This window comes from Micromonospora zingiberis (assembly GCF_004331455.1).
GTDB classification, from domain to species: Bacteria; Actinomycetota; Actinomycetes; order Mycobacteriales; family Micromonosporaceae; genus Micromonospora; species Micromonospora zingiberis.
In genome coordinates this window covers 57,516-114,371 of record NZ_SJJR01000016.1, presented here as the reverse complement: position 1 = coordinate 114,371, position 56,856 = coordinate 57,516, and the positions used below count along the sequence as shown (strand labels likewise).

At 66.4% G+C, this 56,856-nt stretch carries 54 protein-coding genes, 1 tRNA gene and 5 pseudogenes (2 of these 60 running past the window's edge); 36 read left to right on the top strand and 24 right to left on the bottom strand.

Going from position 1 to position 56,856, the window contains the following annotated elements; all coding sequences use genetic code 11:
- Nucleotides 1–620 carry the 3' portion of a prepilin peptidase gene (locus E0H26_RS21440; protein ID WP_131306508.1) on the top strand. Its footprint begins 169 nt before the window's first position, so 620 of the gene's 789 nt are visible here — the last part of the coding sequence; its start codon lies beyond the left edge, outside the window; it ends in the stop codon at nt 618–620.
- Nucleotides 621–708: 88 nt separating this feature from the next.
- A complete protein-coding gene (locus E0H26_RS21435) occupies nt 709–1,197 on the top strand; it encodes a GNAT family N-acetyltransferase (protein ID WP_131306506.1) in 489 nt (162 codons plus the stop codon).
- Here E0H26_RS21435 and E0H26_RS21430 read toward each other — a convergent pair.
- Both E0H26_RS21430 and E0H26_RS21425 read right to left on the bottom strand, forming a co-directional pair.
- Nucleotides 1,141–1,647 (bottom strand): hypothetical protein, encoded by a 507-nt coding sequence (locus E0H26_RS21430; protein WP_131306504.1) that lies wholly within the window; start codon nt 1,645–1,647, stop codon nt 1,141–1,143. The two genes, E0H26_RS21435 and E0H26_RS21430, sit on opposite strands and share 57 nt — an antisense overlap.
- Before the next feature lie 116 nt (nt 1,648–1,763).
- The gene (locus tag E0H26_RS21425) at nt 1,764–2,480 is read right to left on the bottom strand and encodes a DUF4386 domain-containing protein (protein ID WP_131306502.1); all 717 of its coding nucleotides are present in this window, start codon (nt 2,478–2,480) and stop codon (nt 1,764–1,766) included.
- Nucleotides 2,481–2,574: 94 nt separating this feature from the next.
- Here E0H26_RS21425 and E0H26_RS21420 point away from each other — a divergent pair, with 94 nt between their 5' ends.
- Nucleotides 2,575–3,276, top strand: coding sequence for a TetR/AcrR family transcriptional regulator C-terminal domain-containing protein (locus E0H26_RS21420; protein WP_131306500.1), 702 nt, complete (start codon nt 2,575–2,577; stop codon nt 3,274–3,276).
- A 101-nt stretch (nt 3,277–3,377) separates the two neighbouring features.
- Nucleotides 3,378–4,223 carry a trypsin-like serine protease gene (locus E0H26_RS21415; protein ID WP_131306498.1) on the top strand — a complete coding sequence of 282 codons (846 nt, stop codon included), beginning with the start codon at nt 3,378–3,380 and terminating at the stop codon, nt 4,221–4,223.
- Between the two features lie 125 nt (nt 4,224–4,348).
- On the opposite strand, the gene E0H26_RS21410 is transcribed toward E0H26_RS21415, so the two are convergent.
- Nucleotides 4,349–5,506 (bottom strand): FAD-dependent oxidoreductase, encoded by a 1,158-nt coding sequence (locus E0H26_RS21410; RefSeq protein WP_131306497.1) that lies wholly within the window; start codon nt 5,504–5,506, stop codon nt 4,349–4,351.
- 102 nt (nt 5,507–5,608) lie between these two features.
- On the opposite strand from E0H26_RS21410, the gene E0H26_RS21405 reads away from it, so the two are divergent.
- From E0H26_RS21405 to E0H26_RS21395, 4 genes and pseudogenes are all read left to right on the top strand, one after another.
- Complete coding sequence (locus E0H26_RS21405; protein WP_131306495.1) at nt 5,609–6,205, top strand: TetR/AcrR family transcriptional regulator; 597 nt, start codon at nt 5,609–5,611, stop codon at nt 6,203–6,205.
- 274 nt (nt 6,206–6,479) lie between these two features.
- Nucleotides 6,480–7,070 (top strand): annotated as a pseudogene (locus tag E0H26_RS30075) (RICIN domain-containing protein); the annotation flags it as partial.
- Between the two features lie 132 nt (nt 7,071–7,202).
- Nucleotides 7,203–7,874: a CE1 family esterase gene (locus tag E0H26_RS30070; protein ID WP_240742295.1), complete on the top strand. Its 672-nt coding sequence runs from the start codon at nt 7,203–7,205 to the stop codon at nt 7,872–7,874.
- A 226-nt stretch (nt 7,875–8,100) separates the two neighbouring features.
- Complete coding sequence (locus tag E0H26_RS21395) at nt 8,101–8,880, top strand: aminoglycoside phosphotransferase family protein (protein ID WP_131306493.1); 780 nt, start codon at nt 8,101–8,103, stop codon at nt 8,878–8,880.
- Between the two features lie 22 nt (nt 8,881–8,902).
- On the opposite strand, the gene E0H26_RS21390 is transcribed toward E0H26_RS21395, so the two are convergent.
- A complete protein-coding gene (locus E0H26_RS21390) occupies nt 8,903–9,628 on the bottom strand; it encodes a restriction endonuclease (RefSeq protein WP_131306491.1) in 726 nt (241 codons plus the stop codon).
- A 427-nt stretch (nt 9,629–10,055) separates the two neighbouring features.
- Here E0H26_RS21390 and E0H26_RS21385 point away from each other — a divergent pair, with 427 nt between their 5' ends.
- From E0H26_RS21385 to E0H26_RS21360, 6 genes are all read left to right on the top strand, one after another.
- Nucleotides 10,056–10,349: a hypothetical protein gene (locus tag E0H26_RS21385; protein WP_131306489.1), complete on the top strand. Its 294-nt coding sequence runs from the start codon at nt 10,056–10,058 to the stop codon at nt 10,347–10,349.
- Entirely contained in the window at nt 10,346–10,969 is a 624-nt protein-coding gene (locus E0H26_RS21380) for an RNA polymerase sigma factor (RefSeq protein WP_131306487.1), read from the top strand. The genes E0H26_RS21385 and E0H26_RS21380 overlap by 4 nt, the downstream gene beginning before the upstream one ends.
- Nucleotides 10,956–12,863 carry a GGDEF domain-containing phosphodiesterase gene (locus E0H26_RS21375; RefSeq protein ID WP_131306485.1) on the top strand — a complete coding sequence of 636 codons (1,908 nt, stop codon included), beginning with the start codon at nt 10,956–10,958 and terminating at the stop codon, nt 12,861–12,863. Before E0H26_RS21380 ends, E0H26_RS21375 begins: the two co-directional genes overlap by 14 nt.
- 386 nt (nt 12,864–13,249) lie before the next feature.
- Complete coding sequence (locus E0H26_RS21370) at nt 13,250–13,606, top strand: hypothetical protein (RefSeq protein ID WP_131306483.1); 357 nt, start codon at nt 13,250–13,252, stop codon at nt 13,604–13,606.
- Between the two features lie 98 nt (nt 13,607–13,704).
- Nucleotides 13,705–14,208, top strand: a complete 504-nt coding sequence (locus tag E0H26_RS21365; protein WP_240742294.1) for an SMI1/KNR4 family protein — start codon at nt 13,705–13,707, stop codon at nt 14,206–14,208.
- A 301-nt stretch (nt 14,209–14,509) separates the two neighbouring features.
- A complete protein-coding gene (locus tag E0H26_RS21360; RefSeq protein ID WP_131306479.1) occupies nt 14,510–15,064 on the top strand; it encodes an RICIN domain-containing protein in 555 nt (184 codons plus the stop codon).
- 84 nt (nt 15,065–15,148) lie between these two features.
- Here E0H26_RS21360 and E0H26_RS21355 read toward each other — a convergent pair whose 3' ends face one another.
- From E0H26_RS21355 to E0H26_RS21345, 3 genes and pseudogenes are all read right to left on the bottom strand, one after another.
- Entirely contained in the window at nt 15,149–15,445 is a 297-nt protein-coding gene (locus tag E0H26_RS21355) for a hypothetical protein (RefSeq protein ID WP_131306477.1), read from the bottom strand.
- Nucleotides 15,442–15,765: pseudogene (locus E0H26_RS30465) on the bottom strand (hypothetical protein); the annotation flags it as partial. The gene E0H26_RS21355 and the pseudogene E0H26_RS30465, both read right to left, overlap by 4 nt.
- A gap of 79 nt (nt 15,766–15,844) precedes the next feature.
- On the bottom strand, nt 15,845–16,072 hold the full coding sequence (locus tag E0H26_RS21345) for a hypothetical protein (protein WP_131306475.1): 228 nt from the start codon (nt 16,070–16,072) through the stop codon (nt 15,845–15,847).
- 258 nt (nt 16,073–16,330) lie between these two features.
- Between E0H26_RS21345 and E0H26_RS21340 the strand changes: the two genes are divergently transcribed.
- A complete protein-coding gene (locus E0H26_RS21340; protein ID WP_131306548.1) occupies nt 16,331–17,752 on the top strand; it encodes a helix-turn-helix domain-containing protein in 1,422 nt (473 codons plus the stop codon).
- On the opposite strand, the gene E0H26_RS21335 is transcribed toward E0H26_RS21340, so the two are convergent.
- Nucleotides 17,753–18,319 carry an NUDIX hydrolase gene (locus E0H26_RS21335; protein ID WP_131306473.1) on the bottom strand — a complete coding sequence of 189 codons (567 nt, stop codon included), beginning with the start codon at nt 18,317–18,319 and terminating at the stop codon, nt 17,753–17,755.
- A gap of 374 nt (nt 18,320–18,693) precedes the next feature.
- Between E0H26_RS21335 and E0H26_RS30060 the strand changes: the two genes are divergently transcribed.
- On the top strand, nt 18,694–18,852 hold the full coding sequence (locus tag E0H26_RS30060; protein ID WP_240742301.1) for a hypothetical protein: 159 nt from the start codon (nt 18,694–18,696) through the stop codon (nt 18,850–18,852).
- Entirely contained in the window at nt 18,849–19,025 is a 177-nt protein-coding gene (locus E0H26_RS30055; RefSeq protein ID WP_240742293.1) for a PIN domain-containing protein, read from the top strand. Before E0H26_RS30060 ends, E0H26_RS30055 begins: the two co-directional genes overlap by 4 nt.
- Before the next feature lie 41 nt (nt 19,026–19,066).
- Here E0H26_RS30055 and E0H26_RS21320 read toward each other — a convergent pair whose 3' ends face one another.
- The 4 genes from E0H26_RS21320 to E0H26_RS21305 all read right to left on the bottom strand — a co-directional run bounded on the left by E0H26_RS21320 (nt 19,067) and on the right by E0H26_RS21305 (nt 21,566).
- A complete protein-coding gene (locus tag E0H26_RS21320; RefSeq protein ID WP_131306471.1) occupies nt 19,067–19,324 on the bottom strand; it encodes a Txe/YoeB family addiction module toxin in 258 nt (85 codons plus the stop codon).
- On the bottom strand, nt 19,321–19,596 hold the full coding sequence (locus tag E0H26_RS21315) for a type II toxin-antitoxin system Phd/YefM family antitoxin (protein ID WP_131306469.1): 276 nt from the start codon (nt 19,594–19,596) through the stop codon (nt 19,321–19,323). Before E0H26_RS21315 ends, E0H26_RS21320 begins: the two co-directional genes overlap by 4 nt.
- Before the next feature lie 141 nt (nt 19,597–19,737).
- A tRNA-Lys gene (locus E0H26_RS21310) sits at nt 19,738–19,809 on the bottom strand.
- Nucleotides 19,810–19,898: 89 nt separating this feature from the next.
- A complete protein-coding gene (locus tag E0H26_RS21305) occupies nt 19,899–21,566 on the bottom strand; it encodes a tyrosine-type recombinase/integrase (protein ID WP_240742292.1) in 1,668 nt (555 codons plus the stop codon).
- An 810-nt stretch (nt 21,567–22,376) separates the two neighbouring features.
- On the opposite strand from E0H26_RS21305, the pseudogene E0H26_RS21300 reads away from it, so the two are divergent.
- Nucleotides 22,377–23,504: pseudogene (locus E0H26_RS21300) on the top strand (IS701 family transposase); the annotation flags it as partial.
- Between the two features lie 721 nt (nt 23,505–24,225).
- Here the strand turns inward: E0H26_RS21300 and E0H26_RS21295 are convergent.
- Nucleotides 24,226–25,191 (bottom strand): hypothetical protein, encoded by a 966-nt coding sequence (locus E0H26_RS21295; RefSeq protein ID WP_131306465.1) that lies wholly within the window; start codon nt 25,189–25,191, stop codon nt 24,226–24,228.
- Between the two features lie 498 nt (nt 25,192–25,689).
- Here E0H26_RS21295 and E0H26_RS21290 point away from each other — a divergent pair, with 498 nt between their 5' ends.
- From E0H26_RS21290 to E0H26_RS30040, 4 genes are all read left to right on the top strand, one after another.
- A complete protein-coding gene (locus E0H26_RS21290; protein WP_131306546.1) occupies nt 25,690–28,587 on the top strand; it encodes a helix-turn-helix transcriptional regulator in 2,898 nt (965 codons plus the stop codon).
- Between the two features lie 310 nt (nt 28,588–28,897).
- Nucleotides 28,898–29,512 carry a helix-turn-helix domain-containing protein gene (locus E0H26_RS30050; RefSeq protein ID WP_240742291.1) on the top strand — a complete coding sequence of 205 codons (615 nt, stop codon included), beginning with the start codon at nt 28,898–28,900 and terminating at the stop codon, nt 29,510–29,512.
- Between the two features lie 32 nt (nt 29,513–29,544).
- Nucleotides 29,545–29,958, top strand: a complete 414-nt coding sequence (locus E0H26_RS30045) for a transposase (protein ID WP_240742290.1) — start codon at nt 29,545–29,547, stop codon at nt 29,956–29,958.
- 142 nt (nt 29,959–30,100) lie between these two features.
- The gene (locus E0H26_RS30040; protein WP_240742289.1) at nt 30,101–30,316 is read left to right on the top strand and encodes a hypothetical protein; all 216 of its coding nucleotides are present in this window, start codon (nt 30,101–30,103) and stop codon (nt 30,314–30,316) included.
- A 92-nt stretch (nt 30,317–30,408) separates the two neighbouring features.
- On the opposite strand, the gene E0H26_RS21275 is transcribed toward E0H26_RS30040, so the two are convergent.
- Nucleotides 30,409–30,714 (bottom strand): hypothetical protein, encoded by a 306-nt coding sequence (locus E0H26_RS21275; protein ID WP_131306463.1) that lies wholly within the window; start codon nt 30,712–30,714, stop codon nt 30,409–30,411.
- Between the two features lie 51 nt (nt 30,715–30,765).
- On the opposite strand from E0H26_RS21275, the gene E0H26_RS21270 reads away from it, so the two are divergent.
- Nucleotides 30,766–31,809 (top strand): nucleotide kinase domain-containing protein, encoded by a 1,044-nt coding sequence (locus E0H26_RS21270; protein ID WP_165521945.1) that lies wholly within the window; start codon nt 30,766–30,768, stop codon nt 31,807–31,809.
- A 37-nt stretch (nt 31,810–31,846) separates the two neighbouring features.
- On the top strand, nt 31,847–32,107 hold the full coding sequence (locus E0H26_RS21265) for a hypothetical protein (RefSeq protein WP_131306461.1): 261 nt from the start codon (nt 31,847–31,849) through the stop codon (nt 32,105–32,107).
- 20 nt (nt 32,108–32,127) lie between these two features.
- Here the strand turns inward: E0H26_RS21265 and E0H26_RS29390 are convergent, their stop codons facing one another.
- The 4 genes from E0H26_RS29390 to E0H26_RS21245 are packed head-to-tail and all read right to left on the bottom strand — an operon-like array spanning nt 32,128 to nt 34,548.
- The gene (locus tag E0H26_RS29390; RefSeq protein WP_240742300.1) at nt 32,128–32,895 is read right to left on the bottom strand and encodes a thymidylate synthase family protein; all 768 of its coding nucleotides are present in this window, start codon (nt 32,893–32,895) and stop codon (nt 32,128–32,130) included.
- 2 nt (nt 32,896–32,897) lie between these two features.
- Complete coding sequence (locus E0H26_RS21255; RefSeq protein WP_131306459.1) at nt 32,898–33,836, bottom strand: ImmA/IrrE family metallo-endopeptidase; 939 nt, start codon at nt 33,834–33,836, stop codon at nt 32,898–32,900.
- A complete protein-coding gene (locus E0H26_RS21250) occupies nt 33,833–34,258 on the bottom strand; it encodes a helix-turn-helix domain-containing protein (RefSeq protein WP_131306457.1) in 426 nt (141 codons plus the stop codon). The genes E0H26_RS21255 and E0H26_RS21250 overlap by 4 nt, the downstream gene beginning before the upstream one ends.
- Nucleotides 34,255–34,548, bottom strand: a complete 294-nt coding sequence (locus E0H26_RS21245; RefSeq protein ID WP_131306455.1) for an acyl carrier protein — start codon at nt 34,546–34,548, stop codon at nt 34,255–34,257. The genes E0H26_RS21250 and E0H26_RS21245 overlap by 4 nt, the downstream gene beginning before the upstream one ends.
- 128 nt (nt 34,549–34,676) lie before the next feature.
- On the opposite strand from E0H26_RS21245, the gene E0H26_RS21240 reads away from it, so the two are divergent.
- Entirely contained in the window at nt 34,677–35,588 is a 912-nt protein-coding gene (locus E0H26_RS21240) for a nucleoside triphosphate pyrophosphohydrolase family protein (RefSeq protein WP_240742299.1), read from the top strand.
- A 54-nt stretch (nt 35,589–35,642) separates the two neighbouring features.
- Complete coding sequence (locus E0H26_RS21235; protein ID WP_131306540.1) at nt 35,643–36,422, top strand: transposase family protein; 780 nt, start codon at nt 35,643–35,645, stop codon at nt 36,420–36,422.
- 89 nt (nt 36,423–36,511) lie between these two features.
- Here E0H26_RS21235 and E0H26_RS21230 read toward each other — a convergent pair whose 3' ends face one another.
- The 3 genes from E0H26_RS21230 to E0H26_RS21220 all read right to left on the bottom strand — a co-directional run bounded on the left by E0H26_RS21230 (nt 36,512) and on the right by E0H26_RS21220 (nt 40,165).
- Nucleotides 36,512–37,294: a transposase family protein gene (locus tag E0H26_RS21230; RefSeq protein WP_131306451.1), complete on the bottom strand. Its 783-nt coding sequence runs from the start codon at nt 37,292–37,294 to the stop codon at nt 36,512–36,514.
- 62 nt (nt 37,295–37,356) lie between these two features.
- Nucleotides 37,357–38,067 (bottom strand): hypothetical protein, encoded by a 711-nt coding sequence (locus tag E0H26_RS29620; RefSeq protein ID WP_131306449.1) that lies wholly within the window; start codon nt 38,065–38,067, stop codon nt 37,357–37,359.
- A gap of 307 nt (nt 38,068–38,374) precedes the next feature.
- Nucleotides 38,375–40,165 (bottom strand): SIR2 family protein, encoded by a 1,791-nt coding sequence (locus E0H26_RS21220; RefSeq protein WP_165521943.1) that lies wholly within the window; start codon nt 40,163–40,165, stop codon nt 38,375–38,377.
- Between the two features lie 197 nt (nt 40,166–40,362).
- Here E0H26_RS21220 and E0H26_RS21215 point away from each other — a divergent pair, with 197 nt between their 5' ends.
- From E0H26_RS21215 to E0H26_RS21200, 4 genes are all read left to right on the top strand, one after another.
- Nucleotides 40,363–44,412 carry an AAA family ATPase gene (locus E0H26_RS21215; protein ID WP_131306444.1) on the top strand — a complete coding sequence of 1,350 codons (4,050 nt, stop codon included), beginning with the start codon at nt 40,363–40,365 and terminating at the stop codon, nt 44,410–44,412.
- 196 nt (nt 44,413–44,608) lie between these two features.
- The gene (locus E0H26_RS21210) at nt 44,609–45,427 is read left to right on the top strand and encodes a GIY-YIG nuclease family protein (RefSeq protein ID WP_131306442.1); all 819 of its coding nucleotides are present in this window, start codon (nt 44,609–44,611) and stop codon (nt 45,425–45,427) included.
- 104 nt (nt 45,428–45,531) lie between these two features.
- Nucleotides 45,532–45,858 carry a MafI2 family immunity protein gene (locus tag E0H26_RS21205; protein ID WP_131306440.1) on the top strand — a complete coding sequence of 109 codons (327 nt, stop codon included), beginning with the start codon at nt 45,532–45,534 and terminating at the stop codon, nt 45,856–45,858.
- Nucleotides 45,859–46,382: 524 nt separating this feature from the next.
- Nucleotides 46,383–46,781 carry an Imm7 family immunity protein gene (locus E0H26_RS21200; RefSeq protein WP_131306438.1) on the top strand — a complete coding sequence of 133 codons (399 nt, stop codon included), beginning with the start codon at nt 46,383–46,385 and terminating at the stop codon, nt 46,779–46,781.
- Nucleotides 46,782–47,191: 410 nt separating this feature from the next.
- Here the strand turns inward: E0H26_RS21200 and ltrA are convergent, their stop codons facing one another.
- A complete protein-coding gene (gene ltrA, locus E0H26_RS21195) occupies nt 47,192–48,580 on the bottom strand; it encodes a group II intron reverse transcriptase/maturase (protein WP_240742288.1) in 1,389 nt (462 codons plus the stop codon).
- Nucleotides 48,581–49,260: 680 nt separating this feature from the next.
- Here ltrA and E0H26_RS21190 point away from each other — a divergent pair.
- The 6 genes and pseudogenes from E0H26_RS21190 to E0H26_RS21165 all read left to right on the top strand — a co-directional run bounded on the left by E0H26_RS21190 (nt 49,261) and on the right by E0H26_RS21165 (nt 55,213).
- On the top strand, nt 49,261–50,382 hold the full coding sequence (locus tag E0H26_RS21190; protein WP_131306434.1) for a hypothetical protein: 1,122 nt from the start codon (nt 49,261–49,263) through the stop codon (nt 50,380–50,382).
- 103 nt (nt 50,383–50,485) lie between these two features.
- Nucleotides 50,486–50,815, top strand: a pseudogene (locus E0H26_RS21185) (transposase family protein); the annotation flags it as partial.
- 182 nt (nt 50,816–50,997) lie between these two features.
- Nucleotides 50,998–51,175 (top strand): annotated as a pseudogene (locus E0H26_RS30460) (transposase).
- Nucleotides 51,176–52,178: 1,003 nt separating this feature from the next.
- Complete coding sequence (locus tag E0H26_RS21175; protein ID WP_131306432.1) at nt 52,179–53,372, top strand: ABC transporter permease family protein; 1,194 nt, start codon at nt 52,179–52,181, stop codon at nt 53,370–53,372.
- Nucleotides 53,373–53,378: 6 nt separating this feature from the next.
- Nucleotides 53,379–54,530, top strand: a complete 1,152-nt coding sequence (locus E0H26_RS21170) for a hypothetical protein (RefSeq protein WP_131306430.1) — start codon at nt 53,379–53,381, stop codon at nt 54,528–54,530.
- Nucleotides 54,531–54,532: 2 nt separating this feature from the next.
- Nucleotides 54,533–55,213, top strand: coding sequence for an ABC transporter ATP-binding protein (locus E0H26_RS21165; RefSeq protein WP_240742298.1), 681 nt, complete (start codon nt 54,533–54,535; stop codon nt 55,211–55,213).
- A gap of 247 nt (nt 55,214–55,460) precedes the next feature.
- On the opposite strand, the gene E0H26_RS21160 is transcribed toward E0H26_RS21165, so the two are convergent.
- Nucleotides 55,461–56,579, bottom strand: a complete 1,119-nt coding sequence (locus E0H26_RS21160) for an ISAs1 family transposase (RefSeq protein ID WP_420812863.1) — start codon at nt 56,577–56,579, stop codon at nt 55,461–55,463.
- Nucleotides 56,580–56,661: 82 nt separating this feature from the next.
- On the bottom strand, nt 56,662–56,856 hold the final stretch of the coding sequence (locus tag E0H26_RS21155) for an IS1634 family transposase (protein WP_131306425.1). Its footprint extends 1,380 nt past the window's final position; only the last 195 of its 1,575 coding nucleotides appear in the window; its start codon lies off the right edge, out of view; it ends in the stop codon at nt 56,662–56,664.

The following is a 56,856-nucleotide window of genomic DNA, read 5'->3' as shown; positions in this document are numbered from 1 at the left end:
GATGCGACTCCTGCGGCACCCCGATCAGCCTCGACCACCCCTGGCCGGCACTCGGCCCGGCGGCCCGCTGCGGCAACTGCCGAGCCCGGATCGGTGCGCCACCGGCCACCGTCGAACTGGTCACCGCCGCAGCCATCGCCATGCTGCTGCTGGCCGGCCCGCCCGTCGGCGAACTGGTGGCCATGGCCTGGTGGCTGGCCTTCGCGGTGCCGCTGATCTTCGTGGACCTCGCGGTGCACCGACTGCCCGACCGGCTCACCCTGCCGGCCGCCGCCGGCACCTGGCTGCTGCTCGGGCTGACCGCCCTGGCCGGCGCCGGCCCGGCCCCCTGGCTGCGGGCCACCGCCGCCGGGCTCGGACTGGCCGGCTTCTTCGCCGCCACCACGCTGCTGCTCGGCGCTCGGGGTTTCGGCATCGGTGACGCCAAACTCGCCCTGAGCGCGGGCGCGCTGCTCGGCTGGTACGGCTGGGCGACGCCGGTGCTGGGGCTGCTGCTCGCCGTGACGCTGTCCGGCCTGGTCGCGCTCGGGCTGCTGGTCACCCGACGGGCCCGCTGGTCGAGTCACCTGCCCTTCGGGCCGTACCTGGTCCTCGGGACCATCGGCGCCCTCCTGATGTAAGGAAGGGCACCCTGTTAACGCCTCCGGTAGAGGAAGGGCCCCTTGTTAACAGCTCGGCGCCGGCAGGATGTCGCGTTAGGGTGCGCGGATGCCCGAACTGGAGCGGCTCGCTGCCGAGCACGTCGACGCGCTGCTGGCCTTCGAGCGCGACAACCGCGAGTGGTTCGCCCGCTCGGTGCCGGACCGTGGGGACGACTACTTCGCCGAGTTCACCGACCGGCACGCCGCCCTGCTCGCCGAGCAGGCCACCGGTCGCTGCCACTTCCACGTACTGGTCGACCAGGGCGAGGTGCTGGGCCGGTTCAACCTGGTCGACGTCGCCGAGGGTGCGGCCGAGCTGGGCTACCGGGTGGCGCAGCGGGCCGCCGGGCACGGGCTGGCCACCGACGGCGTACGGCGGGTGGCCACCCTCGCCCGCCAGGCGTACGGGTTGCGTCGGCTGACCGCCGTGACCACCCTGGACAATCCCGCCTCGCTGGCGGTGCTCCGGCGCACCGGATTCACCCCGGCCGGTGCGGTGTCACTCGACGGGCGGCCCGGGCTGCGCCACCTGCTCCCGCTGCTCGCCGAGGACTGAGCCGCCGGCCATCCGCTGCCGCACGGCGGTCAGCTCCTCGAAGGCGTACGCCCAGTTGTGGCACTTGAAGCTGCGGAGTCCCTCGATGGGGGAGCGACAGTCGGCGCAGCGTACGCCGGCGATGCCGGCGGGTAGGCCGGTGTTGACGTAGCGGCGCTCGCCGAGGATCACCGTCGCGATCATCGTCGGGTCGTGCATGCCCTTGAGGGCGGAGGAGACGATGTCGTACCAGGTGATCCGGCGAGCGCACTTCGGGCAGTCCGGCTGGTCGCCGCTGACCCACAGCGGGGCGCCGATGCTGCGGGTCGGCAGGCCCAACAGCTTCTCGATCCGCCGTACGTCGGCCTCGGGCGTGGTCCAGCGATGTCGGCCCGGCAGCGAGGCGGGTGAGTCGTAGACGGCTTGGAACAGCACGGGGTCGACCTCGACGGTCTCGCGTTCACTGGTCATCGGCGTACCTCCGGATGGTCGACGCCCCCACCGTGGTCACCGGCGGGCGGCGGGCACAACCGGATCAACGACACGGCGACCCGGCCGGCCCTGCCTTCCGCCCGGCGGAGAGCCGGTCAGGCCGGTGCCGTCGCGGCGTCGGGAGCGGCGTCGGGAGTGGCGGCCGGCGTCGGCAGCGCAGACTTTCGGACGCCGAGGACGATCAGGTAGCCGAGGATCCAGAACTCGCCCACGGTGGCGGGGACCACCAGCAGGTCCGCGACGATCCCCGCCCCGGGGGCGAGGTACGCGACGAAGGTGTTGAGCACGTAGCCGGCGCCCCCGACGACGAGGATCCAGCCGAGGGCGCGGGGCAACCACCCGGACCGCAGTACGCACCAGCCCATCGGTACGAGCCAGAGGCCGAAGAAGAGGCCACCAACGGTCCACAGGTTTCCGCTGATCAGGTAGAGCAACGCGACGGTGTCGGCGGCGTTGCCGAGCGGCTGGGCGGCCACCTCGGAGGCGGTGGCGAGCAGCGCGGAGCTGCCGAGGATCGCGATGGCGTTGACCATGCCGAAGGCCGCGATGCAGCCGGCGGCGGTGCGGTCGACGCTGCGGAACAGCCGGTAGAACCAGACGGCGGTGCCGGTCTGGGTGAGCACGACGAGTAGTTCGAGGGCGATCGCGGCGCGGGCGAGGGATTCGTGCTGGATCAGGTTGGCGAGGGTCGCTTCGGGGTCACCGGCGGCGAAGAGCCGGGGCCGGATGGTCAGGAAGCCCAGTGCGCCGGCGGCGGCCAGGCTGAGGTAGAACAACCCGGTCGTCCGGGCGGTGCGGATCAGTGGATGCATGGTGGACTCCTTCGGATGCGCTGGCGGGTCCCGCTGCCGCTCGGCCGACCGCCTTACGACGTAAGGCAACCATACGATGTAAGGTCAAGGGGAGATGGGAGCCGGATTGGGAGCGAGAAAGCCTCGTGAGCCGCTGAGTCGGGAGCGCGCCCTGGCCGCCGCGATCGCGTTGGTCGACGCCGAAGGGCTGGCCGCCCTGACCATGCGCCGCCTCGCTGCCGAACTCGGCGTCGAGGCGATGTCGCTCTACCACCACCTGCCCGGCAAGCAGGGACTGCTCGACGGGCTCGCCGAAGCGGTCATCGCCGAGATCCACGCGGCGGTGGCCGCCGTCGACTCCACGCTGGAGGGCGCGGACTGGCGTAACCGCCTGCGGCAACGATTCCTGGCCGCCCGCGCGGTGATGCTGCGCCACCCGTGGGCGCCCGCGCTGCTCGGCTCCCGCCCCACCATCCCCACCGGGCTGTACACCTACTACGACGGCATCATCGCCACGCTGCGGGACGGCGGATTCTCCTATCGGATCGCCCACCGGGCGTTGCACGCGTTCGGCAGTCTGGCGCTCGGCTTCGCCCAGGAGGTATTCCGGCCCGCGTCGGCCGGCGGCCAGACCGACGTCGAGGCCGCCGAGGAGGAGTTGGCCGCGATGGCCGCCCAACTGCCCCACCTGACCGCGATGGTGGCGGCCGAGGTGCACGCCGCCGAGGACCCGACGCTCGGCTGGTGCGACAGCCAGGTCGAGTTCGAATTCACCCTCGACCTGCTCTTCGACGGCCTCGACCAGGCCCGCGACTGATGCCGCCGACGGCCTGCGGGCCGCAGATGCCCGGCGCGGACACGCCGCAGCAGCACTGATGGGCATGTAATGAAAGACCTGCGGCAGGCGCTTTGCCCGGCATGAGAGCACTGCGTCGTACCCTCGCCGCGATCGTCGTATCGACGTTCGCGCTGATCGCCACCGCCACGCCTGCGGCTGCCATCACCGGCGGCGAACCTGACGGTGACCGGCACCCCAACGTCGGCCTGATCCTGTTCTACGACGAGACCGGCCGCTACCGCTGCTCGGCCACGCTCGTCTCGCCGACCATCGTCCTCACCGCCGCGCACTGCACCCTGGGGACCCTCGGCAAGACGCTTGTCACCTTCGACACGGCCATCGCCGAGGCGCCGCCGAACCCGCTCCCGGTGGCCACCGATCCGAGCGTCGGCTACACGACCGCGGAACTCGCCGCCGCCGGTTACCTCTCCGGTACGGCGCTCACCCACCCCGAGTACTCGGACTTCACCGACCTGGACAACTGGAACGACGTCGGCGTGGTGGTGCTGGACACGCCGGTGACCGGAATCGCTCCGGCGACGGTGGCCCCCACCGGGTACCTCGACCAGTTCGCCCAGCCGAAGCTCAACAAGACCGTCTTCGGTCTGGTGGGTTACGGCACCGAGGTGCGCAAGCCGGAGGCGGGCCCGCAGAAGCCGCAGCCGATGAGCTACCCGCTGATCCGCCGCTACACGACCTCGCCGGGGCAGAAGCTCACCCCGCAGGTCCTCCAGCTCAACGGCAACCCGAACGACAACCGGGGCGGTGGCGGCACCTGCTTCGGTGACTCGGGCGGCCCGACCTTCCTCAACGGGTACCTGGTCGCGGTGACCAGCTACGGCTACACCAGCAACTGCCGCTACCTCGGCGGCTACCAGCGGGTCGAGATCCCGGTCGTCCAGGACTGGCTCGCCACCGTCGGCTGAACCACCGCACGGACCGGCGGGTGCTCCTTCGGCGAGCACCCGCCGGGACAGCCGCCACCGACCCGTTCGTCGCGTACGCAGCGCTGCGGGTCGGCCGGGTCGTAGGGCACGTACCGCGGCCGGTGTCAGTGGTTCTGCCGTTCGAGCGCACGTCGGAGAACGCCACGGACGCCGGGCAGGGTGAACGCGCGCATCGTGACGTCGTTCAGCCACACGTGCACGCGGCTCGGTGGGGCGTACTGGTGCATGCCCCGACGGGCGAGTGCCTGCCGTTTGACGACCGTCGGCCGCAACGCGGTTTCCCAACCGGCCAGGGCCGCCGGGATGTCCTGGGCGGGCTCGTGCAGGGCGGCGCCGAGTCGGTCGGCCCCGGCCATCGCCAGGGCGGCACCGTGCCCGGCGAAGAGGGTGACGCACCAGGCCGCGTCGCCGAGCAACACGATCCGGCCGTCGCTCCACCGTGGCATGACGACCTGGCTGACCCGGTCGAAGTAGGTATCGGCGGGATCTTCGGCCAGTTGACGGAGCGCCTCGGGAACGCCTGCGGCGAGGTCGGCGAAGGCGGTGCCGAGGGCATCGGCCGGGCCGCGACTCAGCTCGCGGCTCGGATCCGCGCAGCGGTAGGCGAAGAACGCCGAGCAGCCGCGCGGGCCCAGGTTGATGATCGCCGCCGTACGGCCGGGGCCGATGAAGGTCGTGGCGGACGACTCCGGCACGTCGTGCACGGGCCCGGTGAGCGGGACCGCCGCCACCAGGTACGGCAGGTCGACCCGGAACTGCGGGCCGAAGACCGACGTACGGGTCGCCGAGTGCACCCCGTCGGCACCGATGAGCAGGTCGGCTTCCTCGGTGGTGCCGTCGCTGAGCTGGATGCGCACCCGGTCGCGGTCCTGGTCGACGGCGGAGACGGTGGTGCCGAAGCGGAGTTCGCTGTGCTCGCGTACCGCCTCGTACAGTGCGGTTTCCAGATCGCCGCGGAACACGGACATGGCGCGCGGGCCCAGGGTGGCCTCGGCGAGGGCGGCCGGCACGGCGAACTTCGGCCGCCCGTCCGCCCGGACCAGCACCGTGCCGAACGGGCCCAGCGCGCGGTCGGACAGCGCGGGTAGCAGGCCGAGCCGCTGCGCCGCGTCGTATCCCGGCCCGAGCAGGTTCACCAGGTAGCCACCGCTGCGCCGGGTCGGGGCGCGCTCCACCACGGTGGTGCGCCAGCCGTCGCGGCCAAGACGCAGGGCTGCGGCCAGACCGGCGATGCCGGCACCGACGATGACAGCTCGCCTCATCCGTGCTCCTTCGAGATCGAGAATGAGCGTACGCTCAAACACTATGAGCGTTTGCTCAAAATTTCGCAACAGTCACTCCCCGGCGGCGCCTAAGATCGGGGCATGCCCCGTGGAGTCGCCACCCCCGAGCCTCGGCAGCAGCTCTTCGCCGCCGTGGAACGTGTGATCGTGGGCGACGGGCCGAGCCGGCTCACCAGCCGGGCGGTGACCCGCGAGGCGGGCGTCGCCACCGGGCTGCTGTTCACCCACTTCACGAACTTCGACGACTTCCTCGTCGGCTACGCGGTCGACCGGAGCTTCCAGATCGCGGGCGCGGTGGCCGGCCTGCCGGCCCGCGCCGGTGCCGCGACAGTGGCCGAGAACCTCGGCGAGGTCGGTCAGGCGCTACCGCTGAGCATGCTGCTGGCGATGGCCCGACTGCTGGCGTACCGGCCCGGTACGACGGCGAGCGTCGAGGCGGTGCTCGGGCCCGGAACCGCCGGCCTGCAGCCACTCGAACAGGCGACCGCCCGTTACCTGGCCGCCGAGCAGCGGCTGGGTCGGGTGCCCGCCGGCACCGACCCGGACGCCCTGGCGCTGGCCGTGGCCGGGGTGCTGCAACACGTAGTGCTGAGCTACGGAACCAGCCCGGCGGCAGCCACCCGCATTCGCCGGGCCATGGCAGCGCTCACAGAAGGTTTCCCCGCCGTCACCCGGTGACAATGGTCGGCCTAGACATCGATTGACATCAAGTTGTGTTAGCGCTAACATCCTGCCCACGGCGCCGGATGGCCGCCAGGAGAATCGCGCAGCACTGCGGCCTGTCGGGCTGGTCCGAGCCCACGACCGCAGTCGACCCGGGCACACGCGACCACCTCTCCGCGGCCCCTCGCGCCCGTCGAAACCGTGCTGACGCCACCACCAGACGCCGGCACACGGTGAGGAGCGCGCCCGCGCTGATACCCGTGCGCGCTCCCGAACGAAGGAGCGAGTCATGAAGTCCATCGGTGCGGCCCGTCCCGGCCACCCACCAAGACGTCGCTGGCGGTCCGGGCTCATCGCCTCGGCGCTGAGCGCCGTCATGATCGGCGCCATCGGAATCGTGGGCGCGGCGCCCGCCGCCGCTGCCACGGTCGACACGAACGCCTGGTATGTGCTGGTCAACCGGAACAGCGGTAAGGCGTTGGATCTGTACAACCTGGCCACCACGGACGGGGCGCGGATCACGCAGTGGGCGCGCAACAACGGCAATCAGCAGCAGTGGCAGTTCGTGGACTCCGGTGGTGGTTACTACCGGTTGAAGTCGCGGCATTCGGGCAAGGTGCTGGACGTCTACAACTTCTCGACCGCCAACAGCGCCAGCATCGTGCAGTGGGCCGATCACAACGGGACGAACCAGCAGTTCCGGCTGGCCGACTCCGACGGTGGCTACGTCCGGTTGATCAACCGGAACTCGAACAAGGTGATGGAGGTGCAGAGCGCCTCGACCGCCGACGGCGGCAACATCGTGCAGTACGACGACTTCAACGGCAACCACCAGCAGTGGCAACTCGTCCGCGTCGACGGCGGCAACCCCGGCAACCCGGGCAACGGCACCGCCGGCTGCGGCCGGGCCCCGGCGATCGCCAGCGGTACGCACACCATCACCAGCAACGGCAAGCAGCGTACGTTCATCCTGCGGGTGCCGGACAACTAAAACCAGAACAACCCCTACCGGTTGATCTTCGGCTTCCACTGGCGCGGCGGCACCGCCACCGACGTGGCCACCGGCCAGACCGTGCAGCGCGACGTCTGGTCCTACTACGGCCTGCAACGGTTGGCGAACAACACCGCGATCTTCGTCGCGCCCCAGGGCATCGGCAACGGCTGGGGCAACGCCGGCGGCGAGGACGTCACCTTCGTGGACGACATGCTGCGCCGCATCGAGGACGGGCTCTGCGTGAACCCGCGCCAGCGGTTCGCCACCGGCTTCAGCTTCGGCGGCGGCATGAGCTACGCCCTGGCCTGCGCCCGGTCCAACGTGTTCCGCGCGGTCGCGGTGCTCTCCGGAGCGCAGCTCAGCGGGTGCAGCGGCGGCACCGGACGGATCGCGTACCTCGGCGTGCACGGCACCCGTGACGGCGTACTCGGCATCGCCAGCGGCCGGTCGCTGCGCGACCGGTTCGTCCAGAACAACGGCTGCGCCGCGCAGAGCCCGCGAGAGCCGGCATCGGGCAGCCTGACCCACATCCGGACCGCCTACTCCGGCTGCGCGGCCGGATTCCCGGTCGAGTGGATCGCCTTCGACGAGGGCCACATCGCGGCGCCGCAGGACGGCGCACCCGGCGACAGCGGCTCCCGTACCTGGGCACCCGGCGAGACCTGGCGGTTCTTCAGCCAGTTCCAGTGACGCCGGCCAGCGGCTGCGCCCACCCGGGCGCACCCCGGTCCGACGCGCGCTGACGTCGGGCGGGCCCTGGGCGGCGGCGGTGTGTCCACATCGCACGCCGACCCAGGGCCCGTCCGGCCTGGTAGGGCGGGAAATCCTTGGAGTACGGATCCGGGTGCGTCGTACGGTCATGGCTGGTCCCGGCGCGGAACGGCCAGTCGGACATCAAGACAGCGGGGTGGGGCGAATGGTCGAGGTGGAGCGGTTGACGGGCGGAGGCGTCAACGAGGTCCTCCGGATCGGCGACACCGTACGCCGCCCCACCGGGCCCTGGTCACCCCGGGTCCACGACCTGCTGCGGCAGTTGGCGGCGCAGGGTTTCGAGGCGGCACCGCGCGTACGCGACACCATGCCCGGTTTCGAGATCCTCGACTTCATTCCCGGCGACGTGTCGAACTATCCGCCCACCGCCGCGGCGGCCTCCATCGAGGCATTGGAGAGCGCGGCCCTGCTGCTGAGGGCGTACCACGACGCGACAGTCGAGTACGCACGCCGAGCGCCACGGGACGGATGGCAGGTGGCAGCCACCGAACCGGTGGAGGTGATCTGCCACGGCGACTACGCGCCGCACAACTGCGTGCTGCACGGCAACCGGGTCGTCGGCATCATCGACTTCGACCACGCACAGCCCGGACCCCGGCTGTGGGACGTCGCCTACGCGGCGTACCGGTGGGTGCCGATGACCGCCCCGGAGAACACCGACGGCTTCGGCACCACCGAGGAACAGGCAGCCCGGTTGCGTACGTTCTGCGACCGCTACGGACTGGCCAACGACGCCCGATCCTCGCTGGTCGACGTCGCGGTAGCGCGGCTACACGCGCTGGTCGACTTCATGCACAGCCAGGCCGCCGCCGGCAACAGCGCGTTCGCCGGGCATCTCGCGGACGGGCACCACATCCAGTACCTCAACGACGCGAGCTACATCCTCGCCCAACGCGCGGTCTTCGAACGCGACCTGCACCAGTGAGCGGAACGACCTGCTGGCTTCATCAGAATCTCTCGTCAGAGTCCGCCCCGGACAAGGCGATGATTCCCCAAACGATCAACGCGATCGAGCCGCCGATCCATACCGTCATGACGACCCTGTCACCGAGCGATCCGAGCTTGACCGCCATGCATACCCACATCAGCAGGAGTACGACGCCGCACCCCAACCGGCGTCGCCCGCCGGAGGCAGACCTCTTCTCGACCTGCTCTGAAGCAACCCGCTGCGCCTGCACGTCGCGCAGCGCAGCCGTCATCCGCGTCAGCGCGACGGTCCGCTCCTCGGGGGATCCGTACTCCGGACCACGCGATGCGGCAGCGCGCGTCCGCTCCGCCGCCCGCCGCTGAGCAGCGAACTGTTTGAGGAACGCGCGAGCCGCCCTGTTTTCGGCCGTCACCGCACCTGCCAGCGTGTACTTGAACAGGCAGATGTCCATCTCGTTCGCGTACTCGACAGCGGGCGAGGAGAATCCCGCGCCGGAGAAGACAAACAGGGCCTTATCCACGTCGCGCCCTCGGGCGCCGACCAGGCGCTGCAGGACGGGCCGACCAACCTGGACCGCTTCGCACTTCACCTGGGCGAGCGCCGCGCGTGACCAGACGTCGACGCCGGAGTCGGCGCCGCCCTCGGTGACCCTCGCGTCAGCGAAGCCCCAGTACCTCATCCAATCCGCGGCGTTCGACTCCGCCTTCTGCCAGCTGTCGATCGCCTGCGGCAGCGGTTCCGTCAAGGGGTTCCTCCCCAAGCACTCCTGAAGGTCACGAGTGGCCCACGGCCGAGCGTGGACGACAAACGTGAACCGCTCCGAGCAGCAGACGAGCAGGGTAACGGACTCCACCGCGACGGATCCCAGGGCCGGCGATCATGATCCACGGCGCCTCCAGCGGGCGGTCCGCGCCACCCGGCGGGCTCGGGCTTGCCGGTGTCCTCGTACCCCTGCGTTCGGCAACGGAGAGTTACTGAATGTGCTCGTGATGTTGCTGTGGGGGTGTCGCCGGGCCGGCTTGCTTAGCGTGCCCAGAGCATGACTTTGTGCTTTGTGGCCAGGTAAGAATCTTGATCCTTAATCTCCCTGGAACTTTGTGGACGATGCGACATCAACATCTGCCCCTCGCCACGGATGGTAACTGGCGGGACTGAGAGGACGAGGGGACACGATGAACGAGACGCTGCCGGAGCCGCTCTCCGGTTACGGAGTGATGGCGATGGCCCTGACCATCGCCGGAGCGGTGGCCGGGCTGGTACGCGCCTACGTGGCGCACCGGACACGGTTACACGAGGAACGCGAGGCATCGACACGCAACGCGGCCCGGCTGGCCGGGTTGGTCGAGCTTGCGGCAGCCGACCGCGAGGTGGTGCGGATCGTGGAGAGTGATCGCGATGGACATCGCGAGGTGGAGTTGGGCAGCCGCATGATGCTCGGCTGTGACGAGGCCAGGGAGGCCGCGTGACCGAGGTCGAGGGCACCGCCGCCCTGACGCCCGAACCGGCGGATCGGGAGGCGGCGCGAAAGGCGGCGGCGGCACGTCTCAAGGCCGAACACGACCGGGAGTTCGCCGCCTTCGTCGAGGCGTCGTACCACAAAGTGGAGGGAATTCTCCGGGCAGAGTGCCGGGACCGCGACATGGTCGAGGACGCGCTCAACGAGGCGTACCTGCATGGGCGGGTCAAGTGGTCCACGCTCCGCGACCACGTCAAGCGGATCGGGTGGGTGATCATTACGGCCCGGTTCAAGATTCTCAAGGATCAGCAACGACGTCAGCGCGAAGCCGCAATGGCGCCGGAAGACCTGCCGCCGGCGCCGCAGTCGAACATCGTCGACGCCTGGGAGGCCCAGGAGGTGCTGAGCACCTGGTTGAGCCAACTCCCGTCGCGGCAGGCGGTGGTGTTCCAGATGGAGCATGACGGCTTCTCCAACCAGGAGATCGCCCGCATCCTCGGGGTGACCGAGATCAGCGTCCGCTCGTACAAGGCTGCCGCGAAGAAGCGGCTGCGCGAGCTGGCTGAGGAGGCCGGCTACACGGACTCGGAAAGCCGCCGACGCCAGGGAGGTAGCCGTGAATCTCGATGACATCCTGGCGCTGGCTGCGACAGGCGGGCCCAGTCCGCTGGAACTCGCCCGCGCCCGCCGCTTCGCGCGATCGGTGCAGAGCCAGTACGACATCGCCTTCGCCGAGGGATACGAGATCATCGTCGACACCGATGTCGTCGACCCGCTGGCCACGGGTGTCGACGAGGCGACCAGAGTCGCCCGCGCCGCCCAACTGGCCAAGCTGGGGACGATCACCTGGGCGCCGGGCGAGGCCGAGGGCCTCGAACGCCTCTCCTGGTCGGACGAGATGGCGATGATCTTCGGGCATGCGCCCGGAACGCTGCGCCTCACCCTTGAGGCGCTGATCGAACTCGTACACCCCGACGACGTACGGCGGGTGCGTCAGGCGGTCCGGACGGCCTGGGAGCAGGAACGTCCCGACGAGGTCACCTTCCGGGTGATCCAGCCGGGCGGCAGCATCCGCCACGTGCAATGCCACCTCGAAATCCTCACCACCGCGGGCGAGCCATCGGGCGTCATCGCCACCGGCGAGGACGTCACCGCGCTGGAACTCGCCCGGCAGGAACGCCGCCGGCTGGCCATCCGCAGCGAGATGCTCTCTGCCGACCTGACCGCGCAGGACACCTTGACCGGACTGCCCACCCGTAGCTACCTCACCGACGAGGTCGATCGCGCCCGGCGTACCACCGGCGGGGCCCTCATCGTCGTGGCGACCGAACCCGCCGTGCGGCTACCCGATGCGCTCACCGACGAGGACCGCGAACAGTTGACGGCATCAGTCGCCCTGCGCCTGCGCGCGATCGTCGGGGACGAGGCGACCTGTGGGCTGGTCGGCTCCGGCCTGTGGGGCGTGCTCCTCACCACCGCCGCCGACGAGCAGGCGGAGCCCGCCGAAGCCCTGGCGGACCGGATCGTGGACACGTTCCGAAGCCACCTGTTCGGCGTCCGGCAGCGGACCTCACGCCTCAACACCTGGGCAGGCGTGGTGCACTTCAACGGCGGCGTGCTCGCCAGCGGGGCCGATCTGCTGGTCGACGGAGAGCACGCGGCCAGCGACGCGCGCAGCAACGGTGTCCCGGTCACCGTCCTCGACCAGCCTGTCTCGGACCAGGAGCGGATCGAGAGATGCCGTTCCCGGGTTCGGCATGCGGTCGTGACCAACCGGTTCGCCCTCTATTCCCAGCCGATCGTCGACCTCAGCCTCAACCAGGTCACGCGCCACGAGATCCTGCTACGGGTACGCAGCGGCAGCGGTGAATATGTCACGCCCTGGGCCTTCCTCGACATGGCCGAGCGGGTCGGCGAGATCCTCGCAGTGGACAAGTGGGTCATCGACCATGCCCTGGAACTGATCGGTCAGGGCGCCCAGACCTCGCACTACCAGGTCAACATCTCTGGCAAGTCCCTCGCCGACCCCGGCCTGCTCGCGTACGTGACCGAGGCCATCCATCGGCACAAGGTCAAGCCCGAATGCCTGACCTTCGAGATCACCGAAACCGCTCTCATCGAGAACCGTAACGAAGCGCTGGACTTCGCCACCGGGATCAGACAGGTCGGCTGTGGCCTCGCGCTCGACGATTTCGGTACGGGGTACGCCACCCTCTCCCACCTGAAGTACCTGCCGGTGGACCTGGTCAAGATCGACGGGTCGTTCGTCGTCGACATCTGCCGATCACCGGCGAACCGGGCCATCGTGTCGAACATCGTCAACCTGAGCCACGCTCTCGGGATCCGGGTTGCCGCCGAACACGTCCAGGACGAGGAGACCATCGAACTTCTGAAGGGCTGCGGGGTCGACTTCGCGCAGGGCTACCAGACCGGAAGACCCAAAGCGATAGCGATCTGCCCGGAGGAGCAGGTGCGGAGCATCGAGTTCGAGTTTCGGCTTCCGTCGCAGTCTGCCCTGGGATAGTGCCTCGTCTCCGCACGTTGCTCGGTGATCCGTGGGTTCCGACGTTGGCACCGTGGCTGGCGTGCCCGGGGGGCGGTCGTGGTGCCCTCACCAAGAAGCCAAGGGGGTCACCGGTCGGTCACCGCTGGCGCCGACCCCGCCGTGCGGCCCAGAGCGCGCCGATGATCGCCGCCGCCACCGGCAGCAGGCAGCAGAGGGTGAGAAGAAACAGGTGCCACGGCCTGAGTGCTCCCATGGCCGCGAACAATAACCACCACGGGCCACCCGAGCCGTCCCGCTCGGCCGCAACTCGGCGCACGCCGTACCTGTGCGAACGGGGCGGGAAGAGCACACATCCGGCTCCGTACGGGCCGGTAAGGGCGGGCGCTCGGACGTAGCATCGATCCGTGACGTACGGGACGGCAACGCTGATCGCTTGCGGGGCCCTCGTCTTCGGCGGACCAATCGGCCTGGGCCTGTTCGCCAACCTGATCCGGCGGCGAGATTTCGGCAGGCGCTCGCTACGGCGTTTCGTGGCCGGCGGCATTGTCGTGTCCGGGGCGATCTTCTTCCTTGGCGGTCCTGCCTCGAACTGGCTGGTTCCCCCGCCGTACGACCCGATCCTCGCCAGCGGTCGCGGCCTGGACCTGCGCGGCTCCCTGTTCTGGCTGGCCGCCTGGGCCGGCGCGGCGCTGACCTTCGCCATCGCGCTCGCCTACGGCGTCGACCTGAGCCGGTTGAGAAGGTCGCGGCAGGCGACCTGACACGGCACATCACGCGGGTCAACGGGCCAGCTCCACCGTGGACTGATCGCGTCGGTGCCCCTCGCTAGGGTGCTGCGGTGGATGATGATCGTCGTATCTTGCCGCCTCCCCTGTCCGAAGCCCACGAGATCGGCTTCGACTACCGCGACGGGGACGGCGTCGACTTCGAGCCGTACCCGAACTTCCTGGACGAACACGAAACGGCCGACTGGTGGCGGGCCTGGACGGGCAACGCGGAGCTCGACGGCTCCGAGTTCCGGGTCTTCGGGCAGGACGGCACGGGCGGCCTCGCCGCCTTCTGGCTGGTACGTAATGGTGAGCCGATCGAGCAACAACCGGTGGTGTTCCTCGGGTCGGAGGGCCAGACGGCGGTCGTAGCGCAGAACCTGCCGGCCTATCTCTGGCTGCTCGCCGACGGCTTCGGTCCCTGGGAGGCGGCGCAGTATCCCGAGCACGAGCATCAGCCCCGCCCGGACGCCCGCCGCACCGAGATCGCCGAACGCCGGGCGGCGGCGCATCGCAGGTCGGCGGGCGAGGTGATCACCGCGGCGCGTGACGAGTTCCCCGACTTCGAAGAGCTGATCGACTCGATGTGCCGATAGCTGACGAGGGACCCGTATCCGGTCAAGCGCCCGCTGACCAAGACCGGCCGATGGTTGTCGGTGGGCGACCTGGCCGTGACCTTTTGTGATATCCCGTGGCCTTGGTGAGGTCCTGACAGGTTCCTGACAACTCTCCGGAACAGTCCACTATGTTCTGTCTGATCCGAGCTGGCCGATCGGAAGCAGCCGACAGGTCCGTCTCAGAGCGGGCCCCGGTCAGGAGCGGCATCGTCGACCAAGCGGTCATACCGACAGGCCAGCGGCGGACCACCGCCGGGTCTCACCCATCGATTGGAGCACGATGACCGAAGTCAACAGCCGGTCGGCCGCAACCCCGGCACACCGAGCCTCGACCGTAACTCTGCGGCGTAAGCGCGGCCTCGCCGCGATGATCTTCGTCGCCCTGTTCGTCGCCGCGTCCGCGATGGTCGTCCCGACACCCGCACAGGCCCAGTACGTCGGTCAGAACTACCTGCGTAACTGGGCGACCGGGCGCTGCCTGGACACCGACCTGTCCGGCCAGGTCTACACGAACCCGTGCTCGCTACCGGTCGGCAGCAACCGGAACCAGCTCTGGGAACCGCGACGTTACGGCCACGAGGGCGGCATCGACTCCGTCATGCTGGTGAACGTGGCGACCGGCCGATGCCTGATGAACGTGGCCGTCCTCATCGCGCACAACGGCTGCGACTCGGCCTTTCTCCCGAACTACTTCTTCTCAGTCACGGGTGACCCGTGGTACCAGACCATCTTCGTGAACGAGGCCGGCGGCTGCCTCGACTCCAACCACAACGGTCAGGCATACCTGCACCCCTGCAACGGCGGCGGCTTCCAGAAGTGGAGATTCGGCTACTAGCGGCGATCGTGACCCGGTCCGCCCCCAGGCCGGCGGGCCGGCGCCACAATCGGATGGCCCAGCCGGATCGGGTGCGGTCCGAGGTCATCCGGCCTGCTGGCGTTCATCCCGGTCGGGTTCGGCTGGCACGGTTGCTGTACATCGCTGCTGGACGTCCGGCGGCTGTCTGGTCCAACCGATGAAGCGTCGGTGCAGTGCACCGGCCGGTGCCCAGGACATGTCCTCGGCGGCTTGAATGAGGCAGGCCCCGAGGTAGAGCGCCAGCGACACCGGCGCGTCCGCGTACTCCGCGCGTAGCTCTCGCCGCCGGGTCGGACACGGCCACGGCAGGTCGCAGCCGCCACAGCTCCAGATCGGCATGACCGGGCCGTGGGTGGTCACCGGACACCGCCCAGGAACCGGGCGACGTTGGCGCGGGCCTGCTGGCTGGTCGCCCAGTCCACCTGCCAGCACGGGTACGGGGCCAGGCGCGACCACCAGGCGCGACAGCCGATACACATACCGTCGAGCCCTCGAACGTGTACGGCCAGGATCATCCGCTCCGGACTGCCGGTCACTGCTCACCCTCCTGCGGCCAGTGGCCCGGGTTGATCGGAATCCGGTGCCAGGCCCGGCACGGCAGGTCGGCTCCGCAACCGCAGATGCGCCGCCAGAGTCGCCACGACCACACCGGCCGATGCCGCCGGGCGAAAGTCAACGCGGTGGCGGAGAGGTACTCGTCATACGAGACGCTCCGTCTGCGCGGAGTCGCCCGTCCGGACGCGCCGGCCACGGTTCGGCTCACCGGAGGTTCCCCGGCCCAAGTCCGCTGGCTGGTTCGCCGGGCAGGTCCCACGGCCGCTCGTGGCCGCCGTGGGACCGTAGGCGTGCCGCATGGTCGAGCAACCGTTGCTGCGCCGCCGCCTGCTCAACTTCCTGGTACCGCTGTCCGGTCCCCGGCGGCGGTGGCGGCTCGGGACGCCCCAGCAGCCACCGCGTCAGCAGGTGCAGGTGGGATCGCAGCGTCACCGTCCCACCTCCTCGTCGAGCGCCGGACGGGCGGGTCCGACGGGAGGTTCGGAGCTGTGGAGGGTGCCTGTCCTCGCCAGACCCAGCGGATTGTCGGCATCGAAGAACATGTCCGAGACGATTCCGTCGAACAGGGTGTGGCGGCCATGTCCGCTGGTCATGTCACGGTGACATGGGCGGCCTCGACCTGCCCGGACAGCGACCCTAGGCTCCAGGTTGAGCACCATGAGTAGTCACCCGACGACACTGGGAGCCGTTGTGCTGCTCGATCACCTTCGGATTCCCGATGACCTCTGGTCGCACAAGGAGATCCGTGCCGCGCTGGCTGCCCGCGATATCGGTGCCCTGTTTCGGCTGGTCGCCCGGCACACCGGCGCGAGTCAGACCCGCATCGGGGCTGCCGTTGGCCTGGAGCAGGGCTACGTCAGCCGGATCGTCGCCGGTCGGCGAGTGACCTCCATCGACGTTCTGGAGCGGATCGCCGACGGCTGCGGCATGCCCGACGAATCACGGATGACGCTCGGCCTCGCACCTCGCCAGCGCTCATATCGCCCGGACATGGCCGACCACCGGCACGGCCGGCACAGTGATCTACCGGCCAACCGCTCCTGGCGCGATGACATCCGCGCCGCCGCGCAGCTATGGGAAGGCGACGTGAACCGCCGAGAAGTGCTCCGCCAGACAGTGTTCAGCTCCGCCGTCTACACCCTTCCCGCCCTGCGCTGGTTCACCGCCACCACTCCGCAACCCGCCGCGCAGGAGGGGCGCCGGACGGTCGGTCAGCCCGACATCGACACCATCCGCGAGATGACCGCCACGTACCGACGACTCGACAACCAGTACGGCGGCGGCCACGCCCGCGACAACGTCACCCGCTACCTTCACCACGAGGTCACACCGCTGCTGACCGAGGGCCGCTACGATCCGGCAACCGGCCGCAAGCTGCTCGCCGCCGTCGCTGAGTTGACGCAGCTCGCCGGCTGGCAGGCGTACGACATGGCCGAACACGGCCTCGCCCAGCGCTACCTCACCCATGCCCTCGACCTGGCCAGAACCGCCGCCGACGCCGGCCTGGGCGCCGAAATCCTCGCTGCGATGAGCCACCAAGCCACTTACCTCGGCCACACCGCCACCGGCGTCGACCTCGCCCGCGCCGCCCGGCAGACCGCACACCGCGCCGGAATCACCGTGCTGACTGCCGAGGCGCTGGTCATGGAAGCCCACGCCCACGCCGTCGCCCACGACGAACCCGCCTGCGCCACCACACTGCACCAGGCGGAACAAACCCTCGACAGGGCCGATCGCAGTGGCGACCCGCAATGGCTCGGCTACTTCGACGAGGCGTACCTGTCAGCCAAGTTCGGCCACTGCTTCGCCGCACTCGCCCAATACCGCCAGGCCGAACGCTTCGCCGCCCGCTCGCTGCGGATGGACGAACGCTACGTACGCGGCAAAGCCTTCAACCTCGCACTCCTGGCCACCATCCAGGCCCGCCTTGGCGAGCCCGAACGCGCCAGCATCATCGGCGCCCAGGCCCTCACCCTGACCACGCAACTGAAGTCCGCCCGCGCTGTCGGCTACGTCCGTAATCTGCAAAGGAACCTCATGGCGCACCGCCGCCGACCAGCCGTCCGACACCTCATCACCCGCATCGACGCCGCCCTCGGGCAACGCCGCTGACTACAACTCGCCCCGGGCCTCACGCGCGACCAGCTCCAACACCGCGATCACCGTACCGGCACCCACGATCTCACCCTGGGAGACGAGATGCCGTGCCTCCTCCAACGGAATCCAAGCGACCTGCTCGGCCTCGTTGACATCCACCGGGGCACCGATGTGCTCCGCATCCCGAGCAAGAAACAGCAGGTTTTCCGCATCCGCAGTCGCTACCCACGGCTGGAACGCCAGCAATGGCTCCACCGCACCCGGACGCCACCCGGTCTCCTCCTCGACCTCTCGGACCGCACACGCCGCCGGCTGCTCCCCGTCATCGACGTAGCCACCCGGCAACTCCCACACCCACCGATCGAACACGAACCGGTGCCGCCGCATCAGCAACAGGCGCTCCTGACCGTCAAGCACGGCAACCATCGCCGACCGGGGCGCACGGATCACATACTGCTCGAAGCGGACCCCATCGGGCAGCTCCACATCGGCGATGCTCAACCGCGCCCGCCGGCTACCATCCACCACCCGCTCACCATGGATCGTCCACCGCGTCGATCCGATGCCCTCTTCCTCCGCCATCCGGCCAGTATCCGGCCAGCGGTACCGAGCTGCTGCCTCACGGCAGGCGCGGAGGTTGGTTTAGGTCTTATGCGTGTGCTGAAACCGATCAATCAATCATGTGGTGGGACGATGACGCTCCCGAGTGCGGCGGCCAGGTTCTCGGTTCTGCCTGTGATTCCGGTCCGCTCGGCGCTGTCCGGCCCTGTGCTGGGGCAACATTCCTGGTGGTACAAGCCGCTGGATAGGTAGAACATCAGTTCGACACTCTTGTTCATGGAGCGCATCGGTGTGCGGGAGCTGAACCGGAAACAAGCCAGGCGTTGGCTCGGGTGAGCGGTGGCGAAACCGTCGAGATCACCGATCGCGGACACCCGATCGCCCGACTTGTTCCCGTGAGTGACGACAGGTCGATGCTGGCCAAGCTGGTAGCTGCGGGGCGGGCCGTCGCCCCGACCGGTGGCGGTCCTGTCCCGCTTCCGCCGAAACTCGGCGACGATGACGTGGAGGTGGCCGACACGCTCGCCGCGATGCGGGACGAGGAGCGCTGGTGATCTACCTCGACACGGCCGCCGTCGTCAAGCTGGTGCGTCAGGAGGCATACAGCTCAGACCTTGTCTCCTGGCTCAACGACCACGACGATGCGCCGCTGGCAGCCGCGTTCGCCGAGCCGACGCTACGTAGCCTGACCTGGCGGACCGGCATCCGGAATCCGGCCAGACGCTAGAAACCGATGACCGCCCGACGCTGCTGGTTCCAGTCCAGGCGCTATCGGTCGCCGTAGTGGTACCGGCAGGCGATGATCTCGACGTCGTCCTTGGTGATCCGGTACACCAGCCGGTGTTCGCGGTCGATTCGGCGGGACCAGAAGCCGGACAGCTCGCCCCGTAGGGGCTCCGGCTTGCCGATGCCCTCGTACCCGTTGCGCATCACGTCCGCGATCAGGTCGTTGATGCGCTTGACCAGCTTGCGGTCGATGTGGCTGAGGTACTGGCTCCACGCCGTTGCGGTGAAGACCAGCCTCACGCGACGTCTCGCGCGGTGTCCGGGTCGGTCAGCTCCCGCTCGGCCGTGTCGCCCTGCTCAAGCTCCGCGATCGATCGGCGGAGGGCTGCGGCGTTGCTGGGGCTGCGCAGGAGGTACTCGGTTTCCTTCATCGACTCGTACTCGGCAAGCGACACGATCACCACCGGCTCGTGGCCCGAGCGGGTCACCACTACTTCCTCGGCGTCGTTGATGACGCTGTCGAGTTCGGCGGCCAGGTTCTGTCGTAGCTGGGTGAAGTTCACGGTCCGCATGACCACCTCCAGGCAGGTACAGAAAACTGTACCTCAGGCGGAGCGTGTTGCCTCACCCCTGGCCGGTGCTGCACTTCGCTGCTTACGAGTCGTGATCACCACTGAAACAGCCCGAGAAAGGGCCGCTGACCTGCCTAGGAGTGGGCCGCCAGGGACTCGAACCCTGAACCTATGGATTAAAAGTCCACAGCTCTGCCATTGAGCTAGCGGCCCGTCTGAGACACGATACCGGACCGTAGCAGAGCCACCCATCCGCTGGACGCCCTTGCCGTCGCGGATAAGCCGTGCGCTGTTTCTGCAGCTCAAGCCTCATTTGCGCATAGCAGATGGAGTGGGCGCGTGGTGGCGATACAGGAGATAACGCCCCACCGTACGCCCGCGCTCTGGGCGGTTTTCCGACTAAGCTGCGCCGTCACTCCGCGTAACTGAACCCGAGGTCTTTCTCGCTCAAGGTAGCGACATGTTGCCAACATGCGAGCACCCAAGGGATGCCTCAGGTCCATACTGGACAGTTTGAGACTCCGTTTGCGCAGGTGAGAGCGTTGTTTCAAGTTTGGATTATTGAGGCCTCGGGGGCTTTTAATCCATAGGTTCGGGGTTCGAGTCCCCGGCGGCCCACCTGAGTCGTCCTCCTGCGGATGCCTCGCAGATGTGCCGACTACGGCACCTGATCGGCGTGGTACTAGGGCAGAGGCGGCTTCGGCCTTGGCGCGTTCGGACTCGAGTTCGTGCACGACCGAGGTGTAGGTGTTCGCAGCGACGGTGATACTCGAGAGCCCGAGTACCTCCTGGATGTCCTTGAGGTCGGATCCGGACGCCTTGAGGAACGTCGCGGCGCAGTGCCGCAGGTCGTGCAGCCGGATCGGCGGCAGCCCGGAACGTGCGACGAGTCGCTCGAAGCGATCGCTGACCTGCTCAGGATGCCACTGACGACCGTCAGGTTGCACGAAGAACAACCCGGTCTTCGGCCAGGCGGCGTCGGCCTGCCGGCGTTCCCGCCGCTCCTGGTAGATGCGTAGCGCCGTGGTCGTGGAGGCGTCGAGCGCGATGATGCGGTCACCGGCGTAGCTCTTGACGATCTTGATCACTGGTCGATAGCCGACGGTCGTGAGCTGCTGGGTGATCGTCACGGTCCTCCCCTCCAGGTCGACGTCGCTTTCGCGCAGGCCGAGTGCTTCGCCGCGACGCAGGCCCCGGTGCAGGATGAGAGCGACGATGGGGTAGACAAAGACGTCATGGTCCTCGACGTGATCGAGGAACGCGCCGGCTTGCTCGGGTGTCCACACCATGACGCTGCTGGGCCGTAGTCCCGTCTCCTTCCACTGCTGCATGGCGGCGGAGGTCCATACCCGCGCCCTCGGTGCTTGAACCGACGGCAACTCGACGTACGCGGCGGGGTTGAACTCGATGAGTCGATGGGTGCGTATCGCATCGTTGAGAGCCTTACGCAGGGTCGCGCGGATACGTTGCATCGTTGCCGGGCCCGTCCTACGGACACCTCTGACCGACGCCCGGACCTGGACGTCATCACTGCAGCGGGCGATGTCGATCTGGAGGTTGCGGTCGCTGATGCTGTCGAACATCGACTGGAGATGGCCGACTCGGAGCCGATCGATCGGGATGTGACCAAGGTGTGGAACGAGATGAACACGGATATGGGTCTCGTAACTGACCAACGTGGTGGGTTGGATCTTGCGACGACTGGCGTGCCACTGCCAGAGGTAGTCACCCAGGGTCATCGCCGCAGATGCCACGAGCCCGGCGCGGACGCGGCGGACAACAGAATCCCGATCGGGAAACGGTCGACCACTCTTAGTGTCCTTGAGCATGCGCGCGATATCGTTGCCGACTGTGGTGTCGTCACCAGCGAGTTCGAGTAGCGACTGTGCGCGGCTACGGTCAACGAGTGCCGCTTCACGGGTAGCGAAACCGAAACGTCGCAGCTGCCACCGTTTGCCATCGGGCTGCACCGGTAGCTCGATCCGGTAGCCCCACGTGCCGTGGGCGGCGCTCCACGCACCACAGGCACGACGCAGCCTCGGACATGCGGCGCCGATCTTGTTCTTGTTCTCATCACGACAAGAGCAACTCTTGAACGGCGATCCCCGTGACATGTGTTACCCCCGGTAGGCGCCTACGCCTTGCGATGGGGTTCCGCTGGCGGCGCTCTTTAGCTGAGCCTCATGTGCACGGATGCCGAACCGTTGGTCAAGGTCTGGTACTCGTCGCCTTACTTGCGAAGGGGGCAGCGACTGCAGCGTGGACGTAGAGTTCACGCCCTCTTTCGTCGTGCATCGTCTCCACGGCTCGCTTTCGGCCGCAGGAAAACTACCCCGATCGTCCCGGATGCCCGATTCAATCACCCTGGGATAGTAGAACCAAGCAACAGCAGGAGGAGCTGAAACAGTACTGGCTGCTCAAAAGAGTGACTAAGAGCGACCGGCAATAGGCCGACACGTCCTGATAGCCAGCCCGCCACCCAGGGCGGGGAAGATCTTGGTACGAATCTGTCCCTTGAGGGGCGCCCTCGTACCAAGATCTCGGATGCCTTGGCGTGGCAGCGAGCCTGCCAGATGGTTGCCTGGGGTCAGTGACGGGCCCCTGGGCATGTGCCGCGTCCGCCTCCGGCCGCTCGACCTCCCGCTGCGTCACCACCACCAATTGCCGGCCGCTCTAATACTCCAACGTCACTTGGGTCGGGTGTTGGGCGTGGCGCGGGCATGAGGACGGCCCACTGCGTTGATCATCGATGGTTTGTGAGGACAACCGAAGATCGTGCAGTGGCCGTGGGCCACAGCGTAGACCCTGCCGGGTGGCGGGTCATCCTGGACGAGGCGGTGACGCGTGTCGCTGACCGGTTCGTGCGGGCGGAGCCGCGTCCGACCGTCGGGCAGTTCGTGGAAGGGCTGCTGTCGGGTGTGGAACGCAAGACCTGCTGGTCGCTTGCGGAGTGGGCGGGTCACGCAGATCCGCAGGCGATTCAGCGGCTGTTGCGTAGGGCGGTGTGGGATGCCGACGATGTCCGCGATGACGTGCGTTCCTGGCTGGTCGAGCAGCTCGGTCATCCCGACGGGGTACTGGTCACCGACGAGACGGGGTTCCTGAAGAAAGGCGTGTGCTCGGTCGGGGTCCAGCGGCAGTACACCGGCACCGCCGGTCGGGTCGAAAACAGTCAGGTCGGGGTGTTCCTGGCCTACGTGTCACCTGCGGGTCGGGCGTTGATCGACCGTCGGCTCTACCTGCCGGAAGCGACCTGGTGCGACCAGCCCGACCGCCTCGCCGCCGCCAGTGTCCCCGACCAGGTCGGGTTCGCCACGAAGCCGGCCCTGGCCCGGCAGATGATCGCCGCCGCGTTGGACGCCGGTGTCCCGGTCGGGTGGGTGACGGGCGACGAGGTCTACGGCGCCGACCCCAGCTTGCGCGCTGACCTGGAACAGCGCGGGATCGGCTATGTCCTGGCCGTCGGCTGTGACCGACGTGTGCACGTCAACGACGGCCGCACCCTGATCCGCGTCGACGATCTCGCCGAGCAGATTCCCACCGCCGAGTGGCAGTTGCACAGTTGCGGGCCGGGAGCGAAAGGTCCCCGCGACTACCTGTGGGCCTGGATCACCACCGCCACCCAGCCGGATGAGCATCGGTGGCTGCTCATCCGCCGCAACCGCACCACCGGCGAGCTGGCCTTCTACCTGTGCTGGTCACCTCGCCCGGTGCCGCTGCACACCCTCGTCAGGGTGGCCGGCTCCCGCTGGAGCATCGAGGAGTTGTTCCAGACCGGCAAAGGCCAGGTCGGCCTGGACCACTACCAGGTCCGCGGCTGGACCGGCTGGCACCGGTTCATCACCCTGGCCATGCTCGCCCTGGCCGTCCTGACCATCCTCGCCGCCCAGCAGCCCGACACCGACCCGCAACTCATCGCGCTGACCGTCGCCGAGATCCGCCGACTCCTCAACGCTTTCGTCCTCACCCAACCACTCCCACCAGCGCACACCCTGCACTGGTCAACCTGGCGGCGAACATCCCAAGCCCGAGCCCGACGATCCCATACCAGCGCAGACTCCATCACCACGCCAGCCGGAAGATCAAGTGACGTTGGAGTACTAAGTCGGATGCCTGCTCGCGCATCTTCCATGCCGGCCGAGGCAGTCGTGGACCTCGGCGCGCTCGATCGGCTCGGGCCGGGCACCGTGCACGCGTCCTCGATGCTGCTCAACGAGATCGGCAACACCTACGCGGTAGAACAGCTCGGCCAGTTCAGCGACACCGGTACAGTCCGCCGCCGGTACTGGCCGGCGAGCATGTGGCAACAGATCGGCGGGTGGTTCCCTGCCAACGGAATCTCCGTCAGTGATGACAGGATCTCCGGTTGAACCCGATCAGGAGATTTGGACCGGAGTGTCAAGGCACGGCATCCAGCCGCCGCATGGTGATGTGTTCAGGCGCGAGCAGAGCCTCTCGAGGCGACGATGCCGGCAGCACGTATAGCTGATGCTGCCCGCCCGAACGGTGGCGGCGGGGGCGGCGGCGGTTGGGTTCGCGGCGATCGTGGCTGCTCGGACGTCGGGAAGCTGTCAGGGATGTACCGCTACGTAGCCTGCCGGACCCGACAGGAATCGTGATGCCCGGCGATCATTGATTTAGGGCCGAGAAAAAGACTAGGAGCAGGAGAAGTCCTGCGCTGGTCGATCCGATCAGGATCGGATCAGTCGCTCGGCGGCGTGACCGCCAGCGGTGCCAGGAAAGTACAGCGAACATGATCGCGGCAATCAGCGAAATGACACCGACTGGCTGCCAATTGACCTGCAATCCGGCGATTCCTACCCCAGTCGCAGTCAGCACGACCGTCAAGACCTCAAGTCCGGACACGAATCCACGTGGCCTCGTTGCCAGGTCAGAGCTTCGTTGATTCCAAGCTTGGGTGCCCGTCGAGGACTCAAGCCCACTCGACGAGCTGACACGGCGTCGGCAGTAGTCGTCGACGCCCTGCACCCCTGCCAGTTGACGAACGCGACGATCCACCTCGAACGTCCAGATGCCGCCGGACGCTGAGGCTGAGGCCCAACCCCAGTCTTCCGCGCGAAGTATCGCGCCGATGCGGGTGAGCAGGCTCTCCCCTGAGGGGGCGTCGAGATTGAGATGCTGGGCAACTGCCGGCGATGTCAGCTGGGGCCGGGCGTTCGGGCAGCCTTCGGGTGGCAGGAACTCCCGCTCAAGTACCGCTGCGTGACGTACGACAGCTAGGAATAGGTTAAGTTCCCGGCGACCACTGCCGGTCGCGCAGATGCCAGCGACCGTCAAAAATATCTCGGTGGCATCATCGAGTGATGCGGGTGAGCGGGCGCTGTAGCCAGAAACGAGTCCTGCCGGTAGACGTACGAGGATGGCGTCGGTTTCGGCAATCCCGTGGTCCCGGTACATCCGCCGATCCAGCTCCGCGAACGTTGGCCATCGGTCCATATCAACCAGGAAGTACCAGATCTCCTCCACCAGTTTCTGCTGATCTTCTGCCAATTTCGGCATTGCCTGACCGCCTACCGGGTCGTGCGCGCTGGACCGAACGCCAACACCGGCGGCGCGCTGGTTGCGTCGGCGCATCCGCGGAACCTTCCGTGTGTCCTCATGATCGATTTCGAGGTGTCGCTGGTACTGTCGGCAGAAGCCGTGTGGCTGACTGTGCAGCTCGTTGTTCCACGAAACGTGGCGCGGTGCGGTGCGGTCCGTCGGGAGTGCTAGGCGAGACGTTGTAAGAAGCGTAAGATGTTACGTAGGTAGAGTACAAAGTCGAATGTCGACGCGCAACGAGGCCTGATGATCGCACCTTCCCTCGAGGACCCCGGCGTGGCGAAGCGGAGGCTCGCTCGTGCGCTGGCGGAACTGCACGTCGAAGCTGGTAGGCCGAGCGCCAGGTCAATCTCACGCGCCTTGGGGGACGTCAGCCATACAACTGTGGCTGAGGCGCTCAACGGCAAGCGGTTCCCGTCCTGGCAGATGCTGTCAAAGATTGTCAGATCGCTTACTAGGGAGAAAGTTCGGGTGGACCTGATCCACAAGCTGTGGATCGCAGCGTTCAACCGTCCCGAGCTCTCGACCGCGATGAGCGTTGACGTGGACGCCCCACCGCTGGTCGGTCGGGCGGACCTGGTCGCGATGGTGCGTGCCGTGTTGCTCGACGATGTGGCGCCAGGAAACACCGCAGCCGTGTTCCTCACCGGCGAGAGTGGTGTGGGTAAGACCAGGCTGCTGGGCGAGATCGGTGATCGACTCAGCTCTGCCGGTGCCCTGGTGCTCGCCGGCTCCTGCCTGGACATCGGTGACGCCTCGCCATTGCATCCGCTGCGCCAGGCGCTGCGCCGCCTCGACGCCGACCTGGCCGCGCCTACCGCTGCCTCGGTTCGGGCGTTGCTGGCGGTGTTTGCCGAGGACGCCACCGGCCCGGACGGCGCCGGCGGTCTGCTGGAGCGGGTCTCGCGTGGACTGAGTGTGATCGCGGGCGGTCGCCCGGTGGTGCTGGTCCTGGACGACCTGCAGTGGGTCGACCGCACCACCCGCCAGCTGCTGCTCTACCTGCTCGCGGGGCTGGGTGACCTTCAACTGTCGGTGCTCGCGGCGGTGCGTTCGGAGTACCTGCAGAACGCGCACCCGTTGCGTCGGGTGCTCACCGAGCTGCGTCGTTTGCGGTCGGTGCGGGTGGTGGATCTGGATCCGCTGGATCGCGCCGGGACCGAGCAGCTCGCCGCAGCCGTGGTGGGCCGTCCGTTAGCTCTGAACGCGGCTGACCGGTTGTGGCGGCGCAGCGGTGGCAACCCGTTCGTCGTCGAGGAGCTTTCTCGGGATCTACGCAACGGTCGCGACGGCTTCTCGGACACCCTGCGAGATGTCTTTCTGGCCAGGGTGGACGCCCTGCCTCAGCCGGCGCGCCGGGTCGTGCACGCGGTCGCCGCCGGGGTGGAGCCGGTCGAGCATTGGCTGCTCGCCCGGGTGCTCGGATTGCCCGAGCCGAAGCTGCTGGACGCTGTCCGCGCCGCGGTGTCGCACCGGTTGCTGGTCGGTTCCGACGACGGCTATCAGCTGCGTCACCGGCTCGTCGCGGAGGTGCTGGAACAGGAGCTGTTGCCCGTCGAGCGGGCCGTGTTGCATCGCCGCTATGCCGAGGCGTTGACCTCGGCGCCGGGTGAGTTGCACCAGGCCCGGCTGGCGCATCATTGGCGGTTGGCCGGCGAACCGGAGCGGGCGTTGCCGGCGGCGGTGGCCGCCGCGCAGGAGGCGGAGCGGCTGTACGGCTACGCCGAGGCGCACCGGCATTGGTCGGTCGCGGTGGAGTTGGCTCAGGGCCTGCCCGGCGTCAACCTGTCGGATCTGCTCGGCCATGCTGCGGAGGCGGCCTACCACTGTGGCGAGTACGCCCGGGCGTTAGCCCTGCTGGAGGAGCTGGCCAGCGTTGACAGCGAGTTGCCCACCTGCGAGTTGCACATCCGGCGGGCTCGCTACCTGGCTGCCGCCGGCCGGTCGGCATTGGCCGAGGCGGAGTACCAGTATGCGTTGGACGCTGCCGACTGCACGCCCCGGCAGCGGGCCACCGCCGTCGCCCGCCTCGCGGAGCTGCTGCTGCATCTGGGTCGGTACGCCGACGCGGGCGAGCGGGCCCGGGAGGCGCTGGCCCTGGCCGAGCAGGTGGACGGTGCCATCACGGAGGTGGTGCTGGCCAGCATGGCGTTGGGCTTCTCGCAGGCGTACCGCGAGGATCCGGACGAGGGTCTGGCGGTGCTGCGTCGGGCGTTGGCGACCGCAGAGCGGGCGGGTCGTCCGGAGGATGTCGCCCTGGCCTACCTGCACCTGGCCGAGTTGCTCACCGGGCCGCTGAACATTCTCGAGGAGGGCGTGGTGGTGGCCCGTCGCGGCGCCGAGCGGGTGGCGGAGCTGGGATTGGGCCGCAGCTACGAGACCCGGCTGCTTGCCATCGCCACCAACGGCCTGTTCCGGGTGGGGCAGTGGGCCGAGGCGGAGAAGGTCGTCGCGGCGGCGCTGCGGCACCGGCCCTCCGGTGCGGACGCGGTCGAGCTGCTGCTGGCCCGGTGTCGGCTGTCGGTCGGCTACGGCGACGTCGAGGCCGCCGATCGGGATCTCGACGCGGTTGCCACCATGCTCGCTGGCGGTGGCGCCCGGCACGTGATCCCCCTGCTCACCCTGCGCGCAGCGCTCGCCATATGGCAGGGGCGGCACGACGTGGCCCGACACGCGGTGCAACGCGGCCTGACCGAGACCCGCTCCGACGACCTGGTCATCCTCGCCGTGCTGGTCTGGCACGGCCTGCGCGCCGAGGCCGAGGCGCACGCCAGCCGCACCGTCGCGGTCGACGACAACGCGGTACGCCGGCTGCGGGAGATCGCCGACCGGGTGGCCGGCAAGAGCGAGCGCGTGACCCGGCCGGTGCGCGACGTCGTCGACGGATACCTGATGCTCTGCGCCGCCGAGGTGAGCCGCCTGGACGGGGCGGACCCGGACCTGTGGGCACGGGTCGCCGCCGAGTGGGACATCTGTAACCATCCGTATCCGGCGGCCTACTCCCGACTGCGGCAGGCTGAGGCGCTGCTGGCCCGCCGCCGCCGACCCGCCGCCGCCGGCCACTTGTTGCGCCAGGCGTACCGGACGGCGCAGAGTCTCGGCGCGGTGCCGTTGACTGACGAGATCCGTACCCTCGCCGGCCGGGCCCAGCTTCCGCTGGAGGAGCGGCCCGCGGACGCCGCGCCGCTGGTCGAACACAACAGCGAGGAACTCGCCGAGCTCACCGCCAGGGAGCGGGAGGTCCTGGCTGCGGTGGCCGAGGGCCTGACCAACAAGGAGATCGGGCAGCGGTTGTTCATCAGCGAGCGGACTATCGGCGTTCATGTCTCGCACATCTTCGACAAGCTCCGCGTTCGCACCAGAGTTCAGGCGAGCGACATCTTCTTGCGGAACCACCGATCAGAAGGTTTGGGGTTCGAGACCCGTTGAGCGACGGCGGATGGTGGCCCCACGGCCAACGGGACCTGTTCGACCCGGAGAAACTGAGCACCACTCGGTATCTCTACCGCGGCGTGAACATCCCACGCCCTGGCCAGCCACTAAACGACGAGACACCACGATCCCGCACGGGACTTGTGGAGAGCCCGGTGCATTGAAAGGTGCACGCCGGGTGTGCGCTCGAAGGCACGCCGGCACAGATCGCACCGTCGACCTTGTACCGTTCGAAAACTCGGCCGCAGGGCGCTGACGTGCGACTTAGTCCGCTGTGGGATCGATGAATGGCGGCATGCTGCCGGTCATGATCCTGTCGTTCGGCTATCTGATTCTTCGTCGGACACTGCAGCTGATCATCCTGTTGGCCCGCGGTGGGCACGCCAACGCGGTCGAGGTGGTTGTGCTGCGGCACCAGGTCGCGGTGCTACATCGGCAGGTGCGGCGGCTGGATCTGGAACCAGTCGACCGGGCGGTGCTGGCCGGGTTGTCGCGGCTGTTACCGCGGGCGCGGTGGTCGACGTTTCTCGTCACCCCGGCCACCCTGTTGCGCTGGCACCGCAACTTGATCGCGCGGCGGTGGACCTACCCGAGGCGGCAGCCGGGTCGCCCACCGGTTACGGCTGAGGTGCGGGAGCTGGCGCTGCGGCTGGCTCGGGACAACCCGACCTGGGGGTGTCGGCGCATTCAGGGCGAGTTGGCCGGCCTGGGCTACCGGCTCGGGGCAAGCACGATCTGGGCGATTCTGACCAAGGCTGGTGTGGGTCCGGCGCCGCGGCGAGCGGTACCGACGTGGACCGAGTTCCTCACCGCGCAGGCCAAAGGCATCCTGGCCTGCGACTTCCTGCACGTCGACACCATCGGCCTGACCCGCATCTACGTACTGTTCCTCATGGAGTTCGCACGCGGCGAGTACACCTAATGGGGGCCACGACCAACCCGACCGGTGACTGGGTGGCGCAGCAGGCCCGCAACCTGATCCTGGACCTGGGGGAGCGGGCCAACCGGTTCCGGTTCCTGATCCGGGACCGGGACGCCAAGTACACCGCAATGTTCGACACCGTGTTCCAAGCCGAGGGCGTCGAGGTGCTTCGGACGCCCCGCGCGAACGCGTTCGCGGAGCGCTGGGTGCGCACGGCCCGGCGAGAATGCCTGGACCGGATCTTGATCTACAACACGCGGCATCTGCTCGCCGTGCTGCGCGAGTACCTGGCGCACTACAACCAACATCGGCCGCATCAGGGCCGCGGACAACGCCCACCTGACCGAGACACGCTCCCAGCGCCCGTGGCCGATCTGGGTTCGGTCCGAGTGCAGCGCAGGAGGGTGGTCCACGGATTGATCAACGAGTACGAGCAGGCCGCGTAGCCGAAACCGAATTCTCGAACGGCACAGGCTGGCCGTGGACGTCCTCACCGCCCACCAACCCGGACCCGGCAACCGGTGCGCCAACCTGCAATGCGCCGACCAGACCGGGCCATGTACGGCCGCCAGGCAGGCACAACAGGCGATGCGCGCCGCGCGAGCCGCACAACCGCCACACCTGCCGCAGCCGACCCCCACCCGCGAACCCGCACCACAGCGGCCGGTCCGCGACTCCGGCGGCTTCGTCGGCTGGTTCACCGCCGCTCTCGCCGCCACCGCCACGCACCTACGAACGCAGATCCAGCAGCGGCTGCCCCGCCGCGTCCCCGGCGCGACCCTGACCGCCGCCTACGCCGCGTAGCCGTCACCCAGACGCAACGACCAACGCCGGATGCGGGAAGTTGCCGGCTGAACTGCCGGCATGGTGCCGGACGTTGGGTGGACCGACCTGAGTCAGTTCGTCTGGGTCGGGTGGGTGCGTTGTCTGCCGCGGTGGCGCACCTGAGGAAGGTCTTCTGATCGGGGTGCCCCGCGAGCTAGATCTCCGACCTTGAGTTGGCCGAGATACCGGCGCACCATCTTCGCCACCGTGGGGCCGCTAAGGCTCGCGTTAGCGACGAGCGCCGACAGCATCTGGGCACGGCTCATCGGAATTCCTTCGTCTGCAGCCAGCCGGACCAGAAGGTCGAGGTGGGCGTCGACCTCGGCGGGCCACTGGACCGAGGTCGTGCGGCGCCGCGAATCCTTCAACAGACCCACACGCCACCCGCCCCTCTATCTCCGAATGAGTAACTAATATATAGTAGATACATGGTCCGGGCGATAGTTGATCAGGCGGCGGGCGGCTCGATGGCCCGTCGTGGGGCTATCACGGTTGCGGGCCGGCGCTTGGCGCCAACGCCCGTCTTCGATACCTACTGGCGGTTCGCGGAGGCCCGGCAACGGATCTATATCGCCCGCCTGCGCGGAGCACCTCGCCCCTGGACCCAGGATCCGATCCTCGCGCACTACCGGTTCACCAACTGCTACCGCGCTGCCGATCGGGTCAGCCAGCACCTGATCCGCGACGTCATCTACCGCGGCAACCAAACCTGGAGCGAGGTCTTCTTCCGGACCGTGCTGTTTAAGCTATTCAACCGCTCGTCGACCTGGCGTCGTCTGTCTGCGGCAGCGGGCCCGCTGACCTGGTGTGAATACCGGTTCGAGGCCCTAGACCCTGTGTTGAGTGAGGCGCTCGCGGCCGGGGAACGGCTCTACTCCGCCGCCTACGTGATCCCGCCACCAAACCTCGGCGAGGCACGGAAGCATCGCAACCACCTGCGCCTCATCGAGATGATGATGGAGTCGTCGGTACCCGCCCGGGTCGCGGACGCCCGAGGCCTGCGCGAGGTGTTCGAGATCCTCCGGTCGTTCCCCACGTTCGGGAACTTCCTGGCCTACCAGTTCGCGATCGACCTCAACTACGCCCCCGCGCTCACCTTCGACGAGATGGAGTTCGTCGTGCCAGGGCCTGGTGCGCGCGACGGCATTCGCAAGTGCTTCGGCGCGGCGGCGGACGGGATCGAGGCCGACGTCATCCGCTACGTCGCCGACACGCAGGAACAACACTTCGCGCGGCTGGGACTGTCGTTTCCCACCCTGGGGGGCCGCCGTCTCCAACTAATCGACTGTCAGAACCTGTTCTGCGAGGTCGACAAGTACGCCCGCGTCGCCCATCCGGGCATCGCAGGCATCAGTGGCCGAACCAGCATTAAGCAGAACTACCGCCAGGATGCCGAGCCGCTGACGGCATGGTTCCCCCCGAAGTGGGGCATCAACGACCGCCTGCCGACCGCAGCACCCCTCGCGCAATGATCACGCCCTGACCTACCACCTACCCAAGGAGCTCCCAATGTCGCTAGACCTCCCGGCCGACGGCGACGTGGCGTACGCGGACGCCGTTACCGTCCTGGCCACCGCGCTGGACCAGCTCGGCGCCCGCATCCACCGCGACCTGCACGTCGAGAGCAGCCACCTCGACGTCAGCGCCGACCCGCAGCTAGCCAACACCCTCACCGGCTTCTCGGCCTACGCGGACGAGTGTCTCTCCGTGCTGGACAACCCCGCTGTGACCCGCGCCCTGGCTGCTGCTCAGGCCGACCAGCCGCGCTAACGGCACCCCGCCCGCGAGCCTCACGTCATTTCGGCGAAACGAGTCAGCATCCGGCGCACCTGCATGACCGGCGGTTCCAGATACGCGCGGCCCGCCACGACGGTCAGGTGGCCGACCTGCAACCCGGTCTGATCCGCGACGTGGGCAAGGAGCAGGCCGAGCGCAAGATAGTTGCCGTATCCGCGCTGGACCATGTACTGGCTGCGGTACGTCGCCAGCAGGTGTACGCGACCTTCCGTGTCCAGCTGGAAGGAGCAGTGACTCAAGCACGGGAACGCCATCGCGTTGTTGTCCCGGCCAGGGATGTAGACCGGCACGTTTTCGGCCGCATCGTCGGCAACCGCCAGGGCAGTCTCGTAGCGCGCCTGCTTGGGGTTGCCGCCGTCGCGTTCGATGCGAATGCGGGATATGACGGCACCGATCTGATCGAATGGCCCTTTACTGCCCGGATACTGGATCAATCGATGAAAATAGGTGCCGCGCCTGTTCTGCGGGAAGCGCCTCTGCAGCAGCGGGTACATCCCCACGTAGCGCCGCACGAGCTCCGCGTGGTCTCGGCTCGACACGGCCAGCGCGGCGGGAAAGATCGTGTTGGCGACCGTGTCCACGCCTTGCAGGTCCTGGGCCGCGAGCAGGTCGTCCATAGCCGCCCGTACCACAGGCGTCTCGGCCACCGGGTCGGAGATCCGAACCACAGAATGGATCGCCTTACGCTTCGGCTCACGGTCAAGGCGGCCCGCGACGGCCAGCCAAGCCGTAGACACGTTGGACGCCTCCACGCTGATCATGCTCACCGTCGCGCTCCGCTCATCGGTCCGACGAGAAGCTGCGTCCGCGCACTGGCGATGAGCCCACGGTGGTCGTCCGGTGTCGGCATCAGAGTGACCGACCAGGCTTCCCGTCGATCCCGCGACCTCACCGTCAGCACCGACTCGCTGTCGATGCATCCGGTGATGTCGAACTCGACGCCATCGCCGGGGGAGACGGCACGTGGCTCGGCGAGCATCGTCACCCCGTCCGGGCCGGTGAAATAGGGGCTGTCACCCAGCCAGGGAGCCCGCACAACGAGGCGATCGCCCCGCTCAACCGGCAGACGACTACCTTCAGTCAGGCCACTCAGCTCCCACGCCCGGCCGGCGACCTGTCCACCAAGGCGGGCACGTAACCGCGTCGGTGTAACGGCTGCCCAGCCCCTCGCGACTCCCGGCGTCACCATCCGCAGGTGCTGGACGTGTCGCAGCGTCCCGCGATACGACGTACTCAGGTGCAGCGACAGCTGGTAGACGTCCATGGCCTCGCGCGGAACATCCAGCCCTAGCCGGGTCAAGGTCGTTTTGACCGCCCGGATCGGCATCAGAAACCAGGCCGCGAACGCCTCCGCCTGTTTCTCCTCGTCGGGCCACTGCTGTGGCGGCGTCGCACTGAACGGGTCCCGGCCGTCGGCGAGGCACCGCCCGTGTCCCAGCTCCGCGTGACCGAGTTCGTGCGCGGCAGTGTGCCGGATCGTCGCCTCACCCATGGTGCTGTTCAAGAGGATGCCGCCGTGCCTACTCGGCCCCGGCGGAAAGTACATGCCGAACAAGCTGGCCATGTCCTGCCCGGCAACCATGAGACCGCAGCGCCTCAGCGCGGCGAACACATCGACGTAGCAGTCCTCAGGCAGGTCGAGACGACGGCGCAAATTGGCCGCGGCGATGCCAGCGACCCGATGGGCCATCAACCAGTTCACGATGACGCTCCTCGACGCGCCGGCACCGGATGGTCGTCGTGTCCGTCAACCTCGGCGTCCGCCTCGTAGGACGTCTCTAGGAACTGGGCGAATTTCATCACCTGATTGAGGTCTTCCGGCTTGAGGTTGGTCAGCCGGCGAGGCAACCCGGCCACGGCGTGCTCGGCGGGGATGGCGTCGAGGTCCTCGTCCAGGAAGTAACTGACCGGGTACCGGTACAGCCGGGCCAGCTTCTTCAGCTCCAGACTGTCAACCCGCCGGGCGCCTCGCTCGATCTCGCTGATCGCGGAACGCGGAATGCCCGTCCGCTCCGAGACCCACTGCTGCGAGAAGTTGAGGTACTCGCGGGTCTTCTTCAGCCGGTCGCTCAGAAGAATCGAGTCGCCGAGGCGGCCGGCCTCGGGATCGGGTGTCGTGGTCATGATGAGGGGCTCCCGTCACTGGTGGTGCAAGCGGCAAGTACGACTTCCGCGAAGGCGCGCACGGAGCGCATCGACCGAGCCGATTCGACGTCAGCGGGGACCTCGACTCCGAGTTCCTGCTCCAACTGGACCAGGATCTCGACAAGACGTAGGGAGTCGATCGGCAGTTCCCAACCACCCTCCGCCAACTCGTCGCGCACATCCGCCTCGGACTCACCACGCTCGTCAGCGAGGAGACGCACCACCACACCGATGATCGTCTCCACAGTGGGACCGGTCAGGCTCCGCATCACTCGCTCCGCTGGTTGTCGGAAAATCCGTCGTCTTGCTGGACTCTACGCCCGTCCTTGTGGGACAGTCAATCGAGGGCAGGCAAGTTGTCGGGAAGTCCGTCAAGATGGAGGAGTGTCGCGTGGAGATGACGGCGTATCAGCGCTCGGCGGCCAAGACGATCCAGCCAATCCCCGCCGGCGATCGCGTCGCAGTCGCCCTGCTCGGCCTAGCCGGCGAGGCAGGCGCGGTACTGACCGCCTACAAAAAGCAGCTGCGCGACGGCCCGGCCAACCCGGAGTTCCGGGCCCGCATGCGCGAGGAACTCGGCGACGTTCTCTGGTACCTGTCCACCGTGGCGCACCACCTCGATCTCGATCTCGACGACGTGGCCACCGCCAACCTCAGCAAGATCAGCGACCGCTGGCGACACACCCCCGCCGACGCGATCCCCTTCGACAACGACCTCGACGCGAGCGAGCAACTCCCACGACACGCCGACTTCGTCTTCACCCTGACCCGCAGTCCGGAAGATCGCGAAGTATCGGTACTCACCTGCAACGGCGAGCAGGTCGGCGACCCGATCACCAACGCCTCACACATCGCCGACGGCTACTGCTTCCACGACATCTTCCACCTGTCCTACGCCGCGGTCCTCGGCTGGTCGCCCGTCATGCGATCACTGCTGAAACGCAAACGCCGCAGCAACCCGAGAACCGACGAAGCCGAAGACGGCGGCCGCGCGATCGCCATCGAGGAAGGCATCTCCGCACTGGTGTTCGCCTACGCCAGCCGCCACCACTACCTTGAGGGCAAAAACCACATCGACAACGATGTCCTCGACACCATCCACGGCATGGTCGCCCACCTCGAGGTCGGCGCACACCGGGCAGCAGACTGGGAGAAGGCAATCCTCACCGGCTTCGCCGCCTGGCGCACACTCCGACACTACGGCGGCGGAACCGTCCGCTTGGACCTCACCGTCCAACGCCTCACCGTGGTCGAACGCCAGCCATCCGCCGAGCAGCCGCCCAGACGCCAACGGAATCAGAGAGGCTAACACCTAAAGGACGTCTCGTAACTCGGCGGTTGGTCCATGGTGGATCATGTCGGGGTGCAGGTGATCTCGGCGGCCCGCCAGGAGTGGATCTTCCCGTTCACTGGGCTGCAGCCCACCCAGTTCCGCCGCCTCGTCAGGCTGGTTGCCGATCGTGGCGGGGACGCCATCGCTGACGGCCGGCCCGGCCGGCAGTGGTCTCTCGACCTCGCCGATCGAGTGTTGCTGGTGGCCGCGTACTGGCGTACGAACCTGACGATGCGGCAGATCGGCCCCCTGTTCGGGGTGTCGCACTCCGCCGCTCACCGGGTCATCGACACCGTCGGCCCCCTGCTCGCTCTCGTGCCGGGACGCCGACGTCGGGTCGACCAGATCACCATCGTTGACGGCACCCTCATCCCGACCCGAGACCACCGCCTGGCTGCCCCGAGCAAGAACTACCGCTACAGCACGAACCTTCAGGTCGCCATCGACGCCCACACCCGCCTCGTCGTGGCCCTCGGCGATCCTCAACCCGGCAACCGCAACGACACCATCGTCTACCGCACCAGCGGCATCGACCAAAAGCTGGCCGGCCGACCGGTCATGGCAGACGGCGCCTACCGCGGCAATCCTGAGGTAATCATCCCGTACCGCAAGCCCGCTGACAGCAGTGATCTGCCCGAGTGGAAGGCGGACCTGAACAAGCAGCATCGCACGGTCCGAGCGCAGGTCGAACACGCCCTGGCCCGCATGAAGTACTTCAAGATCCTGCGCGACTACCGCCGCGCCGCCCACACATTGACCGACACCGCATCCGGCATCGCCCACCTCCACAACATCATCCTGGCCGGCTGATCCAGGAACCGTTGCGCGGCAACGCCATCACCGAGTTACGAGACATCCTTTAGAGCGCGGGCAAGCAGGGTTAAGAGATCGAGCCCTTTTCATCGTGGGTTTTGGCTGGTCCGGATGTGATGTAGGACGAGGATGGCCTGGACGATCGTGGTGGCATGTCGTGGGCAGCGGCGGAGCTTGGTCAGGATCTTCCAGCTCTTGAGGGTGGCGACGGCGCGTTCGCCGACGGCCCGGATCTTGGCGTGGTGCCGGTTGACGGTCTTCTGGCGTCGGGACAGTCGCGGTCGGTGACGACGGCGTTTGAACGGCGTGCGGATGCTGCCGCCGGCGCCCTGGTACGCCTTGTCAGCGAAGGTCATCACGTTGGCGCAGCTCAGAGCCTCGATCAGGCCGTGGGTGCGCGCGGCGGTCAGGTCGTGCACGGCGCCGGGCAGGCCGGGTGAGGCCCAGACGAGACGTCCTTTGCAGTCCGCGATGAGCTGCACGTTGACTCCGTGGCGTTTGTGCTTGCCGGAGTAGTACGGCTTCTGGTCCGCGACCCGATCGATCGGGATCAGGGTGCCGTCCAGGATCGCGTACGCGAGCCGGGCGATGCGCCGTATGGCGGCGTTCAGGTTCTCGGCGTGCGCGGCGAGTAGGTCGATGGCTTCTCGGACGTACCGCCAAGCGGTCGTGACGCTGATCGTAAAGCCGCAGGCCAGACGAGCGATGGTGTCACCGTTACGCAGATGGGCCAAAGCAAGCAGGGCCGGCCGGCCGGCATCAAGACGCCGCCACCGGCCGCGACGGCGGGTGCGTTCGGCATGGATGAGGTCGGCCAGGTGGTTCAGGGTGCGGCTGGACAGCGCGACCGTTGACGGGTAAGACAGCACAGCGAGGCTCCCGGTTGGGGCATCGGATCTTGGTCGACTGCTGTCTTACCGGGAGCCTCGCCCTATGTCGACACCGCCTCCTCACACCCACCGTGACCAGCACCATCACGATGAAAAAGGCTCATCATTTCCCCAGGCGGCGCGACCGTGGAGCGCATGCGTTGAATGGCGGCCACAAGCCGTTGATGGTCTTCCCTGCCGGCCCACGTGACAACTTCGATCGGCAATGGCCACGTCCCGGCTGCCAAAAGAAGCCGCAAGAACGCGGTCGCTTCACTGTTGCCCACGATGAGACCACCCATCGCCTCCCCTGTACCGCCGTGTCTCGCTAGTTCCTTTAGATCAGATTCCCCGGCCGGCTCCCCAAACGGCTTCGGAATGACCGCTATTAGACCTTCGGGCGTCTCGATGGTGAACTTGACTGGAGCGGACACAGAGTACGGGCGCGCAGACACTGTGCATGGCCTAGCCGCCTCAGTAAGGGCCTCCCGTAGGAGGTTGTTCCATGTAATAGCTAGATGAAGCTCGGGGGCGACAGAAGGATCCAGAATGACGCCACCCTCTATCATTCCTTTCGCTCGCTCGGGGTTAGTCGCAGATTCTTGCGCTGCTGCCTCGATAAACCTTTCCTGCCGGAGTCGGCGCTCAAACTCGGCTGTGTTCGAGCCGCCACTAACCCGCACAAGTGAGGTGCCCTGTATTCCGATCAGCAAAAGGACTCCGGCAGCGATCAGCAGGGTTGTCGTCCCGGCCTGGTTGTTTGTCTTGAACACGGCAACGCAACCGACTCCAGCGAGAGTGAGCCCGATAGCGAGGGCGCCGATGCGTTCCCATCGGCCCATCGGCTCAGGGCGAACACGCCTGTCAGCGCTGGCAGGTTGCTCGGGTTCGTTCTGAAAGGCCACGTGCTCCCCCCCATCATGCTTGGGTCCCCACTTCTTACGCTACGGCGCAGATTACGTCCACCTACATCCGGCCTCTCGTATCCATTTCCGCCGCTGATCGGCGATCAGGTGCACCTCCGCGAAGTTCTTGAGAGCGAGAGCGAGGAAAGTGCTCAATACCGCCAGACCTTGCAGATCAGCCCCATCGCCGGCTCCTTCCAAGGTCTTCTGCCAACTCTTTCAGCGTCTGGTCGAAGGGGCCGTCGTCGCCTGTTGACCAGCCCCATACCTCACGATCAGCGTGACCGCGGAAGTCGGCCTCCCAGGCTAATCTATTGTGCCGCCACTGGCCTTCACCGATGAACTCCCCTGGCGCCGGGCGGTAGGAACTTGCCGAGGTTCCGAACCGCATTTGAGCGAGCGCTACGCGGTATTCAGTTCGGTGGAAGAGTTGCTGATACGACTCCTCGTCGCCAATCAAGGGAAGGAACACCTCACGCAACTCGTCCTTCAATAGCCTACTGCGAGGATAGAGCCATCTGGTCCCGTTCCAACGAGGAAAGTCATTAATCAGATCATGATCGAGAACTCGATAAACGTGTAGGACGTCTAGCGCTGCCGCCTCTTGCTCGCTGCTGGTCCGATCACGCCAGGTTGGCTCGCGAAGCAGTCGCAGTAAGACATCATCGCGCCGAGCGGCGACTGCACTCAGGCTCGCGGCCTTCAACACCAGAAGTGCCGGATAGTGGTGCAAAGCTACCCAGAACGGATGGAACTGGCCATCGGGCTGCCGGCGCGCTCGCATCAATTGCTCGATCACCGCTGTCCACACCGCAATGTGCTGTCGGTCGCGGTCTAGGTACACCCCTTGCGCTACCAGGTGCAGCAGCGTGCCGCAGCGCTGACGGATTTCGTCATGTGCATCCTGCAACGTCTGCCCGTCGGTTCCGGGTGCCAGCTGCGGCCTATCCGCCAGGTACGCCCGAAGCCGCTGAACCTCCACGTCGAGAAGGTCCCGCAACTCGATGTGTTTGATTGGGTCAGGCAGGGCCCGCTTCAGTCGGGCAATCGCCATCGCCCTTGTCAGTGGAGGATCCGCGAGGCTATCAAGCGCCCCAAGCCGGCTCAGGATGTCTGGGAAGAACTGGTCGGCCGACACTCCAACGATCACGTGCGCCCGGTGTTGGGCGACCAGGCGTCGGGCGGGGCTCCCCAGAGATTCGAAGCTCGACCAGTAGAGAGGGTATCGCCGGGAACGAATACCTTCGATGGCTGTCACTAGCGCGTGATCCCAGTCCCCTGACCAGCCGTTGACGACGAGGCCGTATTCATCCAGAACACGCTCCAGCAATCCCTTGAGCGGCTCGGGGTAGTGGCTCAGCTCTTCCACCGTGTTCAGCTGGTCGATCCTGGCGTAGTCGCCATGCAACTTGATCACCGTGCATCGTGCATGAGCCAGCGGTTCCATACCATCTATGGCGCTAGGGGTGGCGATGACCTGTGGGAAGACCCCTTCAGCCTCGAGCGCTTGCTCGATTAGCCGATCGAAGTTAGTAGTCACGATAACCCGGACAGCTCCTCGCGCCACCAGCGCCGCGATCGCCCGGTGCGCCGCGCCGGGGACCTTCATGCTCTGTTGCCGTTCCTCCTCTGAGGGCTCAAAGAAGCTGGCCAAGATCGCCCGACGGGCTGCCGGCGTGCTAGCAAGCGACGCGAGTAGATCGGAATAGCCCAGGGGTTCGCCATCTCTGTGCTTGCCCCACCAAACGTTTGCATCGAAGTCCGCTGGAACCTCGTCGCCGGACGCCGCCGCCACCTTGGCCACGAGCGCAGTCACAACACCCCAGCCCGTCGGCACGCCCGCACCCGTCGACGTGCCCGAGCCGACGAGCAAGGCGTAGACACCAGGTTGGGCGTGCATCGAGGTCGCGAGGCTGATGCGAGAGTCCAACGCTTTGCTGCCCGTCGCCGCATCTGCGTCAATCATCGCTCGACCGTACTGGCAGGAGCTGACATCTTCGCGCGGGTTGCCGGGCGGGTTGTGGCCTGCGAGGGGTGTTGCCCACGGGAGGCCGCCGATGCGGCCGAGCTGGGCGGTTTCCGAGTGTCGGCACTGGCTGGGACAATGGAAGCCGCTCCACGGGCCGGGTTGATACCCCAGTTCGTCGGCTGTAGGCGAGGCATATGCAGGGGCTGGAAATGGGTAAGAGGAATCGCGACGCGGGCGATGAGGATCATCGGCCCGCCGCAAAGTGGCTGTCATCTGACAAACACTCGAAGCTGCTGCCGACTCCATGGCTGAACCCCTACGAGTTTGAAGAGTTCGTCGAGCGGCTCTTGAGGGCGGAGCGGTACCTGGGCGTTGGGGTTCGTCACGTCGCCAGGGTGGAGCGGTGGGGCACGTCGGGCGACAAGCAAGACGGGATCGACTTGGCCGGTGAGTACAGCGACGGGGTGCCGGCCGCGTGGCAGTGCAAGCACCTGGACAGGCTGAGGTCTTTCGAGGTGAAGCAGGCAGTTGAGAAGGTGACGTACGAGGGGGCCGAGGAGTTCTACCTGGTGTTTTCTCGGGTCGCCTCCTCTCAGGCGCGCGCGCAGATGAGGAAGTATGCGGGCTGGACCCTGTTGGACCGTGGCCAGCTCACCGCCATGCTGAAGGACCTGCCTGCGCAGGTTCAGCGGAATATTCTCGACCAGACCTGGGGTGAAGACGTCCGGCGAATGTTCCTCGAAGCGCCCGGGGATGCGTTCGTGTCGCTCGAGACGTTCGTCTCGGGGCGAAGGAATCCGACCGCCGTGATGAACGATCTTGGTCCGCTGGTGGGGCGCACGGATGAGCTCACCGCGTTGGGGGCAGCGTTCGATCGGGATAGTGGCGGGTTCCGCCAGGTGGTGGTCGTCTCGGCTCCGGCGGGCCGGGGGAAGTCGCGCCTGGTGGCTGAGGCGCTGACCGCGTTACAAGAGCGGTGGCCTGGGTTTCCGGTGGTGTGTTTGGCGGCCGGGCATCGGTTCCACGCCGCAGCGATGACCGAGCTTCGGATGGGTCCGATGGTCATCCTGATCGACGACGCGCACACGGACCCTGCGGCGTTGGCGCCGTTGCTGGCGTTTGTCCGCGAACGGGCGGATGTGCAATTGGTTCTGGCGACCCGTCCGAGCGCAAAGACCGGGGTCGTCGAGCAAGTGGCGTTGGCGCAGTTCGGCCCATCCGAACTCGCGGTCGTCGATGTGGGCCAGCTGGCGCCGAAGCAGGCGCGGCAGCTTGTGAAGGCCTTGACTGAGGGGATGAGGCTGCGGTTCCCGCTGACGAGCTACCTCGCCAAACAGGCTGAACACAGTCCGTTCGTCGCCGTCATCACGGTCAACCTCATCAGGCGGGGCGAGCTCACCGCGTCACTTGGCGTCGATGCTGCTCTGCGGACCCAGATCCTGACTCGGTACCAAGAGCTGCTCGGTACCGACGTACAAGGTTTCCGGCCGGAAACCACTCAGCGAGTCCTTGCGACCTACACGGCCCTCGGACCAGTTCAAACGCAGGACCGGGCGCTGATGGACAAGATCGCAGGCTTCTGCGCGTTGAAGCCCATCGAACTGGCCCGGCTGCTCAAGGCTCTGCGCGACCGCGGCGTCCTGGTCGAACACGGCGACGTGCTGCGGGTCGTACCTGACGTACTCGCCGACCATGTCCTCGAGGTCACCGCAGCATTCGAGGACTACGACAGCGGGTTCGTCACCGAACTCTGGGACACGTTCGGCACCGACCATCACCATCAGCTCGCCCTGTCTCTTGGTGAGCTGGACTGGCGACTCGCGCAGCGCGGCGGACCACGCCTCATGCCGAACATCTGGACCGCCATCCGTACCCGTCTGCAGACCCCCCACAACGGGCGCCTGGTTGACGAGCTTAGCCAGTTAGAGCAGCTGGCGGCCACCCATCCGGCCGAGGTCGTCACGATCCTCGACGAGGTCCGTGCCCGTCTGGATTGGGAGGACGCCGAAGGCGTCGAACCTCCGGAGGACGAGGAAGAGCATCCATATCGGAAGCCGTTGGGTCTGGCACCGCTCGGCCGAGACGACGTCCGCGCGAAGATGCCGGGACTGTACGCACGAGCCGCCGCCAACGACGCCGACCAACTGGAGACCGTCCTCGACGCGCTGTGGGCACTCCGCCGGCGCGACGCGAGGCCGGCGAACTCGAATCCCGACCACCCTGAACGCATGGTGACAGACCGTCTCGCCAACCTCGCGACGCTTCCGCACGCGTCGTTCTCGAAGCGCATCGTTGCCCGCGTCACCGAATGGCTAAAGGAGTCGGGCGACGCGCAGGACGCAGCCACCCCCTTGTTCGCGCTCAAGCCGCTGCTGGCAAAAGAAGAGCTCGAAACCGTGCAGGCCAGCATCAGGACGCTCGCGTTACAGCCGCACACCTTCAACGCGGCGAAGGTCCGGGACGTCCGAAACCAGACACGCGAGCTACTCCAAGAACAGGCCCTCTCCAACGACCTGCGACGCGCTGGTGAAGCGCTGGACCTCCTGCACGAAGCGCTGCTGCAGCCGCACGGCTACTTCAACCAGGTCGTCGGTGACGACACCGTCCTGCAGTGGGAGGACGACGACCTCGCGACCCTGCAGGCGTTCGGACACGTCTCGGACAAGACAACAGTGCCGGCTGTCCGACGCCGCGTTCGCGACCACATCGAGTGGAGCGCAGACCACGCCACGTCGCTCCGGATCCGGCATGCGGCACTCACGCTGCTGGCTCGGCTCGATAACGCTGCCGGGCTCGCCGACGACGTCGCGGACCAGGTGTGGAAAAACCAACTCGGCCTGGCGGCTGCGAAACGTCGGGTGGTACCGACAATGGAAGAGCTCATGGCCGAGCGAACCGCCGAGCGTGAACGCCTCGCCGGGTTGACCGAAGAGGAAAGGCAGGCGGACAAGAACACGCGCATCCACGACAAGGTCCAGGAGCGCATGGCACTGCGCCGCGAGCAGCTTGCCGACGTCGCCCGCAGGCTCCTCGACCTCGGCAACATACCCGCGATGCTCGACCTGCTCGACCAGACGGCCCGAGCCGTCCTGACCCTCGACAACGGCCGGTCGATCACCCTGTGGGGGCTGTGGCGCAGCATCGCAGAACAGTCACCCGAACACCTCGAAACCATCGTCCGCGACATCAACGAACGCCCGCCGGGGCCGCTCGACCAGGAACTCAACCTCCTCATCACCCGGTGGCTCGACCACGCTCGGGACGACGCCACCGCCTGGATTCAGGACAAAATCGTCGATGGTCGACGCGAGGTGAAGATGGCGATCGCCAACGGGTTCATGGGACAACGCTGGCACCTCCTCGGCGAACCGTTGTTCGAGGTGTGGGCCACCGGCATCAATGACCCTGACCTTGACATCGCCCAGGCGTACCTCGCCGCTGCCGGCACCTACCTCGGCGAACAGCCCATCGCTGCGGTGAAGGTGCTCCTCGAGCACGCGGTCAGCCAGTTCGGCGCGATCCGAGCCATCGAAGACGCCTGCCACTACGACGGCAGGACCTACGGTGCCGCCCTCAACTCAGACGACGCCACCGCGATACTCCGCCTCATCTCACACGCCGGCTACGACTCCCACGCAGTCCAGGAAGCCCTCACCGGAATCGCGACCGCACACCCCCGCCTCGTTCTTGATCACCTCGCCGACCAAGCCGACAACGGCGTCCCGCTCCCCGACGACATCCACGAGCTCAACAGCGCATTCGACACCCACGCCGACGGTCTCGCCGCCTGGATCCATGACAACCTCAGCGCGCCGTACGCCGGTTTGGTCATCGCCGCCGCCGTCAACGACCGCCTCACCAATAACCAAGGAACCGCACTGGCCCGGCTCGCCGCCAAGCTCGATGGTGACCAACTCCGGTCACTCGTCGAGCTGCTCGCCGACATAGACATGTGGGCGTTGGACCAACCCGACCTCGCGCACGACATCACCGCCCGCGCTCGCGAACGCGGCGTCCACGAGCGGACGCGCCCCTTTGTCCAGGACGCGATGCAGCCCCACAACTGGAGCGCGATGAACGGCATCAGCGAGGAACTCGGCTCGGCTCTCGCCCTTGCCCGTGACGCCGCCGAACACACGACCGACCTCGACCTGAAAGCCGACTACGAAGAAGCCCACACGTACCTCCAAGCCCTGATAGACAACCTACGCCGCGACAACGACGACGAAGACGACGTCTGGTAGTCCCGCCCCAACTATCCGCCGGACGACGACGGCATTTCGCGAATTTCTCCCTTAGCGCGATCCGGGCACCACCGCGAGCAAGACGCCAAACTCGCCCGTCTGGGCGGGCTACCCTCTACCTCTTCCCGCCTTACGCCCGGTGGCCTGCATTCAAGCCGGCTCTAGCAACATCTGTCGATCCCCTCAAAGGAGAATCGTGAGCGCCGCACACGGACTCGGTGGCGACGAGAGGACTGTCCTCTCCGGCCGCACAAGCCCACCGGAATTTTCAATGCGATCCAGCTGGACGCGAGACACGCGACTTTCGCTCGCCGCCGTCGGTTTCCTCGCCCGACTCAGTGAACGGCTGAAGCAAGCGGAAGTAGTCCGATTAAGTGAACTGGATGACGATTCGGAGCAGCGCCAAGACGTCATCGCGGAGTTGGCCGCTGCGGGCTATCTCGTTAACGGAAAACTTTTGGATCCGTTCGAGGCGCAGTGGTGCGTGGATCAGGAAAAGCGCACCAACATGGGCTATGCGCGGCGAGTGCCAGTCAGCCCTCTGTCGCTGTTGCCGGATTTCGAGAGCCCGCCGCCTGAGGAGACTGGCCTATGGTGGCCCGCCCCAGCGATTCAGACCGAGGAACTGGCTGCGGAGGCGGACGAGGAGATGGTCCGAGAGCGCGGATCTGTAGTCTACTTTATGGAGTTCCGTGACTATCCGGTAGTCAAGATTGGCTTTACCGCAAATCTCCCCGCTCGCCTAAAGTCTGTCGCTAAGGCGTTCGGTGTGACGCCAGATATGGATATTTTCGTCACCGCCACGGAACCGGGTGGGAAAGCGACGGAGCAGCTCCGTCACTGGCAGCTGATGGCAGCTCGCCTTCCCTGTATCGAAGTCGACGGCGGCAGCGAGCTGTTCTACTCGGAACACCCCGCGGTAACGGATCATATTGCATATCTCTGGCACGTCGAATGGGGATGCCCCGAGAAGTATCGGCGAAATCCGCTGCGCGGAATGGCAGTGACGGTATAAGCAGCCACCACCAAGCAGCCTTTACAGTGTGGAAAAACCGGTCGTTGTAGTCGGGCGTCGGTTCATCGTGGGTATGGAAGTTAAGCGCCGTGAGGAGTCAGGTAGTGGAAAACCGTTTGGAGCGCGAAAACAGATTGGTCCTTGACGTTGTCCAGGCGGCGCTCGGACTGATCTCGCGGGTAATGCGTGCAATCTCTGTTGATCTGGATTCGAACCGGATAATTCTGCACGTTGCCGTCCATGAGCATAGTGCGCAGGTCGACGAGGATATCGAGGATCTGGTATTCGAGTTGGAAGCTCTCCAGGATGGTTCTATTGCAATAGAATCAATCATTTTCGTGGGCGCGCCGAGCGCCGGCTGGCCGGGGAATACCGGACGTCGTGTTTATGTGGCCAAAGAACCTGAAAATCGAGGTGGAGAAAAGGGATAGCCGCGAGCGGTCCAAGGAGCAGTGCGCTGGCAAAGTGCGTGGTGACCGCGGATGCGTTGCACTGCCAGCGTGAGCACGTGCTGGCCAGCACGACGCCGCTCTCCTGGTCGGCGGCGGGCAGAGCGTATCGGGCAGGGCTGTGGCGGGGGCGTGGGCCGCGCAGGGTTCCGCTGTGATCGGTTCGAGGACTGGCTCAGCACCGCCGGGACCTTCGGGGAAAGGCGCTTCCGGGACGACCCATACCGGCGCTCGTAGCTGGCGAGCGTGTACGTGCGGCCAGCGTCCCTGGCATGGAGACCTCATCGAGTGACGCCGCAGTCACGATAGCCTGGTCGCTGCCCCGAACCTCCACATGGCACCTTGCTACCGCTGGTCATCGAGTTCCTCGTACTGGACAGCGCCCGAAGCCTCCGCGAAGGCCGCAGCGACAGATCCTGATGTCGAAGTTGCCCTCATCTACAGACGCATGACCGCGACTCTTCTGGCCCTGATTGGCCCGCGGTACGGACCGTTCGGAGGGTGACGTGTACGAGTTCCACGGTTGGTTCCGCCTCTCGCAGACCACCGAGGAGTCGGACACTGGCCAACTCGACGCCATCATCGATGAGCTGAACGAACTGGTGGTCGGGTTGGACTTCCCGACGAACGTCTCGGCGGAGGTGACCGTACTCAACGGGGAGTACTACCTGCTCCTGCATGGGGTGGCCAACCGACGTCGGGACGAGGCGGTGGGGATGCGCCAAGTGCTCCAGTTCGTCGCACGACGGCTGCCGGGGTCCTACGGCTTCCTCTACGAGAAAGACGAGGAGATGCCCGTCCCTCCCGGTCCGAACGCGTTCCGGGTGCACGTCATGGCGCGGGGTGAGATCACCGAACGCCTCGATCCGTTCCTGTCACCCATCCGTCCCGTTGTCGAGGACTGATCGCCGGACTGATCGCGGTGCGCCTCATAAGCCTCGATCCACCGACGTGGTTGGCGGCGATCAATCGTTGATCATTTCGACCCGCTGTGAGTCGGTGGGTGTGCGGTAGCCGCCGATCGTTGGTCGGCCTGCTCCGTTGCGGCGACGGCGACGGCGATCGTGTGGTGCTCCGTGTGTGCTCGGATGTTCGGCACCCCATCAGCACGGACGCGACTGTTCCAGCATCGCAGCAGTTTCACCGCCCGCCGACCGTGGCGGCCCATTGAGGGCAACGCCTGGACCAGCAGAAACGAACTAGTTGAGTCGGCCTGGAGCGCGGTGCCGCGTTGCCGCTGGTCCGTTTTCTCCAGGCCGCTCGCCGAACCCGCCGTGCGCGTCTCCGCGCAACGGGCTCTCCACGGTTGCTGTCGTCAGGCGTTGTCGGGTGCGGGCCAGGGGTTGGGGATCCTGCGTTGCCGGTAGCGGGTCACCGGGGTGGCCGCTATCGGCTGGTGCGCGGTCCCGTCCGCGGTGATGGGCAGCCACCTGCCGGTCGGCGTGGTGAACTGTCTGCGGACGGCCTTCCAGTTCCAGCGGTGCCGGTGCGTGAGCATCGTGATCAGCCGTTGCCAGGTGAACCGGTCCAGGGTGTGGAAGGTGTGCTTGGCGACGGCGTGCCGGAAGTAGTTGGCCCAGCCGTGCGTGACCTGGTTGAGCCTGGTCAGCACGGATTTCAGGTCCTGCTGTGATGTCCTGCGGGTCAGTGCTCGGATTTTCGCCTTCAGCGACCGGATCGGCCGTGCGGCGATGAACGTGTACACGTGCCAGCGGTTCGAGCCTCGCTTGCGCTGCCACTGGATGTGGAAGCCGAGGAAGTCGAACCCGTCGCTCATGTGCACGATCCGCGTCTTGGCCGGCGACAGGCGCAGGCCCAGCGGAGCGAGCACGGCGGCGACGTCCTCGCGCAACGCGGCCGTGTGGTCCAGGGTCCCGTGGACCAGGACCACGAAGTCGTCGGCGTAACGGACCAGCCGCCACGTCGGCAACCCACGGCTGCGCCGGTAGTTACGGCGCCCGCTGGTTGACATCGTCGCGCCCGGCTTCCACGGCGCCATCAGATGCTCGTCGAGCACCGACAACGCGATGTTGGCCAGCAGCGGAGACAGGATGCCGCCCTGCGGCGTGCCGGTGTGCGTGTTCTGCCGGTCACCGAGCTCGGTGAGGATCCCGGCCTTGAGGAACGCCTTCACCAGCGCCAGCACGCGTTTGTCCTTCACCCTGGCTCGGACGCGGTCCATCAACGCGGTGTGATCGATGGAGTCGAAGCACGCTTCGATGTCCGCGTCGAGCACCCACCGGTACCCGTTAGTGCCGTACTGGTGAATGTCGGCGATAGCGTCCTGGGCCCGCCGCTTGGGCCGGAACCCGTAGGAGACCGGCTCGAAACCGGCCTCGAAGATCGGTTCCAGCACCAGCTTCAACGCCGCCTGCACGACCCGGTCCGCCACGGTCGGAATACCGAGCTTGCGGACCTTGCCCGACCCGCCAGGTTTCGGGATCTTGCGTTCCCGCACCGGCAGCGGCCGGAACGTGCCCGCCTTCAGCTGGGCACGCATGTCGGTCAGGAACCCGGGGACGCCCACGTACTGCTCGACGTCATCGACGGTCAGGCCGTCGACGCCGGGAGTGCGGGCTCCCCGGTTACCGGCGACCCGGTCGAACGCCATGATCAGCGTCGCCGGGTCGTGCACGAGGTTGAACAGGTCATCAAACCGGCGGCCGGGATCGGCCGCCGCCCAACGATGAAGTTTGGCCTGCATCTCCGCTACCCGATCAACCGGACTTACGTCCGGCCGGGCGTCGCCGTTCGGCGGCGCGTCTTGCGGCATTACAGCATCCGTCCCTTCGCGTAACCGCTGCCGCCCTTCCCCATGTACCGGGCTTTCCCCGGCTCGGAGTACTACGGCGGCTCCGCCCCACCCGACCCGTCAGCGGTCGGTGCGCCTATCCCGGACCGGTCCGCTGGACGCGGTCGGCCCGGGAGTCGCGGTCGGGTGGTTCCCGTGTTCACTGCTGTTCGTTCGTCGAAGGAGGAGCCCGACTTTGCCCCTGACGGCCCTCGCTGTGGGTACGCCGCAGACCTTCCCCACCGCCTCCCGGACCGGCGATCCAATCCAGCCCGAGAACCTCCCAACCACATTCGCGTTCGGGAAGTCACCGTCGTCCGGCCCTGATCCACCAGGTTCGAGCCGGTAACCCATTAAGGGACGTAATAACGCCGGTTCCTCGCGTACTCCTCTTCGTCTCGCTCGCCGGACCCGCACCATCTGGCAGTGCTGGCACGCCCCGGCTTTGTCAGGGCTGCTTCCCACCCGATCCGGCACCACCCGGAACAGGCTGCCCTCAGCTACGCCCACCTGCTGCGACAGGGAGACGGTGGCGGTCTTCCACCTCCACTCGAACAACAGCGCCTCACGGCGCACCGGATCAGAAGGTTAGGGTGTTCGGCCACTTCGACGATGACAAGCTGGACGAGCGGCGTCACGAGAGTGCCGCGGTCCAGATGCGGCTGTCATTGGCCGATGCCCATGACCACGGTGCGAAGATCCCCGTCGAACGCCGGTACGAGGCCGCGCGGTTGCACGTCAAACTCGTTCAGCGGCCCGCCGAGGTCGAGCCGGCCCTCCGGTTCTTCCGTGACCGGTGGGCCGAGGAAACCTGGTTTACCTGCACCGTGGCGGAGGCCAGCGACCTCGCGAACAAACTCGTCTCGGCAGCCGAGCGTGGGGAAGAACCCCTACCGATCGCACCACCAGCGGCCGGGTCGCCCTTCTGGTCGACCGCATCGTGCCCCTCCTGGTGCCAGGCAACGCACGACGTCGACGGCTTCTACGAGGACCGGGTCCACATGCCCGACCTGTGCGAGGATGCAATGGTTAGGGTGGATCTGCATCTGGAACGTGCGACCGCCGACCGCCCGGAGTGGCTTGAACTCATGGTGTTCCGCCACTACCGCGAGTCGATCGGGACGATCGACATAACCAAGTCGCAGATGGCCGGCATCACCCTCACCCCCGCGGAAGCCCGTACCCTGGCCGGCGAACTGCGGCGTCTCATCCACGACAGCCAAGCGGCGCCACTGCTGCCCAACGCACCGGACACCGCCGTGACACCGGCGCACCACCCCGCCCCGTTGCGGTACGCGCGCGGCACCGCCCACTATCCGTGCCCACACCGAATCACATGGTGCGACGGCCACTCGAAACAAGAGGTCTTGGACGCACGAACACCAGGAAACATGCTCATACACTCCATGGTCATCGACCGCGTGCCAGGCGAGGGTTGTAGTGACTCGTACGTCAAGGTCGCGTTGGAGCACGACGACGACCCGAACCACGCGCCGTCCGTGTACCTCACCACGAAGGGCGACGGCACTGATCTCAACGGGCTTGGCGTCGACCGACTTATCGCGGCCCTGCGACACGCACGTGCCGCCATCGTCGGCAGCAACGTCGACCAGACCCCGGCTGATCTACCTACAGCAGCGGCGACTCGTACGGCCTCGGTGGCAACCGTCGATTGGCAGCGACACGCAGCCCAGCAATCCCCCAACGCCGCCTAACCACCACCGAATTCGATGAACGCCGATGGTGGAGGGCTGTCTCGTTAAAGGCCCTGTCTCACTTTCGGTGGTGACGGAGGGTGGCGAGTGTCGTTGCTCCTATGTGGAGTATGGCAACGGACTTGTACAGACGGTGTTCTCGGGGCTGTCCCCGCTGGTCATCGAGGATGTGGCCGACGAGGGTGAGCGGATCGTGGTGCGGGCCCGGACGCCGCAGGACACCGCGGTCTGCCCGAGGTGCTGGGCTTCGTCCGGACGGGTGCACGGCTATCACTGGCGGACGGTCGCCGACGTTCCGGTCGACGGGCGGCGGGTGGTGGTCCGTGTGCGGGTGCGGCGTCTGGTGTGCCCCACGCGCGGCTGCCGCCGCACCTTCCGTGAACAGGTTTCCGGGGTGCTGGAGCGATACCAGCGCCGCACGGCTCGTTTGACCACAGGAAAGATGCACTACCGCATCCGCGACCGCAAACGATGGCGCGAGTTCCTGAGCTTCCTCAAGACCCTGCGCCGCCGCTGGCACGACCAACGCCTCTACCCCATCTTGGACAACTTCTCCCCGCACAAGCACCCCGAGGTCCGCGCCTGGTGCACCGCCAATCAGGTCGAGCTGGTGTTCTGCCAACGTATGCGTGCTGGCTGAACTGGATCGAAGCCGAGTTCGCCGCCGTACGTTACTTCGCCCTCAACGGCACCGACCACCACAGCCATGCCGAGCAGGACGCCGCCATCGGCGACTACATCCGCTGGCGTCAACCAACGAGCACGCCCGAATTACCCGTTCAAGGTTGCATGACGAGGCACTAGCGTCCCCGTAGCACGCGGTCGTTATCGGAACGTTATCTAGTGACCGGTCGTGATCTAGCGGCTATCGGCAGTTGATGTTTGCCCTGTTTTGGCATCAGCCGAACCGTTTGCGCAACACGATGCGTAAGGCTAGACACGTGTTCGTCGACGACTCGCGAGGGTCTGACGTCCAGTAGGGATGGACAGGGGCAACGAGCACTCGCCCCCGCTGCTAGTGTCATTCGTCAATGGCTGAGCGAGGCCCCTTTTATGCACCGGTGCGAACTGAGGCTCGTCTGCCACAAATCGAGGCGCCAGCTTGACGCTTGAGAAACGGAAGGGGTGTACGACGATCCGCATACGCGGCCCACCTTCGGAGTCATGTAATCGGACCCAGTTGCATTTTAGATGCGCCGACTCACGGGATGTATCCATGTACCAGCCTAGCTATCCGTTTGGTCGGGCATAGATCTATTTAACCTGCCTACTACGCACTTGAGGGAAGAGGATGTAGATGCGCTTATCGGTTCGGCGGGCACTGTCCACACTGACGTTCGGAGCATTGGCGGTCGCGATGACGACCTCCGCCGCGCAAGCCTACTCGGTTAGTTGCACGAACACTCTTTCTCCGTCCTCGGGGACCGTGTCGGTCGGAAATTACTTGACCTCGACCGGAAAGCTAGAGTTCAACAATAACTACATTCCTAGTCCGATTTTCTACCAGCACGCATTTCCCTACTTCCCATTCAAGCGTCCTACCGTAAGTTGGACGGACTGGGGCGGCGGAGTTAAGCCATTCAACCTTACTACCGACCCCGTTAATGGCGGGAACGTGTGGTTGGCACGTCACGACTCGTCCTGGATCGCCGTGCCGACCACCGTCTCGCAACAGGCGAGGGCTCAGGGCGAGTATGCAGGCACTGGGTACACCCGCTACGGCACCGGTACCGGGCACAACGTCGACCGAAACTGCAGCAACTTCAGCAGGGTGTCCTGAAAGTGTCCACTGAACGATGACAGAGCAAAAGCTCATTGAGCCGCCGGGCCGAAGGGAAATGGCGACTTCACGCAATACCGCCGTCGACCGCGCCCGGCGGTTCCTGTCAGTCATAACCGTTTTGTTCTGGATGTCGCTCGCTCGTTCGCTAGCCTTCAGCACCTTTGCCAGCGTTGCATTGGCATCGCTTGGAATGGCACTGCCAACGCTCCGCTATTTTGAGACCTCGACATATGCTCACGCAAACTTTACTTTCGAGATCGATCATCTCCTCGACCAAGAGTCTGAAGCGGCCCTCAGGGAGGTGGCTAGCGACGGCGGCTACGTGAGCTTCGTAAGGTTTTCTAATGTGGATTTCGGCTTCTACGACAAGACTCAGGGTCGCGTAGAGCTCTTGTTGACTCGTGACCCGGACAAGATCGACTTGTCCTGGTTCTCCGACCAACACGTCGTAGAATCCGCACCCGCACCTGCCGGACATTGGATCGATCTGAGTGCACACTTAGCCAGCACCCTAGATGCAGAGCCTGGCGACGCGGTCAACATTCAGATAGGAGACGGTGTCTATACACCTACTGTTCGACGCATCCTGGCCGTACGATACGCAACCAGTGACTACGTAGCAGTCGGTCCGATGCCTTCGAACGCAGAAATTGGACTTGGCTCAATGCCACCGCTTGAACCGACGATCGCGGCCCTCACGACGAATAGGTCAGCGCACGAGGTAGAGAGTCTACTTGCATCATCTCCCAAAGGCGACAGTGCACTGGTGTCCGCAACTGCAGATTTACGGGCCAGCAGTGAGGCAGAAGTGACCGCGGGATTTCGTGTGGTGTTAACAATCTCCGTGCTGGCGTACCTAGCGATTGCGGGTCTCGCTATTCGGGAGGCAATCGCACTGGTACATCGGAACGGTCGCTCGATGGCCCTGCTACAGATACTCGGTGTCCGCCGCAGGAAGCTCGTGAGAGGGGTCGCTGTGGTCGAGTCGTTAATCGTCGCCGTAGGCATATCCCTTGGCATCTATCTAAGCGCTTCCGTAATTTATCAGGGATTCCTTTTTCCAGCGTTGCCGCCTGGATACCAAATCCACATGGCAAGTGCCGGGGCTGGGGCCACCCTCGTCTACTTTGTGGTGGCATGGGTGACATTGACCAACCGTACGTGGCGATGGAGCAACAGGTCGCCATTTCCGAGAGAACTGGAATGAGCGGCCATGAGTCCATTCCTTGTAGCGCTACGGTTTGTCACCCTAGGAATGTGGCGAGGTCTTCTGGCTGACATTTTGGTGAGCGGCCTTGTCGGCTCCCTTATCGCATTCGTTCTTGCTATCGTTGTCGACAGCCGCGTCGATGGGGCGGCGTTTCAGTACCGCGCGTCTTATAGCGAGCGGGAGCGAGTGTCGGCACCGGCAGCAGGCGGCAAGGCCGAGGATAGTCAGCATCTGCGCTACCTGGAAATCGTAGGCATGCGCGTGCAAGCTGTCCGCAGCGGCGAGTCGCGTAACCCGACCTTAGAAGAAGTCGATGTGTCACGAACGTGGACGGTCACGGCGATGGTCATCGACGGAAGCATGTCTCAAGTACCTCGCTTTCTGGGCGGCAACGTGCCGACTAGCTTGAGCGATGATGCGGTGATTCTGGACAAAGTTACCGCATTCCATCTCGGCATCACCAACGCCGATCGCATCGCACTCATTACTGTGCTATCGGGCGTGTCAGCCCCGCCGATCGCAGTAAGGGTCACTGATCTCGCTGAGCCGTACGCCGATCCAAGCTTCCCCACCGAGGTCCGCGGCCTGATTGTTCTTCCAGCATCACTACTAGGCGCTGATGAACTAGCGGCGTTGGTCGCTGCGGATCCATCTACGGTAGCGGTATATCAAACGATGCTATCTCTCAAAACTGATTCAACTAACCAGGCAGCGAGGCAGACCAGAGCGGAGTTGGCTTGGCGGTCACTGAGCGGTGGAGACGTGGTGTCCGAGACACGGCTAGCCTCACTCGGTGTCGCATTTTTTGGTGCCGCAATTTGGATTCTGTACGGAGCACGGTCGGACCGGCGTCTCAGGGCCCAGTCGTCGAAGCTGAGAGGGCTACTCGTCGCCCTTGGTACTAGACCTTCAACGGTATCGCGAGCATTCATGACCGCGATAGTGGCCCGGATGATGTGCGGTGCCCTGCTGGCTGCGACAATCGTGCACGTCGCCATGCCGCACCTGCTAGGCCGTTACAGCCAGACGCTTCTAATTGGAGTTCTTATGGGATATTTAGTCCTTGCGTCAGTGCCCAACCTTCTGCTAACGCTGATCGTGGATCAGCGTCGCCGCTTGGAAGTTTTCCGCGAACTGTATGCAGGGGGCGAGTGAATATGGCCATCGCGGTCGAGATACGCAATGTTCACCTGTCATACAACACGGGCAGAAAGCGGGTCGATGTGTTCTCCGGAGCGAGCCTCACGATCTCCGAGCACACGGTTACCGCGATCGTCGGACCGTCGGGTGGAGGCAAAAGCTCCCTGCTAAACCTAGTGTCAGGCATTGCACGACCGGACCAGGGTGTGGTGAACGTTCTGGGAACCGAGCTATCGGCCTTGGACGACAGCCACCTAGCGGACTTTCGGGCCGCAAACGTCGGCTTCGTTTTCCAGGCATTTCATCTAGTGCCCCACATCGATGCAGCCACTAACGTCGCACTGCCGTTGTTACTTGCAGGCGAGTCGCGGCGTTCGGCAGTTCGGCAGGCATCCGACGCTCTCGATCGGATCGGGCTTGGCGCACGGGCTAGTCACCGTCCCTACCAGCTGTCCGGCGGAGAGCAGCAGCGCGTGGCAATCGCCCGCGCCCTGATCACCAACCCAAGGCTACTACTGGCCGACGAGCCGACGGGATCCCTGGATGAGCAATCCGCAGACGTCGTACTGGATCTCTTGTTGCAGTCTGCTACGGACCGTACTGTCCTCCTCTGCACGCACGATGAGAGCGTGGCGGCCAAGGCCAACAGCGTCGTTCGTGTGACGCAAGATCAGGTAGGGCTTGTTGCAGGTCTATAATCAGAGGTAGAGGCGGAGGCGTGATTGGAGGAACTATGTTTGCCGATGGACCAGATACTCTCGCCTGGGCAGTAGGTGTTTTCTCGCTCGGCACCCTAGTGCTCTTGCTGGCGGTCCGAGCAGTTCGCGCTCGGAGGAAGCGAACCTCGCGTCCGTAAGCGGACGAGGCTCACACCCCGACCATGAACGATGGCGGTGTTGGGCGACATTCCGTCCGTGGGCGGTGGCCAGGGCCCCGGCAAAGTCGTCAGGTGATGTTGAGTAGTGCCAGCGGGCGGGTGCTGTCGCGGGCGTGATGTCGGTTGGCGGCGGCGATGTTGGTAGCCCCGCTCAGGCGTAGGGCGCTGATCGCGGCGTTGCGTAAAGCGGCCATGACTTCGGGTCCGGTGCCGGTGCGGATCTGGCTGCGGTCCTCGTCGTAGGTGACGTCGCGGACCCAGTGGACCTTGTTTTCGATCGACCAGTGCTCGCGGGTCCACGCTGCCAGTTGTGCCGGTTTCGCCTGATGGACGCGGAGATCGGTGATGGCGTAGACGGTCTCGGTGGTGAAGCGTTTCGGCTGGTCCAGGCGACGTCTGCGGCGGCGGATCTGGATGGCTTGGGCGGCGTGCGGGAAGTCGATGCCGGTGGAGATCGTCAGGATCTTGCAGCTGCGGATCTCGCGGCGACCGTGTCCGCGGTCGGTGTCGCGGGTGGCGTCCGGGACTGCCCGCCAGGGCAGTGCGGTGAGCTGCGCGTGCAGGTGGGGTTGGTTGCCTTTGACGGTCAGGATCCAGTGCGCGCCGCGTTGCGCGAGGTAGGTGACGTGCTCGCGTTGGCAGTGCAGGGCATCGGCAGTGATCACCGTGCCGCGTAGGTCGCCAATCTGGTCGAGCAGCGGTGCGAACCGGGTGATCTCGTTGGTTTTGCCGTCCACGGTGGTGCTGGCCAGGACCACACCGGTGGCCTGGTCGCAGGCGGTCATCACGTGCCGGGCAGGGGTGCCGGTGGTGCGGGAGCCGCGCAGGGTCTTACCGTCGACGGCGATCGCCCGACCAGCCATTGAGGTGGAGGCGGTGACCCGGCCGGCGAGCCAGGCACTGATCGCTGCGGTCAGTAGTTGCGGGTCCATGGCCTGCAACAGCCGACGGATCATCGCCTCCGACGGGCGCCGATCCGGGATCATGCCCAAAGCGAGAGCCGTTGCCGCCGGCGCGTCAGCGACCCATTCGGCGATCGCGGCGTACGAGCGATAGCCGGCGACCACGGCACACACGGCTGCGGTGACCACGACTGTCAACCGGTGCCGGACACCTCGCCTGGCGCGTGGATCAGGCAGACCGGCGAGCGCTTCAGGCAGCCCACCAGTGGTTTCGGCAACGGTCAACGCCGGTGCGCAGGACAGGGACGAGATCAGCGATGATGGCAGCGCGGGCATGACTCACTTCGGGCGACCCGACTTGGGCCAATTAGTGCGTGCCGTGGATCGCATCGAGAGCGGCGTGGAGGTCGTCGGGTAGGGGGTCAGCGGCGGTGATCGTGTGTTCACCGGCTTGGATCTGGATGGTGCGGTAGCGGCGGGCGGTGGTGACGAAGCGTTTGATGCTCCAGCCGGTAGTGTTCTCGATCCAGCGGGACAAGGCCAGGGCGGCGAACACGATGGT

Excerpts from the sequence above, each read along its gene's own strand:
- E0H26_RS21435 (WP_131306506.1), top strand. The coding sequence starts at position 709 with ATGCCCGAACTGGAGCGGCTCGCTGCCGAGCACGTCGACGCGCTGCTG.
- E0H26_RS21430 (WP_131306504.1), bottom strand. The coding sequence starts at position 1,647 with ATGACCAGTGAACGCGAGACCGTCGAGGTCGACCCCGTGCTGTTCCAA.
- E0H26_RS21425 (WP_131306502.1), bottom strand. The coding sequence starts at position 2,480 with ATGCATCCACTGATCCGCACCGCCCGGACGACCGGGTTGTTCTACCTC.
- E0H26_RS21420 (WP_131306500.1), top strand. The coding sequence starts at position 2,575 with ATGGGAGCCGGATTGGGAGCGAGAAAGCCTCGTGAGCCGCTGAGTCGG.
- E0H26_RS21415 (WP_131306498.1), top strand. The coding sequence starts at position 3,378 with ATGAGAGCACTGCGTCGTACCCTCGCCGCGATCGTCGTATCGACGTTC.
- E0H26_RS21410 (WP_131306497.1), bottom strand. The coding sequence starts at position 5,506 with ATGAGGCGAGCTGTCATCGTCGGTGCCGGCATCGCCGGTCTGGCCGCA.
- E0H26_RS21405 (WP_131306495.1), top strand. The coding sequence starts at position 5,609 with ATGCCCCGTGGAGTCGCCACCCCCGAGCCTCGGCAGCAGCTCTTCGCC.
- E0H26_RS21395 (WP_131306493.1), top strand. The coding sequence starts at position 8,101 with ATGGTCGAGGTGGAGCGGTTGACGGGCGGAGGCGTCAACGAGGTCCTC.
- E0H26_RS21385 (WP_131306489.1), top strand. The coding sequence starts at position 10,056 with ATGAACGAGACGCTGCCGGAGCCGCTCTCCGGTTACGGAGTGATGGCG.
- E0H26_RS21360 (WP_131306479.1), top strand. The coding sequence starts at position 14,510 with ATGACCGAAGTCAACAGCCGGTCGGCCGCAACCCCGGCACACCGAGCC.
- E0H26_RS21335 (WP_131306473.1), bottom strand. The coding sequence starts at position 18,319 with ATGGCGGAGGAAGAGGGCATCGGATCGACGCGGTGGACGATCCATGGT.
- E0H26_RS21315 (WP_131306469.1), bottom strand. The coding sequence starts at position 19,596 with ATGCGGACCGTGAACTTCACCCAGCTACGACAGAACCTGGCCGCCGAA.
- E0H26_RS21295 (WP_131306465.1), bottom strand. The coding sequence starts at position 25,191 with ATGCGCCGACGCAACCAGCGCGCCGCCGGTGTTGGCGTTCGGTCCAGC.
- E0H26_RS21290 (WP_131306546.1), top strand. The coding sequence starts at position 25,690 with ATGAGCGTTGACGTGGACGCCCCACCGCTGGTCGGTCGGGCGGACCTG.
- E0H26_RS30050 (WP_240742291.1), top strand. The coding sequence starts at position 28,898 with ATGATCCTGTCGTTCGGCTATCTGATTCTTCGTCGGACACTGCAGCTG.
- E0H26_RS30040 (WP_240742289.1), top strand. The coding sequence starts at position 30,101 with ATGCGCGCCGCGCGAGCCGCACAACCGCCACACCTGCCGCAGCCGACC.
- E0H26_RS21270 (WP_165521945.1), top strand. The coding sequence starts at position 30,766 with ATGGTCCGGGCGATAGTTGATCAGGCGGCGGGCGGCTCGATGGCCCGT.
- E0H26_RS21265 (WP_131306461.1), top strand. The coding sequence starts at position 31,847 with ATGTCGCTAGACCTCCCGGCCGACGGCGACGTGGCGTACGCGGACGCC.
- E0H26_RS29390 (WP_240742300.1), bottom strand. The coding sequence starts at position 32,895 with ATGATCAGCGTGGAGGCGTCCAACGTGTCTACGGCTTGGCTGGCCGTC.
- E0H26_RS21250 (WP_131306457.1), bottom strand. The coding sequence starts at position 34,258 with ATGACCACGACACCCGATCCCGAGGCCGGCCGCCTCGGCGACTCGATT.
- E0H26_RS21245 (WP_131306455.1), bottom strand. The coding sequence starts at position 34,548 with ATGCGGAGCCTGACCGGTCCCACTGTGGAGACGATCATCGGTGTGGTG.
- E0H26_RS21240 (WP_240742299.1), top strand. The coding sequence starts at position 34,677 with ATGACGGCGTATCAGCGCTCGGCGGCCAAGACGATCCAGCCAATCCCC.
- E0H26_RS21220 (WP_165521943.1), bottom strand. The coding sequence starts at position 40,165 with ATGATTGACGCAGATGCGGCGACGGGCAGCAAAGCGTTGGACTCTCGC.
- E0H26_RS21215 (WP_131306444.1), top strand. The coding sequence starts at position 40,363 with ATGCAGGGGCTGGAAATGGGTAAGAGGAATCGCGACGCGGGCGATGAG.
- ltrA (WP_240742288.1), bottom strand. The coding sequence starts at position 48,580 with ATGCAGGCCAAACTTCATCGTTGGGCGGCGGCCGATCCCGGCCGCCGG.
- E0H26_RS21175 (WP_131306432.1), top strand. The coding sequence starts at position 52,179 with ATGACAGAGCAAAAGCTCATTGAGCCGCCGGGCCGAAGGGAAATGGCG.
- E0H26_RS21170 (WP_131306430.1), top strand. The coding sequence starts at position 53,379 with ATGAGTCCATTCCTTGTAGCGCTACGGTTTGTCACCCTAGGAATGTGG.
- E0H26_RS21165 (WP_240742298.1), top strand. The coding sequence starts at position 54,533 with ATGGCCATCGCGGTCGAGATACGCAATGTTCACCTGTCATACAACACG.